At 72.0% G+C, this 55657-nt stretch carries 59 protein-coding genes (2 of these 59 running past the window's edge); 32 read left to right on the top strand and 27 right to left on the bottom strand.

Annotated features, from left to right (window positions below; translation table 11 throughout):
- The 9 genes from dnaN to ASE20_RS23635 form a co-directional block, all read left to right on the top strand.
- Positions 1-407: the 3' portion of a DNA polymerase III subunit beta gene (gene dnaN / locus ASE20_RS23675; RefSeq protein WP_056897050.1), read on the top strand. 736 nt of this gene lie to the left of the window's left edge; only the last 407 of its 1143 coding nucleotides appear in the window; its start codon lies off the left edge, out of view; the stop codon is at positions 405-407.
- A gap of 128 nt (positions 408-535) precedes the next feature.
- Positions 536-1441: a phosphogluconate dehydrogenase (NAD(+)-dependent, decarboxylating) gene (gnd, locus tag ASE20_RS23670; RefSeq protein WP_056897049.1), complete on the top strand. Its 906-nt coding sequence runs from the start codon at positions 536-538 to the stop codon at positions 1439-1441.
- 54 nt (positions 1442-1495) lie between these two features.
- Positions 1496-2623 (top strand): DNA replication/repair protein RecF, encoded by a 1128-nt coding sequence (gene recF, locus ASE20_RS23665; RefSeq protein ID WP_056897048.1) that lies wholly within the window; start codon positions 1496-1498, stop codon positions 2621-2623.
- A complete protein-coding gene (locus ASE20_RS23660) occupies positions 2616-3212 on the top strand; it encodes a DUF721 domain-containing protein (protein WP_056897047.1) in 597 nt (198 codons plus the stop codon). The genes recF and ASE20_RS23660 overlap by 8 nt, the downstream gene beginning before the upstream one ends.
- A 127-nt stretch (positions 3213-3339) precedes the next feature.
- On the top strand, positions 3340-4149 hold the full coding sequence (locus ASE20_RS23655) for a hypothetical protein (protein WP_157538554.1): 810 nt from the start codon (positions 3340-3342) through the stop codon (positions 4147-4149).
- A 136-nt stretch (positions 4150-4285) separates the two neighbouring features.
- Entirely contained in the window at positions 4286-6601 is a 2316-nt protein-coding gene (locus ASE20_RS23650) for an ATP-binding protein (RefSeq protein WP_056897045.1), read from the top strand.
- Entirely contained in the window at positions 6598-7284 is a 687-nt protein-coding gene (locus ASE20_RS23645; RefSeq protein ID WP_056897044.1) for a sigma factor-like helix-turn-helix DNA-binding protein, read from the top strand. Before ASE20_RS23650 ends, ASE20_RS23645 begins: the two co-directional genes overlap by 4 nt.
- 115 nt (positions 7285-7399) lie before the next feature.
- The gene (locus tag ASE20_RS23640; protein ID WP_056897043.1) at positions 7400-8113 is read left to right on the top strand and encodes a response regulator transcription factor; all 714 of its coding nucleotides are present in this window, start codon (positions 7400-7402) and stop codon (positions 8111-8113) included.
- Positions 8114-8306: 193 nt separating this feature from the next.
- Complete coding sequence (locus ASE20_RS23635) at positions 8307-13010, top strand: SdrD B-like domain-containing protein (RefSeq protein ID WP_157538555.1); 4704 nt, start codon at positions 8307-8309, stop codon at positions 13008-13010.
- 213 nt (positions 13011-13223) lie between these two features.
- Here the strand turns inward: ASE20_RS23635 and ASE20_RS23630 are convergent, their stop codons facing one another.
- A complete protein-coding gene (locus ASE20_RS23630) occupies positions 13224-13844 on the bottom strand; it encodes a hypothetical protein (protein WP_056897041.1) in 621 nt (206 codons plus the stop codon).
- A 56-nt stretch (positions 13845-13900) separates the two neighbouring features.
- On the opposite strand from ASE20_RS23630, the gene ASE20_RS23625 reads away from it, so the two are divergent.
- A complete protein-coding gene (locus ASE20_RS23625) occupies positions 13901-14140 on the top strand; it encodes a hypothetical protein (protein ID WP_157538556.1) in 240 nt (79 codons plus the stop codon).
- 13 nt (positions 14141-14153) lie between these two features.
- Here the strand turns inward: ASE20_RS23625 and ASE20_RS23620 are convergent, their stop codons facing one another.
- Positions 14154-14531 (bottom strand): DoxX family protein, encoded by a 378-nt coding sequence (locus ASE20_RS23620; protein WP_056897039.1) that lies wholly within the window; start codon positions 14529-14531, stop codon positions 14154-14156.
- 136 nt (positions 14532-14667) lie between these two features.
- Between ASE20_RS23620 and ASE20_RS23615 the strand changes: the two genes are divergently transcribed.
- From ASE20_RS23615 to ASE20_RS23595, 5 genes are all read left to right on the top strand, one after another.
- The gene (locus ASE20_RS23615; RefSeq protein ID WP_056897038.1) at positions 14668-15159 is read left to right on the top strand and encodes a CAP domain-containing protein; all 492 of its coding nucleotides are present in this window, start codon (positions 14668-14670) and stop codon (positions 15157-15159) included.
- 84 nt (positions 15160-15243) lie between these two features.
- Positions 15244-16626 carry an NAD(P)/FAD-dependent oxidoreductase gene (locus ASE20_RS23610; RefSeq protein WP_056897037.1) on the top strand — a complete coding sequence of 461 codons (1383 nt, stop codon included), beginning with the start codon at positions 15244-15246 and terminating at the stop codon, positions 16624-16626.
- 229 nt (positions 16627-16855) lie between these two features.
- Complete coding sequence (locus ASE20_RS23605; protein ID WP_056897036.1) at positions 16856-17434, top strand: TMEM165/GDT1 family protein; 579 nt, start codon at positions 16856-16858, stop codon at positions 17432-17434.
- 86 nt (positions 17435-17520) lie between these two features.
- Positions 17521-18465, top strand: coding sequence for a hypothetical protein (locus tag ASE20_RS23600; RefSeq protein WP_200952929.1), 945 nt, complete (start codon positions 17521-17523; stop codon positions 18463-18465).
- Positions 18466-18504: 39 nt separating this feature from the next.
- Positions 18505-19911, top strand: a complete 1407-nt coding sequence (locus ASE20_RS23595) for a cytochrome P450 (protein WP_056917974.1) — start codon at positions 18505-18507, stop codon at positions 19909-19911.
- On the opposite strand, the gene ASE20_RS23590 is transcribed toward ASE20_RS23595, so the two are convergent.
- The 7 genes from ASE20_RS23590 to ASE20_RS23560 form a co-directional block, all read right to left on the bottom strand.
- A complete protein-coding gene (locus ASE20_RS23590) occupies positions 19901-20518 on the bottom strand; it encodes a VOC family protein (RefSeq protein WP_056897033.1) in 618 nt (205 codons plus the stop codon). The genes ASE20_RS23595 and ASE20_RS23590 overlap by 11 nt on opposite strands.
- Before the next feature lie 109 nt (positions 20519-20627).
- Positions 20628-21605, bottom strand: a complete 978-nt coding sequence (locus tag ASE20_RS23585; protein WP_056897032.1) for a zinc-binding dehydrogenase — start codon at positions 21603-21605, stop codon at positions 20628-20630.
- Positions 21606-21627: 22 nt separating this feature from the next.
- Positions 21628-22497 carry an RNA polymerase sigma-70 factor gene (locus tag ASE20_RS23580; RefSeq protein WP_056897031.1) on the bottom strand — a complete coding sequence of 290 codons (870 nt, stop codon included), beginning with the start codon at positions 22495-22497 and terminating at the stop codon, positions 21628-21630.
- Positions 22494-23093 (bottom strand): carboxymuconolactone decarboxylase family protein, encoded by a 600-nt coding sequence (locus tag ASE20_RS23575; RefSeq protein WP_056897030.1) that lies wholly within the window; start codon positions 23091-23093, stop codon positions 22494-22496. The genes ASE20_RS23580 and ASE20_RS23575 overlap by 4 nt, the downstream gene beginning before the upstream one ends.
- A 610-nt stretch (positions 23094-23703) precedes the next feature.
- On the bottom strand, positions 23704-25293 hold the full coding sequence (locus tag ASE20_RS23570) for an acyl-CoA synthetase (protein ID WP_056897029.1): 1590 nt from the start codon (positions 25291-25293) through the stop codon (positions 23704-23706).
- A gap of 14 nt (positions 25294-25307) precedes the next feature.
- Positions 25308-26438 carry a DUF5938 domain-containing protein gene (locus ASE20_RS23565; protein ID WP_056897028.1) on the bottom strand — a complete coding sequence of 377 codons (1131 nt, stop codon included), beginning with the start codon at positions 26436-26438 and terminating at the stop codon, positions 25308-25310.
- A gap of 13 nt (positions 26439-26451) precedes the next feature.
- A complete protein-coding gene (locus ASE20_RS23560; protein WP_056897027.1) occupies positions 26452-27240 on the bottom strand; it encodes an SDR family NAD(P)-dependent oxidoreductase in 789 nt (262 codons plus the stop codon).
- A 152-nt stretch (positions 27241-27392) separates the two neighbouring features.
- Here ASE20_RS23560 and ASE20_RS23555 point away from each other — a divergent pair, with 152 nt between their 5' ends.
- Positions 27393-28010: a TetR/AcrR family transcriptional regulator gene (locus ASE20_RS23555; RefSeq protein ID WP_056897026.1), complete on the top strand. Its 618-nt coding sequence runs from the start codon at positions 27393-27395 to the stop codon at positions 28008-28010.
- A 124-nt stretch (positions 28011-28134) separates the two neighbouring features.
- Here the strand turns inward: ASE20_RS23555 and ASE20_RS23550 are convergent, their stop codons facing one another.
- Genes ASE20_RS23550 through ASE20_RS23540 form a run of 3 tightly spaced genes read right to left on the bottom strand, consistent with a single transcriptional unit; the run spans position 28135 to position 31608 of the window.
- Entirely contained in the window at positions 28135-28926 is a 792-nt protein-coding gene (locus ASE20_RS23550) for a hypothetical protein (protein ID WP_056897025.1), read from the bottom strand.
- Positions 28927-28936: 10 nt separating this feature from the next.
- Positions 28937-29452, bottom strand: a complete 516-nt coding sequence (locus ASE20_RS23545) for a GGDEF domain-containing protein (RefSeq protein WP_056897024.1) — start codon at positions 29450-29452, stop codon at positions 28937-28939.
- The gene (locus ASE20_RS23540; RefSeq protein ID WP_056897023.1) at positions 29449-31608 is read right to left on the bottom strand and encodes a putative bifunctional diguanylate cyclase/phosphodiesterase; all 2160 of its coding nucleotides are present in this window, start codon (positions 31606-31608) and stop codon (positions 29449-29451) included. Before ASE20_RS23540 ends, ASE20_RS23545 begins: the two co-directional genes overlap by 4 nt.
- Before the next feature lie 203 nt (positions 31609-31811).
- Here ASE20_RS23540 and ASE20_RS23535 point away from each other — a divergent pair, with 203 nt between their 5' ends.
- Both ASE20_RS23535 and ASE20_RS23530 read left to right on the top strand, forming a co-directional pair.
- Positions 31812-32189: an ArsR/SmtB family transcription factor gene (locus ASE20_RS23535; RefSeq protein WP_056897022.1), complete on the top strand. Its 378-nt coding sequence runs from the start codon at positions 31812-31814 to the stop codon at positions 32187-32189.
- Positions 32189-33136: a cation diffusion facilitator family transporter gene (locus tag ASE20_RS23530; protein WP_056897021.1), complete on the top strand. Its 948-nt coding sequence runs from the start codon at positions 32189-32191 to the stop codon at positions 33134-33136. The genes ASE20_RS23535 and ASE20_RS23530 overlap by 1 nt, the downstream gene beginning before the upstream one ends.
- A 120-nt stretch (positions 33137-33256) precedes the next feature.
- Here ASE20_RS23530 and leuE read toward each other — a convergent pair whose 3' ends face one another.
- Complete coding sequence (gene leuE / locus ASE20_RS23525) at positions 33257-33913, bottom strand: leucine efflux protein LeuE (RefSeq protein ID WP_056897020.1); 657 nt, start codon at positions 33911-33913, stop codon at positions 33257-33259.
- 67 nt (positions 33914-33980) lie between these two features.
- Here leuE and ASE20_RS23520 point away from each other — a divergent pair, with 67 nt between their 5' ends.
- A complete protein-coding gene (locus ASE20_RS23520) occupies positions 33981-34595 on the top strand; it encodes a dihydrofolate reductase family protein (RefSeq protein WP_056897019.1) in 615 nt (204 codons plus the stop codon).
- A 4-nt stretch (positions 34596-34599) separates the two neighbouring features.
- Here ASE20_RS23520 and ASE20_RS23515 read toward each other — a convergent pair whose 3' ends face one another.
- Entirely contained in the window at positions 34600-34989 is a 390-nt protein-coding gene (locus ASE20_RS23515) for a VOC family protein (RefSeq protein WP_056897018.1), read from the bottom strand.
- 91 nt (positions 34990-35080) lie between these two features.
- On the opposite strand from ASE20_RS23515, the gene ASE20_RS23510 reads away from it, so the two are divergent.
- Positions 35081-35302: a hypothetical protein gene (locus tag ASE20_RS23510; RefSeq protein ID WP_056897141.1), complete on the top strand. Its 222-nt coding sequence runs from the start codon at positions 35081-35083 to the stop codon at positions 35300-35302.
- Here ASE20_RS23510 and ASE20_RS23505 read toward each other — a convergent pair.
- From ASE20_RS23505 to ASE20_RS23495, 3 genes are read right to left on the bottom strand one after another with little or no spacing between them, the layout of a single operon-like run.
- The gene (locus ASE20_RS23505; protein WP_056897017.1) at positions 35289-35756 is read right to left on the bottom strand and encodes a GNAT family N-acetyltransferase; all 468 of its coding nucleotides are present in this window, start codon (positions 35754-35756) and stop codon (positions 35289-35291) included. The two genes, ASE20_RS23510 and ASE20_RS23505, sit on opposite strands and share 14 nt — an antisense overlap.
- Complete coding sequence (locus ASE20_RS23500) at positions 35753-36229, bottom strand: GNAT family N-acetyltransferase (protein ID WP_225869138.1); 477 nt, start codon at positions 36227-36229, stop codon at positions 35753-35755. Before ASE20_RS23500 ends, ASE20_RS23505 begins: the two co-directional genes overlap by 4 nt.
- The gene (locus ASE20_RS23495; protein ID WP_056897015.1) at positions 36226-36843 is read right to left on the bottom strand and encodes a TetR/AcrR family transcriptional regulator; all 618 of its coding nucleotides are present in this window, start codon (positions 36841-36843) and stop codon (positions 36226-36228) included. Before ASE20_RS23495 ends, ASE20_RS23500 begins: the two co-directional genes overlap by 4 nt.
- A gap of 52 nt (positions 36844-36895) precedes the next feature.
- Between ASE20_RS23495 and ASE20_RS23490 the strand changes: the two genes are divergently transcribed.
- Both ASE20_RS23490 and ASE20_RS23485 read left to right on the top strand, forming a co-directional pair.
- The gene (locus tag ASE20_RS23490) at positions 36896-37954 is read left to right on the top strand and encodes an oxygenase MpaB family protein (protein ID WP_056897014.1); all 1059 of its coding nucleotides are present in this window, start codon (positions 36896-36898) and stop codon (positions 37952-37954) included.
- Between the two features lie 80 nt (positions 37955-38034).
- Complete coding sequence (locus ASE20_RS23485) at positions 38035-38346, top strand: hypothetical protein (protein ID WP_056897013.1); 312 nt, start codon at positions 38035-38037, stop codon at positions 38344-38346.
- A 20-nt stretch (positions 38347-38366) separates the two neighbouring features.
- On the opposite strand, the gene ASE20_RS23480 is transcribed toward ASE20_RS23485, so the two are convergent.
- On the bottom strand, positions 38367-39002 hold the full coding sequence (locus ASE20_RS23480) for a pentapeptide repeat-containing protein (RefSeq protein ID WP_056897012.1): 636 nt from the start codon (positions 39000-39002) through the stop codon (positions 38367-38369).
- Between the two features lie 63 nt (positions 39003-39065).
- On the opposite strand from ASE20_RS23480, the gene ASE20_RS23475 reads away from it, so the two are divergent.
- The 4 genes from ASE20_RS23475 to ASE20_RS23460 are packed head-to-tail and all read left to right on the top strand — an operon-like array spanning position 39066 to position 42179.
- Positions 39066-39737, top strand: coding sequence for a VOC family protein (locus ASE20_RS23475; RefSeq protein ID WP_056897011.1), 672 nt, complete (start codon positions 39066-39068; stop codon positions 39735-39737).
- 59 nt (positions 39738-39796) lie between these two features.
- Positions 39797-40876 (top strand): ABC transporter permease, encoded by a 1080-nt coding sequence (locus tag ASE20_RS23470; RefSeq protein ID WP_056897010.1) that lies wholly within the window; start codon positions 39797-39799, stop codon positions 40874-40876.
- 15 nt (positions 40877-40891) lie between these two features.
- Positions 40892-41566 (top strand): ABC transporter ATP-binding protein, encoded by a 675-nt coding sequence (locus tag ASE20_RS23465; RefSeq protein ID WP_056897009.1) that lies wholly within the window; start codon positions 40892-40894, stop codon positions 41564-41566.
- Between the two features lie 16 nt (positions 41567-41582).
- A complete protein-coding gene (locus ASE20_RS23460) occupies positions 41583-42179 on the top strand; it encodes a TetR/AcrR family transcriptional regulator (RefSeq protein ID WP_056897008.1) in 597 nt (198 codons plus the stop codon).
- A gap of 96 nt (positions 42180-42275) precedes the next feature.
- Here the strand turns inward: ASE20_RS23460 and ASE20_RS23455 are convergent, their stop codons facing one another.
- The 3 genes from ASE20_RS23455 to ASE20_RS23445 are packed head-to-tail and all read right to left on the bottom strand — an operon-like array spanning position 42276 to position 44581.
- Complete coding sequence (locus tag ASE20_RS23455) at positions 42276-42755, bottom strand: nucleoside deaminase (protein WP_056897007.1); 480 nt, start codon at positions 42753-42755, stop codon at positions 42276-42278.
- 3 nt (positions 42756-42758) lie between these two features.
- Positions 42759-43394, bottom strand: coding sequence for a response regulator (locus tag ASE20_RS23450; RefSeq protein ID WP_056897006.1), 636 nt, complete (start codon positions 43392-43394; stop codon positions 42759-42761).
- Complete coding sequence (locus ASE20_RS23445) at positions 43391-44581, bottom strand: sensor histidine kinase (protein ID WP_056897005.1); 1191 nt, start codon at positions 44579-44581, stop codon at positions 43391-43393. The genes ASE20_RS23450 and ASE20_RS23445 overlap by 4 nt, the downstream gene beginning before the upstream one ends.
- Positions 44582-44693: 112 nt before the next feature.
- Between ASE20_RS23445 and ASE20_RS23440 the strand changes: the two genes are divergently transcribed.
- Complete coding sequence (locus ASE20_RS23440; protein WP_056897004.1) at positions 44694-45674, top strand: SMP-30/gluconolactonase/LRE family protein; 981 nt, start codon at positions 44694-44696, stop codon at positions 45672-45674.
- A complete protein-coding gene (locus tag ASE20_RS25365) occupies positions 45671-46909 on the top strand; it encodes an ankyrin repeat domain-containing protein (protein ID WP_225869139.1) in 1239 nt (412 codons plus the stop codon). The genes ASE20_RS23440 and ASE20_RS25365 overlap by 4 nt, the downstream gene beginning before the upstream one ends.
- Before the next feature lie 13 nt (positions 46910-46922).
- Here ASE20_RS25365 and ASE20_RS23430 read toward each other — a convergent pair whose 3' ends face one another.
- Positions 46923-47297, bottom strand: coding sequence for a cupin domain-containing protein (locus ASE20_RS23430; protein ID WP_056897003.1), 375 nt, complete (start codon positions 47295-47297; stop codon positions 46923-46925).
- 60 nt (positions 47298-47357) lie between these two features.
- Here ASE20_RS23430 and ASE20_RS23425 point away from each other — a divergent pair, with 60 nt between their 5' ends.
- From ASE20_RS23425 to ASE20_RS23410, 4 genes are all read left to right on the top strand, one after another.
- The gene (locus tag ASE20_RS23425) at positions 47358-47831 is read left to right on the top strand and encodes a MarR family winged helix-turn-helix transcriptional regulator (protein WP_056897002.1); all 474 of its coding nucleotides are present in this window, start codon (positions 47358-47360) and stop codon (positions 47829-47831) included.
- 64 nt (positions 47832-47895) lie between these two features.
- Positions 47896-48240, top strand: a complete 345-nt coding sequence (locus ASE20_RS23420; RefSeq protein WP_056897001.1) for a hypothetical protein — start codon at positions 47896-47898, stop codon at positions 48238-48240.
- Between the two features lies 1 nt (position 48241).
- A complete protein-coding gene (locus ASE20_RS23415; protein ID WP_056897000.1) occupies positions 48242-48541 on the top strand; it encodes a DUF1905 domain-containing protein in 300 nt (99 codons plus the stop codon).
- Positions 48542-48631: 90 nt separating this feature from the next.
- Positions 48632-49360 carry a DUF4184 family protein gene (locus ASE20_RS23410; protein WP_056896999.1) on the top strand — a complete coding sequence of 243 codons (729 nt, stop codon included), beginning with the start codon at positions 48632-48634 and terminating at the stop codon, positions 49358-49360.
- Here the strand turns inward: ASE20_RS23410 and ASE20_RS23405 are convergent.
- The 5 genes in view from ASE20_RS23405 to kdpB are tightly spaced (at most 22 nt apart) and all read right to left on the bottom strand, a layout consistent with a single transcriptional unit that may run on beyond the window.
- Positions 49338-49808, bottom strand: coding sequence for an acyl-CoA thioesterase (locus ASE20_RS23405; protein ID WP_056896998.1), 471 nt, complete (start codon positions 49806-49808; stop codon positions 49338-49340). The two genes, ASE20_RS23410 and ASE20_RS23405, sit on opposite strands and share 23 nt — an antisense overlap.
- Positions 49809-49830: 22 nt before the next feature.
- Positions 49831-50508 carry a response regulator gene (locus tag ASE20_RS23400; RefSeq protein WP_056896997.1) on the bottom strand — a complete coding sequence of 226 codons (678 nt, stop codon included), beginning with the start codon at positions 50506-50508 and terminating at the stop codon, positions 49831-49833.
- Entirely contained in the window at positions 50505-53045 is a 2541-nt protein-coding gene (locus ASE20_RS23395) for a DUF4118 domain-containing protein (protein ID WP_056896996.1), read from the bottom strand. Before ASE20_RS23395 ends, ASE20_RS23400 begins: the two co-directional genes overlap by 4 nt.
- A gap of 4 nt (positions 53046-53049) precedes the next feature.
- A complete protein-coding gene (gene kdpC, locus ASE20_RS23390) occupies positions 53050-53652 on the bottom strand; it encodes a potassium-transporting ATPase subunit KdpC (RefSeq protein WP_056896995.1) in 603 nt (200 codons plus the stop codon).
- Positions 53653-53666: 14 nt separating this feature from the next.
- Positions 53667-55657, bottom strand: the 3' portion of a protein-coding gene (gene kdpB, locus ASE20_RS23385; RefSeq protein ID WP_082612914.1) for a potassium-transporting ATPase subunit KdpB. It continues 10 nt past the right edge of the window; 1991 of the gene's 2001 nt are visible here — the last part of the coding sequence; its start codon lies off the right edge, out of view — the gene reads right to left on this strand; it ends in the stop codon at positions 53667-53669.

Below are 55657 nucleotides of genomic sequence, written 5' to 3'. Positions count from 1 at the left end.
GCGAGTTCCCGAAGGTCCGCAGCCTGTTCCCGTCGGAGAAGCTCACCATCGCCAAGATCGACCGGGCCGAGCTCATCGAGTCGGTCAAGCGCGTCTCGCTCGTCGCCGACCGCAACACCGCGGTCCAGCTGAGCTTCCGCGACGGTGCGCTGATCCTCGACGCCGGTTCGGGCGACGACGCGCAGGCATCGGAGTCGGTCGCGGCGCAGATCGAGGGCGACGACCTGGTCACCGGCTTCAACCCGAACTTCCTGCTCGACGGCCTCGGTGCCATCGACGAGTCGGTGGTCGAGCTCGCGTTCACGCAGGCCTCGAAGCCGGTCGTCATCAGCGGCACGAACGACGAGTCCGGCGAGCAGGGCGGATCGTTCCGCTACCTGCTGATGCCGCGTCGCCTGCTCAGCTGAACACCTCTCCACGACTCCCGAAGGGTGTTTCGACGCGCCGTCGCGCCCTCGCGGGCTCGGCCGCGGGCTTGCTCAACCTCCTGACCCACGCCGTGCACTCCTTCGTCGTGCCCGGCTAGGCTCAGGACATGGAGATCGGACTGGTCGGACTCGGCAAGATGGGTGGCAACATGCGCACCCGCCTGCGCAACGCGGGCCACACCGTCGTCGGCTACGACCGCAACCCGGACCTGGCCGACGTCGCGAGCCTCGCGGAGATGGTCGAGGCGCTCCCGGCGCCGAAGGTCGTGTGGGTCATGGTGCCCGCCGGAGACCCGACCCGCTCGACGATCGCCGAGCTCAAGGAGCTGCTGTCCGAGGGCGACCTGGTGGTCGACGGGGGCAACTCGAAGTACACCGACGACGCGATCAACGCCGCCTCGCTCGCCGAGAAGGGCATCGGCTTCGTCGACTGCGGCGTCTCCGGTGGGGTCTGGGGCCTGGAGAACGGCTACGCCCTGATGTACGGCGGCTCGGTCGACGACATCGCCAAGGTCCAGCCCGCCTTCGACGCGCTCAAGCCCGAGGAGGGCGGCGCCGTCCACGCCGGTCCGACCCCCGGCGCCGGCCACTTCGCCAAGATGGTCCACAACGGCATCGAGTACGCCATGATGCAGGCCTACGCCGAGGGCTGGGAGCTGCTCGAGAAGGTCGACATCGTCGAGAACGTCCCGGCGATCTTCGAGTCCTGGCGCTACGGCACGGTGATCCGCTCGTGGCTGCTCGACCTGCTCACCGAGGCGATCGAGGACGACGAGCACCTCGAGAAGCTGCGCGGCTACGCCGACGACTCGGGCGAGGGCCGCTGGACCGTGCAGGCGGCGATCGACAACGCCGTCCCGATGCACGTGATCGCCGCCTCCCTCTTCGCCCGCTTCACCTCCCGCCAGGACGACAGCCCGGCGATGAAGGCGATCGCCGCGATGCGCAACCAGTTCGGCGGCCACGCCGTCCACACCGACCCGCCCCCGGGCGGGGAGGCCAACCCGGCCTAGGAGACTCCTGGGGCGCGTGGCCCGGATCGACGCTGGGCAGGGGATGATGGTGCGGTGCACGTCGCCCACCTGAGCCTCCACGACTTCCGCTCGTACGCGGACGTGGACGTCGCCCTCGAACCGGGGGTCACCTCGTTCGTCGGCAGCAACGGCCAGGGCAAGACCAACCTCGTCGAGGCGATCGACTACCTGTCGCGGCTCTCCTCGCACCGGGTCGCGAACGACGCACCGCTGATCCGCGCCGGCACCGAGCAGGCCATCGTGCGGGCGGCGGTCGTGCGTGACGGCCGCACGGCGATCCTCGAGGTCGAGCTCAACCCGGGTCGCGCCAACCGCGCGCGGATCAACCGCTCGCCCCTGTCGCGGGCACGCGACCTCGCCGGCCTGGTCCGCACGGTGGTCTTCAGTCCCGAGGACCTCGCGCTGGTGAAGGGCGACCCCTCGCAGCGGCGGCGCTTCCTCGACGACCTGCTGGTCCTGCGCACGCCGCGCTACGCCGGCGTTATCGCCGACCACGAGCGGGTCCTCAAGCAGCGCAACACCCTCCTCAAAACGTTGTACGCCGCGCGCGGGTCCAGCCGCGAGGCCGCGCTCGCGACGCTGTCGGTGTGGGACGACCAGCTGGTGACGACGGGCACCGAGCTGCTCACGGCTCGCCAGCGCCTCACGACCGACCTGGCGCCGTACCTGGGGAAGGCGTACGAAGCGGTGGCCCGCGGCGCGAACCGTGACGACGCCCGCATCGAGTACGCCGCGACGGTGCCCGACGGCGACGACACCGCGGCCGCCTTCCGCGAGGAGCTCGCGCGCCGCCAGGCCGACGAGATCCAGCGCGGCGTCACCCTGGTCGGCCCGCACCGCGACGACCTGGTGCTCACGCTCGGGCCCGGCGACGAGAACCGACTGCCGGTGAAGGGCTACGCCAGCCACGGCGAGTCCTGGTCGTTCGCGCTCGCGCTGCGGCTCGCGTCCTACGACCTTCTCCGGGCCGACGGCGACGACCCGATCCTCATCCTCGACGACGTCTTCGCCGAGCTCGACGCGGACCGCCGCGAGCAGCTGGCCGCGCTGGTGGCCGGCGCCGAGCAGGTGCTGGTGACGGCGGCGGTCGCGGCCGACGTACCGGAGGCGTTGCGGGGTACGACCTTCCACGTCGCGGCGGGAGAGGTGACCCGTGGCTGACGAGACCCCCGCCGACGAGGCGGCTGAGGCGCCTGAGCCTCCCGAGTCGCCCGAGGAGCATCGCGCCGACGGCCTCGACCTCGCGCGCTCCCAGGCGGCCGGCGCCGGTGCCGCCGGTACGACGCCTGCCCGGCGCCGGTTCCCGCGCAGCCCGGACGGCCGTGCCACCCCGGGCCGTTTCGGTTCGCGCGGGCGCGGGGAGGCGCAGTTCAGCGGAGCCCGCCCCGACGGCCGCGACCCGCAGGGCCTCGGCAAGGAGGTCGACCGACTCGTCGGCGAGCGCGGCTGGGGACTCGACCTGCAGGTGCGCGGGGTCTTCGGTCGCTGGACCGAGATCGTCGGCGAGGAGATCGGCGCCCACTCGACCCCGGAGACGCTGAGCGAGGGCACCCTCGTCGTACGGACGGACTCGACCGCGTGGGCGACCCAGCTCAAGCTCCTCGCCGGCACGCTGGTGCAGCGCCTCAACAAGGAGCTCGGCGACGGGACGGTCACCCTCGTGGAGGTGCTCGGACCGCACGCGCCGTCGTGGAAGCACGGCCGCCGTGGTGTGCGCGACGGTCGTGGACCGCGCGACACCTACGGATGACCGCTGCGTAAAGCCTCCGTCACGGGACGCTTCGTGGGTCTCGACCTCGCTACGATGCACCGACTGTTCGATGACCGTCCCGTTCGACGTGGCATCCCCCCGTCACGGCCACGATGAGGAGCACGACATGAGCAACTTCGAGCCGCCGGCACCGCCGCCTCCCCCGGGCGGTCACGGCGCCCCGCCCCCGCCCCCCGCTGGTGGCTACGGCGGCCCGCCGCCGGGTGGTCCGGACAACTGGGACGTCGGCGCCGCGGTCAACTACGGCTGGACGAAGTTCCAGGCGAACGTGGGCCAGATGATCCTGGCCGCGCTGGCGATCTTCGCCGGCGCCGTCCTGATCTACGGCATCGCCTTCTTCGCCATCATCATCCCGGCGGGCGACTCGGACTACTCCTGCAGCTTCAATGACGCGGGCGAGTACGCCTGCAGCGGCGACAACGGCGGCCTGGGCATCCTGTCCCTGATCGTCCTGGCCCTGCTGTACGTCGTGTTCTTCATCTACGCGCAGGTCATCGGCGCGGGCCTGATCCGCGAGGGTCTCGGGGTCACCGAGGGACGTTCGTTCACCACCGCCGGCGTCTTCAAGTTCGAGAACATCGGCAACGTGATCGTCACCAGCCTGCTGGTGGGTGTCGGTACCTTCATCGGCACGATCCTGTGCGTGCTCCCGGGCATCATCTTCGGGTTCCTGACGATGTTCTCGCTGTTCTTCGTGGTCGACAAGAACCTCGCCCCGGTCGACGCGATCAAGGCGTCGATCGAGCTGGTGAGGAACAACATCGGCTCGACGATCATCTGGTACCTCGTCGCCTACGTCATCGCCCTCGTCGGCGCGGTGCTCTGCGGCGTCGGCCTGCTGGTCGCGATCCCGGTGATCCTCGTCGGCACCTGCTACACGTACAAGAAGCTGTCCGGCCAGCCGGTCGCTCCCTGATCTGCAGGACTGTCGCGTCCCTGACCCCCGAAAAGGGGTCAGGGACGCTGCTTTTCGTGCGACACCGACCCCCGTTCCACTAGCGTCGTGGCCACACGCCGGAGGGGCGCGTGGAGGGTGCAGGGGGGCAACCGGGGTGGACTGGGCACGCGTCCGCCGGCAGTTTCTCGGCGACCTGTTCGGCGACGAGGAGGGTTCGACCACGGCGGCCGTGGTCGCGTCGATCCGGCGCGTGGTGCTGCGGAGCATGGGGTTGTGGCAGCTGGTCATGGTGCCGACGGTCCTCATCGAACCGCTCTCGCCCGCCGGGCACACCACTCTCCTCGTCATCCACCTCGGGTTGCTGGCGATCTCGTTCGTGGCCGCCGCCGACCGACTCCCGTCGTGGGTGGTCGTGGTGCTGGCGTACGTCGCCTTCGTGGCCGACTGGGCGTGGGTCACCTCGCTCGACCAGCCGCTGCTGCTCGCCGCCTGCTGGCTGGCCAACTTGGCGGCGGCACTCCCGAGCTTCGCGATGCGCGGTCGCGCCGCCCTGCTGCTTCCGCTGGCCGTCGCGGTCGTGGTGCCGACCGCGATGGTGCTGACCTGGCCCGATTCCGGGAGCGTGCTGCCCACGTCGGTCGCGACGACAGGTCTTGCCATTCTCGTCGGCACCCGCATCGGTTACCTGGTCCTGCTCGACTTCGCTCGCCGTGCCGACGAGGAGCGGGCGCTGGCTGAGACGCAGGAGCACGCGGTCGAGGTACGTCAGGCGGCGAGCCGTCGCGCCGCCGAGGACGCCCGGGTCCTGCACGACACCGTCATCAACACCCTCGGCGCACTCGCCAACGGTGGCGCGGGTGTCGCCGACCTGAAGAGCGTGCGGGCCCGGTGCGCACGCGACGTCGCCACCGTCGAGGCGCTCACCGGCGACGCCCGGCTGCCGATGGACGGCAACGGGATACGCAGCGGCCTGCACGTCGACGGCATCCGCGTCGCGCACCGCGGGGTGCCTGACGAGGAGCTCGCCCGCCGCGAGGCCCTCCTGCCGCCCGAGGTGCTCCAGGCACTCGCCCGCGCGACCACCGAGCTGGTGCGCAATGCCGCGAAGCACTCCGGCGCCGACGAGGTCGTCGTCGATGTGGCCGTCCGCGACGGGGGCCTCGTCGTCACCGTCAGTGACGACGGTGTCGGGTTCGACGGCCACGTCCCGACCGGCCGGGGACTCGCGGAGTCGGTGCTCGGCCGGTTCAGGGGCACCGATGTCGAGGTGAGCCTGGTGACGGCCCCCGGCGAGGGCACCCGGGCGACCCTTGTCTGGACCGGTCGCGCCGTGCCGGACGGACCGGGCGTCGTGCCAGATCGGGAGGACGCGCTGCAGGCGGTCGTCGACGGGCTCCAGCGCCGTGCGAGCGGCCTGTTCGCCGTCGGGGTGGTGGTGATCGGCGTCTGGTTGGCGGTCACCAACCATCGTGGGCGCCCCACCGAGGAGTACCCGATGGTCGCCATCGTCGCTCTCGTCTGCGCGATCGCGTGGCAGACCAACGGGCCCGGCCGGGTGCGTGCGGTGCTGCTCCCTGTCGTGCTCGCCGTGGGCGCGTCGCTCGCCTTCGTGCTGTCCGCCGCGGCCGTCGACTTCGGCCGGCACGACATCGTCCTGTGGCAGGCCATCTGCCCGACGGGGCCGCTCCTGGTCCTGCTCGGCGACCGGCGGTGGCGCAAGAGCGCCGGCTGGACCGGTGCGTCGGTGCTCGCCACGGTGCTTGCCGTGGCCGCGGTGACGGCACGGTCGGACACGAGTGCCGCCGCCTCCGTGCTGGTGGCCGGTACCGCCTGCCTCGGCCTTGCGATCGGCTGGGCCGGCTTCCAGCGCCTGGTCACGACAGTCGGCCGGCAGGTGGTGACCGACCAGGAGGCGGCCGCGCGGCTGCGCACCGAGGCCGACGCCCGCGATGCCGCGAGCCGGGCTCGGCGCCGGTGGGCCGCGGCCGGGTTGGGCGAGTCGGTCGCGATCCTGGACCGGGTCGCGCGGGCCGAGGCCGATCCCAGGGACGAGCAGCTGCAACGCGCGTGCGCGGAGGAGGAGACCTACCTGCGCCAGCTCACCCAGCTCAACCCCGACCTGGTGCGGATGGGTGAGTGGTTCGCTCGCGGACTCGCCGACGCACGCACGGCGCAGACCCGGCTGGCGGTGCGCTCGGGCGGGGTCGACGTCGACGCCGCGGTGGCGCCGGCGCTGGGTGAGCTGTTGCTCACGGCGGTGGCCGCCGTTCCCGCGGGGGAGCAGCTGACCAGCACGCTCTTCCCCGGCCCGGACGCGCTCCGGTTCACGCTCGTCGGCCCGGGGCCGCGGCTGTCGTCGGCCCTGCAGGGCTGGCACCTGCCCGACGGCGTCGAGCTGTCGGTGCGCAACCTGGGTCCGCAGGACCTGGTCGAAGTGGTGGTTCCGTCGTCCGAAGGAGATCGATCGTGAGCAGTCCTGCCGAGCGGGGAGCCCGCCGCTACGAGTGGCGCGTGGCGATCGTCGAGGACCACATGATGCAGCGCAAGCGCACGGAGGAGCTCATCACGGCGCAGGCCGGGCTGCAGGTGGTGTGGAGCGGTGACACCCTGCCCGACTTCCTCGGCTGGGTCGGTACGGCGCCCGACCAGCTGCGCCCGCACCTGCTGGTCCTCGACCTGATGGTCGAGCGCGGGCCGAGCGTGAACCCGGACGTGGTCCGGGCGTTGACCAGGTCCGGCATCAAGGTCCTCGTGCTGTCCGCGATGGCCTCGCCCGAGCTGGTCCGCAAGATCCTCCGCGCCGGCATCGGCGGCATCGCGGGCAAGCGCGACTCCGAGGAGGACATCGTCGCGGCGATGTGGACCGTGATCGGGCGCGGGCAGTGGCTCACGCCTGAGCTCGCCAGCGTGATCGCCGGTGACAGCGACCGGCCGCAGCTGAGCGACCAGGAGGAGCGGGCGCTGGTGCTCTACGCGTCCGGGCTCACCCTCGACGCGGTCGCCGAGGCGCTCGGCGTCAAGAAGGACACCGCGAAGAAGTACCTGAGCCGGGTGAAGGCCAAGTACGCCGCGGCCGGGCGCCCCGCGAGCACCAAGCTCGACCTGAACGCGGTCGCACAGCAGGACGGCTACCTCGATCCGCCGAGCCGCTGAGTCCCCCGGCGGAGGTCAGGCCCGACGATCCTGACCCCCGCTCGGAGGTCATTTCCTCAGGGGCCCTCGCTGGCGGCGATCGGGACCGTTCGCGGTCACTACGTTCGACCGCGTCATGGTGGGGCGAGGTCGGCGAGCAACGGACGCACCTGACGGTGCGCGCTCCCGCGCGTTCCGGTGGCGAGTCGCCCTCGTCGAGGACCACCTGCTCCAACGCCGGCGCGCCGAGGACCTGGTCGGTGCCCAGTCCGGACTCGACGTCGTCTGGAGCGGGGAGACGCTGCCGGACCTCCTCAGCTGGCTCGAGACCGTCGGCGACGGCAGGCGGCCCCACCTCGTTCTGCTCGACCTCATGGTCGACCGTGGCCCCAGCGTCGACCCCGAGCAGGTACGACGCCTGGTCCGGTCGGGCATCCGGGTCCTGGTCCTGTCCGCGATGTCCTCACCGGACCTGGTGCGCAAGGTGATGCGTGCGGGAGTCGCCGGTGTGGTCGGCAAGCGCGACCCCGAGGAGGACGTGGTCGCCGCGATCTGGACCGTCCTCGGCCACGGTCACTGGACGTCGCCGGAGCTCGCGCGGATCCTCGCGGCGGGGAGCGACCGGCCCCAGCTGAGCGACCAGGAGGAGCGGGCGCTGGTGCTCTACGCGTCGGGCTCCACGATGGAGGCGGTGGCGGAGGCGCTGGGGGTGAAGAAGGACACGGCGAAGAAGTACCTGAGCCGGGTGAAGGCGAAGTACGCCGCTGCCGGGCGGCCGGCCCGGACCAAGCTGGACCTGAACCACCTCGCCCTGCAGGACGGTTACCTCGACCCGCCGTCGCGCCCCTGACCCCTCCCGGAGGTCAATCGTTCGGGCCCGTTCGATCCATCGGATCCGACAGTGACCCCCACCCGGGGGTCATTTCGTGGCCGTGTCCACCAAACCCCTGAGTCCTGCCTGAGAACGGCCCTACGGTCGCGCAGGGAAGACCCGTCCGTCGATCACGGACGTGGCACGTGCGATGAGTGGGAGAAGGATTCGAATGTTGGGTGGTAGGCGTACAGGCGCCTTCCTCGCGCTGACGACGGGAGCAGCCGGGCTGGCACTGGTGGGCACACCAGTACCGGTCGCACAGGCGGCCCCGGGCGACGGCACGGTGAAGGTGCGCGTGGTCCAGGACTACAACGGCGACGGGGGCTGGGACGACGCATTCATCGAGCCCGGCCTGGTGGGCGTCGATGTCGACGTCACCAACGAGGCCGGCGTGACGCAGACGCTGCAGACGGGCGCCGACGGTCTGCTGACCTTCGAAGGCCCTCCGGGCAGCTACCGGTTCGTGGCCCACAACCCCGACCCGGCGACCCTCGAGCCGGCACCGGCCCACGAGAGTGACGCCTCGGCGGACACCCCGGCCGCGAAGTGGCTCTCGCCGAACGAGGAGTTCGTCACCGTGGCGGCCAACCAGACCGTCGAGATGACGACGGCCTTCTGGGACTCGAGCGACTACTGCCAGTCGAACCCGCTGATCGTCACGGCCTGCCAGCCGCCGATGTTCAACGGAGCCGGCGGCCTCGCCGACAACGCCAACGGGGACACCCTCGTGACCGCGCCGTTCCGGGGCGAGGGCGTCGACACCGGCAAGGCCGTGCTGTCGAACAAGGCCGCGACGGGTGCGCTCTACGGCATCGGCTACCGCAAGCAGGACAAGCGGGTCTTCGCCGGCGCCTTCGCCAAGCGCGGCAGCGCCTACGGCCCCGGCGGCTCCGGCGCGATCTACGTGACGAACGCCAGCGGTGGCGGCGCCACGCTGTGGGGCACCGTGCCGAACACCGGCACCCGGGCCCACACCAACGACACCCTGCCGGGCGGTCGCCTGGACTGGAACTTCGCGCCCGCCGTCGGCAAGGAGTCGCTCGGCGACCTCGACGTCAGCGAGGACGGCGACGACCTGCAGGTGATCAACCTGTTCGACCGCAAGCTCTACGTGTACGACGCCTCCGACGCCACCGCCGGTGCGCCGACCCACGTCGTCGACCTCTCCGCCAACCCCGGTTGCGCGGCGGCGTCCGACTGGCGTCCGGCTGCCCTCGGCGAGCGCAAGGGCGTCCTCTACGTCGGTGGCGTCTGCTCGGCCGAGTCGAGCCAGAACCCCGCCGACATGAAGGCGATCGTCCTGACCTACGACGCGGACACCTACGCGCCTGTGGAGAAGGTCATGGACCAGACCCTGACCACCCGGCGTGAGCTCAACGGCGGCTCGGGCTGCGTCGGACGGGACAACACGACGTACCGGCCGTGGAGCGACGTGGGCATCGCGTGCGCCAACAAGTCCGGCCAGATCCCGGACCCGCAGGCGTGGATGACCGACATCGTCGTCGAGAACAACGGCGACCTCATCGTCGGCTTCCGCGACCGCACGGGTGACCAGATGCTCGGCGTGAACTCGACCTACTTCGCCGACACCACCGGCACCGGCGGCTCGACCGTCGGCGTGGTCAACTACAACGTCAGTGGTGACACGAACAAGGCCTGCCCGACGCCCGGTTCGGACGGCATGTTCGTGCTCGACCTCAACGGTGCCTGCGGCGTCGCCGCGGTGCCCGCGGGTCAGTTCGCCGGCGAGTTCTTCAACGGCGACGGCACCATCCACGCCGAGGCCAGCTTCGGCGGCATCGCGTTCAGCCGCGGCGAGCGCGGTATCGCCAGCAACGTCATGGACCCGTTCGGCATCTTCACCCAGGGCTACGCGACGATGTCGCGCGGCACCGGGCAGTCGCTGGACACGGTCGGCGACGGCGCGACCGGCGACCCCGACGAGGTCCCGCACAACGCGGGCAACGCCGGCAACCGGCTCACCGGCTCCGACGGCTTCGGCAAGGGCCAGGGCATGGCCGACATGGAGGTCATCTGCGACTTCGCGCCGATCCAGATCGGCAACCGGGTGTGGAACGACGCCGACGCCGACGGCATCCAGGACGCGGGTGAGGACGGCATCGCCGGCGTCACCGTGAACCTGTACGCCGCTGACGGCACCACGCTGGTCGCGACCACCGTGACCAACAGCCGTGGCGAGTACTACTTCGACTCGGTGGACGACGACGTCGACTTCAACACCGACTACGTGGTGCGACTCGACAAGCCCGAGGACCACACCGGCAGCGGCCCGCTCGCCGCGGTCGGCCTCACCGGCGCGGACGAGGGCACCGGCGACGACCAGGACCGCCTCGACTCCGACGGCACCAAGGTCGCCGGCTACCCGCAGGCGGAGATCACCACGGGCAACCGGGGCGAGAACGACCACACCATCGACTTCGGCTTCAAGCCCGCGTCGGTGTCGGTCGGCAACCTCGTCTGGATCGACAGCGACGGCGACGGCATCAAGGAGGCGGGCGAGCCTGGCCTGCAGGGCGTCGTCGTGAAGCTGACGGACCAGAACGGCGACCCGGTGACCGACGTCAGCGGCAACCCGGTCGGTCCGGTGACCACGGACGCGAACGGCCACTTCCTGTTCGACGGCCTCCCCGTGCTCGCCGCAGGCGAGTACTACACGGTCACGATCGACCAGACCGCGCCGTCGACCATCGACGCGCTCGCGCCGTACAACCCCACCGCTGCGGGCCAGGGCGGCGACCCCGCCCTCGACTCGTCGCTGTGGACGGCGAACTCGGCCGAGCTCACCACGGCCGGTGCGAAGGACCTCACCCTCGACTTCGGGTTCGCCCCGAAGCCGGTCTCGGTGGGCGACTTCGTGTGGGTCGACCTCGACGGCGACGGCGTCCAGGACGCCGGCGAGCCCGGCATCCCCGGTGTCACCGTGAAGCTGCTCGACAACGACGGCGTGGAGATCGGTACGACGACCACGGACGCCAACGGCTTCTACAGCTTCACCGACCTGCCGGTGAACGAGGACGGCGAGCACTACGCGGTCACGATCGACAACGACCAGCCGGCACTGGCGGCGTACAAGCCGACCCAGACCGGTCAGGGCACCGGCGCCGACGACTCGTCGAACGGCCGGGCGGACGCACGTTCGCTCACGGACCCGCAGGACCGCGACATGACGCTCGACTTCGGCTTCGTGCCGGCCGAGGTCTCGGTGGGCGACTACGTGTGGCTCGACAAGGACCGCGACGGTGTCCAGGACGGCAATGAGGACGGCATCGAGGGCGTCGTGCTCACGGTCGTCGGCCCCGATGGCGACCCGGTCACCGACATCCACGGCAACGTGGTCGGCCCGGTCACCACGGACGCGAACGGTCACTACCTGTTCGACGAGCTGCCGGTCCTGCCGGCCGGTCAGCACTACACGGTGAAGATCGACCGCGACGCACCGGCGACGGTGGCCGCACTCGGCGACCTGCTGCCGACGCAGACCGGACAGGGCACCTCGGCGACGGACTCCTCGACGTGGCAGGCCACGTCCGGTGACCTCACCGAGGACGGCGACGAGGACGTGTCGCTCGACTTCGGCTTCGTCGAGCCCTCGGTCTCCGTGGGTGACCTCGTCTGGGTCGACAAGGACAAGGACGGCACGCAGGACGCGGGCGAGCCCGGCATCCAGGGTGTCGTGCTCCGGATCGTCGGCCCCGACGGCAACCCGGTCACGGACGTCTTCGGCAACCCCGTCGGTCCGCGGACCACGGACGCCGACGGCGGCTACTCGTTCGACGACCTGCCGGCACTGCCCTCGGGCCAGCACTACACGGTGAAGATCGACCGCAATGCCACGTCCACCAAGGATGCGCTCGCCCAGTACGTCCCGACCGTCACCGGTCAGGGCAACGCAGCGAACGACTCCTCGACGTGGCAGGCCGAGTCGGGCGACCTCGACGAGGACGGCGACGTCGACGCGACGCTGGACTTCGGCTTCGCCTACGCCCCGCCGGCCCTGGTCACGCAGGCCGCGAAGACCGTGCAGCTCGCGGTCACCGCGTCCGGTACGCCGGTCGCCCGCCCGCTCACCGACAAGGTGACGGTCACGGGCCTCGACGCGCCCGCCCAGGCCACGGCGTACCTCTACGGTCCGACCGCGACCCGCTCGTCCGCGATGTGCACCCCGGCCCGCCTGGTCGGCAAGGTGAGCTTCACGGTCGGCAACGGCACGACGACCTCGCCCGGCATCAAGGTGGGCCGCCCCGGTGTCTACACCTGGGTCGTCAAGGTCGAGGACGTCACCGGCGGCGTGGTCAGCCACGGCTGTGGTCTCGCCAACGAGACGACCACGGTGCAGCGCGCGGCGTACGGTCCGATCGCCATCGAGACCGGCGTCAGGCCGCCGTTCTGGGCACGCCTGGCTGCTCCGACCACGCAGCTGCGCATCGCGAAGGTCGGCATCAAGGCGGGCGTCCGTACCGTCGGGGTCAACCGGAAGCGCCAGATGGTGATCCCGGACGGCTCCGGCACGGTCGGCTGGCTGAACCGCTCCGCCGCGGTCGGTGACCTGATCGGTACGTCGATCATCGCCGGCCACGTCTCCGACCACCACGACACTCCGATGGCCTTCTGGAAGCTCCGGAACGCCAAGGTGGGTCAGGTCGTGACGATCACCAAGAACGGCAAGCGGTTCGAGTACCGGATCACCGCCCGGGCGAAGTACGCCCGGAGCAAGGGGATCCCGGCGAGCGTGTTCCGCACCAACGGGGCGCACCGCCTGGTCCTGGTGACCTGTGCCGACAAGGTGACCTACCGCAACGGCCGGTTCCACTACCGCAACAACCTGGTGGTGACCGCCGTCCCGGTGAAGTGACCTAGCTGGGGACAAGCAGTGGGCCGGCCCGACAGGGCCGGCCCACTGTGCTTTTCCCGGCTCTCCTGACGCTTCGGTGGGTCCTGCTCGGGATCCTGTCGCGGGGGCTCCTGGGGCGGCCGCGCGGTAGCTGACCGACCCCCGGCCCTGTCGGTAGGCTGGGCGGCGCGGTCGCCGGCGCGAGCCCACTCCGGCACGACGGCCGGTCGGGCGTCAGGCGCGCTCGGCCAACCGGACCGCCGCGTGCCGCACGATCGCGGCCTCCTCGGCGTCGCGGGCGGCCTCGTGGGGGACCTGCCCGCCGAGCAGACCGGCCGGCTGGGTCAGCCAGGCCCACACCTGCCACGGATCCATCTGCGCCGCGAGCAGTGGCTCGAGGACGGGGCCGAGTTCCTCGCGCAGCTCGCCGGCCTCGTCGAGCTGGAACGCCGGGACGAGCGTGCCGCCGTCGTGGGCGACCACCAGCAGCGCCCGCCGCTCGGCCGCCTTGTGCACGGCGAAGCGGGTCGCGTTCTCGGACGCACCGCGCAGCGCGGCGAGGCTGGCGTAGGTGTGCGCCGGGCTCGCCAGCAGCGCCGCGCGGACCTGCGCCCGACGACGCAGCTGCACCAGCGCCAGCGGTACGGCGTGGGCGGGGTCCTCGCCGTCCTGGCGCAGCAGGCGGTCGAGGTCGGCGACCTGGTCGGCGGTCAGCGGCGTCCGTGTGCCCGGGTCCCGCCACCGGACCACGCCGCTGCAGTCGCGGTCGAAGGTCGGCAGACCGGCTCCGGCGAGCTGGTCGGCGAGACCGAGCTCCTCGAGCCAGAGAGCCAGGCGGGCGCCGTCGTCGTGCATGGGACCAAGTGTCCCTGAGGACGACGTACGACCCACATCCGGTTACGGTGGTCGCCATGACTCGGGAACATCGACAGCTGGGCGACCGCACGCGGGCCTTTCCGGTCCGGCAGCTCGTTGCCTACCGCCGGCTCATCGTGAACGGTGAGCGCACCGACCCGGAACGGGTCGTCGCCGACTACATCCGGGCGCACCCGGAGGTCGACCTGGAGGAGCGGGCCACCTTCGCGGAGTGGCACGCCGGGGTCCTTCCCGGCGACACCTCGCAGCGACTGCGGGGCCTGCCCATCCGCTGATCCCGCACGGGGCTCAGAAGGCCTGCGGGCCGATCCGCTCGACCGCGACGAAGACCGCGAGCGCCAGCAGCACGACGTTGAAGCCGGCGCTCGCGGCCTCGTTGCGGCGCGCGTGGGTCACGACGGCGCCGGCCATCAGCACGGCCAGGCCGATCGCCGCGGCGGGCACCAGCCAGGTCGCGACCTCGAGCGCGCCGGGGAGCACCAGGCCCAGGCCGCCGAGCACCTCGGCCGCCCCGATCAGCTTGATCATCCCGGCGGGCAGGTCCTGCGACCAGCCCATGCGCGGGTCGGTGCCGAGCTGCTCCCGGGACTTCGCCAGCTTCGTCGTCCCGGCCATCAGGAAGAGCGCCGCCAGCAGGCCGGTGACGATCCAGACGACGACGTTCATGCGCGCTCCTCGAGGACGTGGGTGTTCCGCTCGGCGCCGAGCCTAGGGCCGCCGACCGTCTCAGCTCCTGGGGGCGGGGGTACCGCACGAGGTCGTACGTCAGGAAGCGGCGTCTCCGTCTCGGGAGGAACCCCTCATGAAGACCTTCGTGCGCCCGGCTGCGGCCGGGCTCCTCGCGTCGGCCGCGCTCGCGGCCGGTCCCACCCCAGCGGCCCCGCTCGCAGGGGCGGCCGCACCGACCCTTCGGGTGTCCGCGGTCAACACCGACTACGAGCGCGCCGTGCTGAGCCGGGTCAACCGGGTCCGGGCGCGGCACGGGCTGCCAGCCCTGCGCGCCTCGTCCTGCCTCGACGTCTTCGCCGAGCGCCGGGCCCGTCGCCTCGCCGCGGAGCGGATCCTCGTCCACTTCGGGCTGGGCGCGGTCTTCGACCGCTGCGGCGGCTCGATGATGGGCGAGAACCTCGCCCGGGGCCGGTACCTCACCGCCACCCGCGTGGTGGAGGCGTGGCTCCGTTCGCCGGGCCACCGCGCCAACGTGCTCCGCTCCGGGTTCCGCAGCGCCGCCGTGGGTGCGTGGCGGGTCTCGGACGGGACCATCTACGTGAGCATGGTCTACCGCGCTCCCTGATCCCGACCTTGCGTCATGGGTTCCGTGGGCTCGAGCCCACGGAACCCATGACGCAAGGTCGTGAGTCGTCGGCACAATGACCGCGTGAGCGCATCGGTCCGCAACGGCGAGGTCTCCTTCTGGTGGCAGCAGGTCGGCCTCCCCACCACCCGTCGTCCGGCGCTGCCCGGTGACACCGAGGCCGACGTGTGCGTCGTCGGCGCGGGCTACACGGGTCTCTGGACGGCGTACCACCTCAAGGAGCGGCAGCCCGAGCTGCGCGTGGTCGTGCTGGAGTCGCGGTTCGCCGGCTTCGGCGCGTCCGGCCGCAACGGCGGCTGGCTGACCAACAGCGTCACCGGAGGACGGGAGCAGTACGTCGCCCGGCACGGCCGTGACGCCGCGATCGCCCAGCAGCGCGCGATGAACGAGGCGGTCCGTGCGGTCGTGGACGTCGCCGCCCGGGAGGGCATCGACGCCGGCATCCACCTCGGCGGTGAGCTGACCGTCGCGCGCACGCCGGCCCAGCTGGCCCGCCTCGGGGCGGCCGCCGCGGCCGAGCAGGAGTGGCCGCACACCGACGTCGAGCTGCTCGACGCGACCGCGCTGCGGGAGCGGATCCGCGTGGCGGACGCGGTCGGCGGCATGTGGCACCCGCACTGCGCCCGGCTGCAGCCGGCCCGGCTGGCCCACGGTCTCGCGCTGGCGGCCGAGCGCCGCGGCGTGGTGATCCACGAGGACAGCCACGTCGAGGAGATCCGGCCGGGCAGCGCCCGTACCCGGCACGGCGTGGTCCGGGCGCCGTACGTCATCCGGGCGACGGAGGGGTTCACGCCGACCCTGCGCGGCGAGCGCCGGACCTGGCTGCCGATGAACTCCTCGCTCATCGTCACCGAGCCGCTGCCGGCCGCGACCTGGCAGGAGCTCGGCTGGGAGGGTCGCGAGACGCTCGGCGACCTCGCCCACGTCTACATGTACGCGCAGCGCACCGCCGACGACCGGATCGCCTTCGGCGGCCGCGGCGTCCCGTACCGCTACGGCTCGCGCGTCGACACCGACGGCACCACGCAGCAGCGCACGATCGACGGACTGACCGCCCTGCTGCGGCAGTTCTTCCCGGCCGCGGCCGACGTCCCGGTCGCGCACGCGTGGTCGGGCGTGCTCGGCGTACCGCGGGACTGGTCGGCGACCGTCGGCCTCGACCGGACCACGGGCCTGGGCTGGGCCGGCGGGTACGTCGGCACCGGCGTCACCGCGACCTACCTCGCCGGCCGCACGCTCGCCGACCTCGTCCTCGCACACGACACCGAGCTGACCCGGCTGCCGTGGGTCGGCCACCGCACCCGGCGCTGGGAGGTCGAGCCGCTGCGGTGGATCGCGGTCCAGGCGCTGTACGGCGCCTACCGTGCGGCCGACCGTGCCGAGGCCCGTGGTCGCGCGACCACCTCGCCCCTCGCGCGGATCGCGGACCGCATCAGTGGGCGCTGATGCGGCCCTGCCGGCGCACCACCGGTAGACTGATCGGCGAAAGGGAGTAGTCCCCAACAGCCGCGTCGACACACTGACCCCTGGGTCCGGTGCGGCAGGCCACCTCGAGAGATCGCGGTGGCGGACGAGACTTTCGACCAGATTGCCGACCCGCAAGGGCGCCTGGTCGAGAGCATGCGTCCATCGCGCAGGGGTTCGGCTCTCGTCCGGGTGCCGAGAGGAACCACCGATGTACGCCTTCCTGCTGTCCACCGCCGTCATCTTCGTCGCCGAGCTCGGCGACAAGAGCCAGCTGATGGCGATGACCTTCGCCGCGCGCTACCGCGCCCGCGACGTCATCATCGGCATCACCGCCGCCACCGCCCTCGTCCACCTCGCCTCCGTCGGCATCGGTGCCCTGATCGGCGACGCCTTCGCCGACTACCAGGGCCCGATCGCGATCGTCGCCGGCGTGGCCTTCCTCGGCTTCGCGCTGTGGACCCTGCGCGGCGACGAGCTCACCGAGGACGAGGCCGACAAGGCCCGCAACGCCACCGGCGCCGCGATCCTCGCCGTCGGGGTCGCCTTCTTCCTCGCCGAGCTCGGCGACAAGACCATGCTCGCCACCATCACGCTGGCCACCCGGGAGGGCTGGTTCGGCACCTGGCTCGGCTCGACCCTCGGCATGGTCGCCGCCGACGCGCTCGCCATCGGCGTCGGCGCACTGCTCGGTCGCCGCCTCCCCGAGAAGGTCATCGCCTACGGCGCCGCGACCCTCTTCGCGCTCTTCGGTGTGCTGCTGATCGTCGACGGCGCCGGCCTGCTCTGATTGTTTGGGGCGCCCCGGGCGCGGCAAGGGTTCGGGCCCGGGCGCGCGCTGGGCGCGCCCGACGACCTCGGGAGCACCTCATGCACGTGACCACCTCTCTGGCCCGCCGGCTGGCGGTCCTCCTCGCCCTGGTGATCGGCATCGTCGCCGGCACCGGGCCGGCGGCGAACGCGGCCTACTACAACGAGTACTCCGACGTCGCCGCGACGCCGAACGTCAGCAGCACGACCGCGGTGCAGGCCTTCGCGGCCGGCTCGACGTACCTGTACTCGGTGAAGACCGGCCTCGACGACACCCGGGCGGTGATCTACCGCGTCAACAAGTCCTCCGGCGCCCGCACGGTCATGACCAACGCGACGAGCGGCTCGTCGTACAACACCTGGCTCGGGCACGCGAACGACATGACGATCGTCGACATCGCCGGCGTGCACCACCTCTTCGTCGTCACGATGAAGGGATCCGGCGCGCAGCTGGTGAAGCTCAAGTACGACGGCACGCGGTACTGGAAGGTCGGCAGCTACCAGCTGCGGCTCGACGGGGCCGTCGCGAAGGCGTCCGGGATCAGCGTGGTCTCGGCGTCGTCCACGAAGGTCAACTTCTTCCTCAAGAGCGGCCGCTCGGTCTACCGGGGCAGCCTCGGCGCCACGGCCACCAGCGGCACCGTCCACCTGGCGCGGGCGTTCACGCTGAGCATCACCGGCGCTCGGGTCAACGGGGCGACGGTCTCCGACCTCGGCACCTTCGCCAACCAGGGCTTCTTCTACGACCGCACCCGCAAGGTCGTCTACTACCCGCTCACCAAGGAGAACCGCAGCATCGTCCTGGTCTACCGCGGCATCGACTGGGCCACGTCCGGCACCCGCACCGCCGCCACCGACCTGTCCTTCCGGATCACGTCGAGCAGGTACTCCAAGTTCGAGATCGAGGGCGTCGGCATCAGCGGGACCCGGCTGTACTTCAACACCAACCGCTCGAACGCCAACGGCTCCTACGACGGGGTGCACGTCTTCAAGGGGTACGCCGTCTCCTGAGGTCCCGACGTCGGCGGCGCGCGTGGCACGATGACCGGCATGGTCCCGTGGCACGCGCGCCCCGCGACGGGCGGCGAGCTCGCACCGGCCGTCCCCGTGCCGTCGGAGGCCGGGCCGCTGCCGCCCGGGTCGACCGGCCGGCCGGCGCCGGCGAGCGGGCACCCGAGCCGGCTGCGGCAGAGCCTGCGGATCACCGCGGACCTCGGGCGGGAGTTCTTCGCGGGGGCCGAGCTCGGTGACGCCTTCTCGTTCGCCAGCCTGCTCGACCCGAAGCCGGTCGTGGTCACCCAGCACCCGGACCACGTGCGCTCACTCTTCACCGCGGACCCGGAGATGGTGCCCTCGCTGGCGGGGGAGTCGCCCGTGCGGCCGGTGGTCGGGCTGTCGGTGCTGACCGCAATCGGTGCCCAGCACCGCCGGCGGCGCAAGCTGATGATGCCGTCCTTCCACGGCGAGGCGATCGCCCGCTACCGCGAGGAGATCCGCGACGCGACGGCCCGCCACCTCGACCGCTGGCAGACGGGCACCGCGTTCCCGCTGGCCGCCACCACCCAGGCGATCACGCTCGACGTGATCATGTCCGGCGTCTTCGGGATCGACCACCGCGCCGATCCCGCCGAGGCCCGGCTGCGCCACGTCATGAAGCGCACCCTCGCCCTCTCGGTGTCGCCGGTGGCGCGCTTCGGCGAGCTGCTCAACCTCGATCGCGAGGAGTCGATCGGCCCCCAGAAGTGGGTGATCCGCCGCCTCGACAACGCGATGTACGACGTGATCCGGCGCCGCCGCGAGACCCACGAGCCCGGTGCCCGCCACGACATCCTGTCGCTGCTGCTGGACGTCCACGACGAGGACGGCCGACCGCTCACGGACCTCGAGCTGCGCAACGAGCTGCTGACGCTGGTGCTCGCCGGGCACGAGACCACCGCCAACTCGATCGCCTGGACCTTCGAGCGGTTGCTGCGAAATCCCCGCACCTACGGGGTTCTGCGTGAGGTGGTGCGCTCGGGTGAGGATCCCGACGGCTACCTCGAGGCCACGATCACCGAGTCCCTGCGGGTCCGGCCGGTCGTCCCCCTGATCGGGCGACGGGTGCAGGTCCCGTGGCAGCTGGGCGAGGTCGTCGTACCACCGGGCAGCCGGTTGCTGATCGGCATCGTGCTGGTGCACCACCGCGCCGACCTGTACCCCGACCCGTTCCGGTTCGCGCCCGAACGGTTCGTCGGTCGCAGGCCCGGCACCCACGAGTGGCTGCCCTTCGGGGGCGGCACCCGGCGCTGCCTGGGCGCCGCCCTCGCGTTGGAGGAGCTGCGGATCGTGGTCGCCGAGATCGCGCGCCGTACCGACCTCGTGGCCGACGATCCCGCGCCGGAGCGGCCGATCAGCCGCAACGTGACGATGATCCCGGGTCGCGGCGGCCGGGTGCGCGCGACGTCGATCAGACGCTGACCTCGGCCGGCTCCCACGCGAACCCGTCGGGGTCGGTGGCCGCTGTGGTCCCGCCGGAGATGGCGAGGCGGTGCGACCCGCTGCCGTCCACGGGTACGCCGGCGTCCTTGGCGAGCGCCTTGCGGCTGAGCAGCCCCAGGGTGACCGCGCCGCCGCCGGCCTCGAACTCGACGTACTTCTTGCCGAAGCTCTTCGCGACGCCGAAACCACGTTCCACGTGGAACGCCTTGCTGGCTGCGACGTCGTCGGCGCCGATGAGCAGCACGACGCCCTGGACCGTGCGGCTGGCCGGGCCCTTGTTCTTCTTCGACTCGCTGACGACCTTCCAGATCGTGCCGTCGGGCGAGCGGAGCACGCCGCCGTAGCCCCAGAGGGACTTGGTGACCGGCTTGATCACCTCGGCACCGGCCGCGATCGCGGTCTCGGCGAGCGCGTCGACGTCGGCGGGCTGCGCGGTGATGAGGGAGATGTGGAAGCCCCGGAAGCCGTCGGTCGGTACGTCGCACGCGCGGAAGGCCAGGGGCAGGTCGGCCCCGAAGGCGGCGGTGTGGAAGGCCTCGGCGGCCGCGGGGTCGGGGGTCTCGATGGTGAGGGAGGTGATGTTCATGGGCATCACGCTAGGTCCGTCCACCGGGGCGGTGCTTCTCGATTCCTGACCGCTTGGCGGGCCGCGGAATTGTCGACATGTCGAGGACTCGACATGTCGACGATCCGGTTCAGGGGCGGAGCAGGATCTTGCCGGTGCGGCCGGGCTCCATGTTGGCCGCTGCTGCGGTGCGCACCTCGTCGAAGGAGTAGATCGTGTCGACGGGCAGCGTCAGCGAGCCCTCGCCGATGCGCTGGATCAGCTCGCCGAAGAGCGCACGACGCTGCTCGGCCGGCATGGTCCGGCTGACCGTGCTGCCCCAGAAGCCGCGCACCGTGGCCTGCTTGAAGATCACGTCGCCCGAGCTGATCTCCATCGTCGGGGACTGCATCGCGCCGAACACCACGAGCGTGGCGTTCTCGGCGAGCAGCGACATCACCTCGCCGCTGGCCCGGCCGCCGACGGAGTCGACGCCGACCTTGATGGGGGCGTCGCCGGCGATCGCGCGGACCTGGTCGGCCCAGCCGTCGGTGTCGGTGGCGACGATCCGGTCGATGTCGTGGGCGGCCAGCTCCTCGACCCCGGCCGTACGACGGACCAGGCCGATCACGTTGACGCCCCGGGCGGCACCGAGCTGGGCGACCATCCGGCCGACCGCGCCGTTGGCGGCGTTCTGGACCATCCAGTCGCCGGGCTGGAGGTCGAGGGACTCGAGCAGGCTGATCGCGCTGAACGGCATCGACACCAGCTGGGCGGCGACCTCGTCGGAGATGCCGTCGGCGACGGGGATCAGGCCGCCGGCCTTGGCGACGAAGGACTCCGCCCAGGCGCCGAACGTGCCGCCGCTCGCGACCCGCTGGCCGACGGAGAGGTGCTCGACGCCCTCGCCGAGCGCCTCGACCACGCCGACCGCCTCGGTGCCCGACCGGGCCGGCAGCTCCGGCTTGAAGCCGTAGGACCCGCGGATGGTCCACAGGTCGTGGTTGTGGATCGCGGCGAGCAGGGTGCGGACCCGCACCTCGCCGGGCCCCGGCTCGGGGACCTCCACGTCCTCGACGGTGAGGACCTCAGCCGGGTCTCCGAACTCCTGGTGCATGACAGCGCGCATGCCTCCAGCATGGCGCGCCCTCTCAACCCTCGCGACTGAGCAGGGTCTCCGCGTCGAGCGCGGTCAGCTTGTGCGGGTTGCGGACGACGTAGATGTTGCCGATCAGGCCGTCCTCGATCCGGAAGCTGACGGCGCTGATCTCCCCGCCCGCCCGGATCAGCACGGCGGGCGCGCCGTTGAGCCAGACCAGGTCGAGGACGCCGTCGGGCGCGAACACCGCGAAGTTCGCGAGCAGGCGGGCCACCGGCTCGGCGCCGGCGAGCGGCTTGCGGATCGCGTTGGCGATGCCGCCGCCGTCGGCCCGCAGCAGCACGTCGGGCGCCATCGCGTCCATGAGCGCCTGCAGGTCCCCCGTGCGTACGGCGGCCAGGAAGCGCTCCACGACCTGTTGCTGCTCGCGGCGGTCGACGTCCACCCGCGGCCTGCGGGCGGCGACGTGGTTGCGAGCGCGCAGCGCGATCTGGCGGACCGCGGCGGAGGTCTTGCCGACGGCGTCGCCGATCTCGTCGTACGGCAGGTCGAAGACCTCGCGCAGCACGAAGACCGCCCGCTCGGTGGGGCCGAGGGTCTCGAGGACGGTGAGCATCGCGATCGACACGCTCTCCGCGAGCTCGACGTCCTCGGCGACGTCGGGCGCGGTCAGCAGCGGCTCGGGGAGCCACTCGCCGACGTAGTCCTCGCGCCGGCGGGCCAGCGTGCGCAGCCGGTTGAGGGCCTGCCGGGTGACGATGCGGACGAGGTAGGCCCGCGGCTCGTCGATCGCGTCGTGGTCGACCGCGGCCCACCGCAACCAGGTCTCCTGCACCACGTCCTCCGCGTCGGCGGCGGAGCCGAGCATCTCGTAGGCGACGGTGAAGAGCAGGTTGCGGTGGGCGACGAACGGATCGCTCATGAGGCCGAGGGTACGGCGACGGGCCGCTCCGCCAGGGGCTTGAGGCCGCACGCGGCGGAGAAGCCCTCGGACTCGATGCCGAGCGCGGTGTTGGAGCGGGTCGTCAGGTTCGCGAACCCGATCACGCTGGTCAGCTCGAGCAGACCGGCCGGGCCGAGCTCGGCGAGCAGCGGCGCGACCATCTCGTCGGTGACGGTCGGCGGCGTCAGGGTGGCCGCCTCGGCGTACTCCATCACCTGGCGCTCGAGCGGCGAGAACACCGTGGAGGCCCGCCAGTTCGGGACCTCCCGCGCCTTGTCGAGGTCGAGGCCCTTGTCGCGGGCCATGAAGTAGTTGAAGTCGAGGCACCACGAGCAGCCGACCATCGAGGCGACGGCCATGTGCGCGTAGGTCTTGAGGGTCTCGTCGCACTCGTCCCACTTCTGCAGCTTCTGGCCGTAGGCCATGCTCGCCTTCAGGGCGGGGAGGTGGTGCCACAGGACGCCCATCGACTCGGGGACGCTGCCGAACATCTTCGTCGCGAACTTCTTGACGAGGGCGCCGTAGAGGCCGGTGATGGGCTGGGCGGGGATACGGGGGGAACTTGTCGTGGTCATGGCATCAAGACACCGGTCGGGCCCCGGGTGTGACACACCTGTGCAGGATTCTTGTCGAGCTCCGGTGATTTCTCCGCGGTGCCTGCGGGCGTCGCGGAGCTCCTGTGGCGGCCGCGCGGTATCCGACCGGCTCCCGGCGTNGGCGGCGCGGTTGTCGGCGCGGACTTCGTCCGCGCCGCCGCTGACGCGGCCGCCCGGCCCGTGCTGGCCTGTCGCGCGCGGACGACCCCTCGATTGGTCACAGACCGCAGAAAAATCGGGCGAAACTCTGCGGTTCGTGCCCACTCGAGGGGGTCACTTCGCGCCGCTACGGCTTGGCGCGGAAGGCCACCCACGCGTCGCTCATCCGCTCGGCCTGGCCACGGGTGAACATGTTCATGCAGGAGTCCTGCGTGTAGTCCATGAAGTTGTGGATCGGGTCGACGCCCGGCGGCGGGCAGGTGTCCGCATCAGTGGGCAGTCGAACTGCGCGACGGCCTCGCGCGGGCGTCGGCGACGCCGTCGCCGGACGCGGAGCAGCCGCCCTGGAAGGTGTGCTCCCAGGTGCCGGGCCGGGGCAGACGGGCCGGGAGCGACGGAGTGGGCCGCCGCTCCCGAGCCCGGGCAACTGCTACCCGTGGGGAGTGAGCTGCGCCTTCACCTCGGTCTTGAGGACCTTCCCGACCTTCGACCGCGGCAGGTCCGGCCACACCTCGACCTGCTTCGGCGTCTTCACGCTGCCGATCCGCTCCTTGACGAACGCCTGCACCTCGGCGGTCTCGACCGACTGGCCGGGCCGCAGCTGCAGGACGGCGGTCAGCCGCTCACCCCACTTCTCGTCGGGCAGGCCGACCACCGCGCAGTCGGCGACGGCGGGGTGCGCCATCAGGGCCTGCTCGACCTCGGTGGAGTACACGTTGAAGCCGCCCGTGATCACCATGTCCTTCGCGCGGTCGACGATGTGGAGGAAGCCCTCATCGCCCGGTCGATCGCTGAGGTAGCCGACGTCGCCGGTGTGGTGCCAGCCGTGGGCCGACGCCTCGGCCGTGGCCTCGGGGTCCTTGTAGTAGCCGCGCATCACCAGCGAGCTGCGGACCACGATCTCGCCGCGTTCGCCCGGCGGGAGCAGGGTGCCGTCGCCGGACATGATGGAGACCGTCACCAGCGGAGCCGGTCGCCCCGCCGATGACAGCCGTTCGGTGGCGATGCTCCCGTCGGCGCGGAAGTGGTCGGCCGGCGCCATCGTCGAGATCATCATCGGCGCCTCGGTCTGGCCGAACAGCTGCGCCATCACCGGCCCGATCCGGGTCAGCGCCTCCTCGAGCCGCTTGGCCGACATGGGCGCGGCGCCGTACCAGAAGCACTGGAGGCTGCTCAGGTCCGTGCTCTCCAGGTCCGGGTGGTCGAGCACCATGTAGATCAGGGTCGGCGGCAGGAAGGTGTGCGTCACCCGGTGCTCGGCGACGTTGGCCAGGAAGCCTGCGACGTCCGGCTGGCGCATGACGACGATCGAGCCGCCCTGGGTCAGTACCGGGAAGCAGAGCACGCCGGCCGCATGGGTGAGCGGCGCCAGGGCGAGGTACGTCGGCCGCTCGGGCCGGTCGGGCCAGGGGTAGCCGATCAGGGTCAGCGCCGTCATCGTCTCGATGTTCTCGCCGGTGAGCATCACGCCCTTGGGCCGGCCGGTGGTGCCGCCCGTCCCGACGATCAGCGCGAGGTCATCTGACAACTCGGTGGTTGAGGTGCGAGCGCCAGCGAGCCTCGAAACCTCGTCGACCTCCTGGACCGCGCAGGACAGGAACTCCTCCCAGCCCATCGCCCAGTCCACGTCGGCGTCGAGGCAGACCAACGTGGTGACCTTCGGCAGGTCGCCGCGGATCTTGTCGACGAGCTCGGCGTACGACGCCTTGAAGATCAGCACCGAGCAGTCGAACAGGTCGAGCAGCTCGCGGTTCTCGTCGGCCTCGTTGCGTGGGTTGATCGGGCACCACACCGCGCCGGCACGGCTGATCCCGAACACGCAGGTGAAGGCCACCGGGTCGTTCGAGGACAGGATGGCGACCTTGTCGCCGGGCCGGACGCCCCGTCCTGCGAGGGCGGACGCGATCCGTCCGGCGAGGTCGCGGACCTCGTCGTAGGTCCACGTCCGCCCGTCGCAGACCAGGCAGGGCGCGTCGCCCCCCAGCGAGGCACCCTTGTCCAGGTAGTCGACCAGTCGCACCGACCCGGCCCTCCTCAGCCCTCGACCGTGAGCACCGGCTCGGCGACGAGGCCGAACGCGCGCAGCTGGCCCAGCAGCTCGCGGTGGCCGAACGCCTTGCACCCGGACGCGAAGCCGACCCGCAGCGGTGGCTGCTGGAGCAGCGAGTACGCCGCATAGGCCTGCAGGAGGCCGGTCTGCTTGTAGTTCTGGTTGCCGTGGATGACGCAGTGTGCGCGGCCGAGTGGGCCGGAGGCGTGCACCGAGTCGAGGGACTTGTTGAGGCGCGGGTTCTCGCGCGGCGGCATCTGGTTCATCACCTGCGCCGCCGTCGCGGTGAGCGCCTGGTCGCGCTCGTCCTCGCTCATGTCCTTCGTCGCCTCCAGCGCTCCGGCCACGATCTGCGGGACGCCGTTCATCAGCGCCGCGTTGAAGACACCGCCCTGCGCCTTGCAGTTCGCGACCCGCGGGTCCTTGCGGTACCAGACCGGGTGGGACGTGCCGCCCCACGGCAGCGAGAGTGCGAGCTCGTGCTGTCCGGGTACGACGAGCGAGACCAGCCCCTGCGTGGGGTCGAACTCGGCGTACTGGTTCTGCTGGAGGAAGTGGGCCCTCGACGTCGCGGCGTTGACAAGGATCGTCTGGGTCGAGGCGATCGTGGGGGAGCCCCCCCAGAACACCGCGATGTCGAGGGTGTCGAGGCCCGGCTTCTCGAGGCAGAGCTCGGCGGCGATCTCGCCGGTCGTGTACATCTGCGCGATGCCGGGGGAGAGGAGGAGGCCGGCGGCGGCGAAGTCGGCGCCGTACTTCTCGTCGCAGGTGATCAGCCAGTCCTGCTCTCCGGTGGTGTCGAGGTAGTGGGTGCCCGCGGCGAGGCAGGCCTCGACGACCTCGACGCCGTACTTGCTGAACGGGCCGACCGTGTTGCACACGACGCTCGCGCCGCTGAACAGCTCGGTGAGTGCCTCGACGGTGTGGTCGACCTGGACGACCTCGTAGTCGGCGGTCTCGATGCCGGGGACGTTGGCCTCCATGGAGGCCTTGAGCTTGCCCTCGTCGCGGCCGGCGGCGACGAAGGGGACGCCGAACTCGCGGAGGTACTCGCAGATGAGGCGGCCGGTGTAGCCGGAGGCGCCGTAGACGATGACGGGCTTGTGGGTGCTCATGGGTGGATCTCCTTCACATTCCCATGCCGCCGTCGACCGACAGGTCGACGCCGTTGATGAACTTCGAGCGGTCGGAGGCGAGGAAGACCACGGCCTCGGCGATGTCCTCCTCGGTGGCCAAGCCGCCCGACGGCGTGAGCTCGACGACCTGGCCCACCGCGGCCTCCGCGGACTCGAAGAGGCCCATGGCCGTCAGCTCGTTGGCGAGGCCCGCGCCCATCTCGTTGGGGATCAGGCCGGGTGCGACGCAGTTGACGCGTACGCCGAGGCCGAGCTTGCCGGCCTCCATCGCGGCCACCCGGGTGATCCGGTCGACGGCCGACTTCGACGCGGAGTACTGCGACAGGGCCGGGAAGGCGATGTGCGCGGCGACCGAGGCGACGTTGATCACCGAACCGCCCTTGCCCCCGGCTCCTCCGGGACCCATGGTCCGGAAGGCGTGCTTGATGCCGAGCGACGTACCGACGACGTTGACGTCGAAGATCCGGCGCGCGACATCGGCGTCGAGGTTGATGAAGAGGCTGGCGATCTCGATGCCGGCGTTGTTGACGAGGATGTCGAGCCCACCGACCTCGCTGACGGCCTGCGCGACGGCGGCCTCCCACGAGGCGTCGTCGGTGACGTCGAGGTGGACGAAGGTGCCGCCGATCGACTCGGCCACCTCCTTGCCCTTCTCGTCCTGCAGGTCGGCGACCACGACGGTCGCGCCGGCGGCGGTGAGGTGCTCGGCGAACTTCTTGCCCAGGCCCTGGGCGCCGCCGGTGACGAACGCCTTGCGGCCCGCCAGTTCGAGGTCAGTCATGGGGTGCGACTCCTTCGTCGGTGGTTCGTGGGGTGACGTGGGCCACACAACTCCTGTTCCTTGACAACCGTCAAGACTTTTCTGGACAAACGTCAAGATTTCTCTTTGGTTGTCGGTCACAAAGCTCCGCGCAGCCGGTAGCCTCGGGCCCCATGACGACTGCCACGGCTCGTCGTACGCCTGCTGACAAGCACGACGAGCGCCGCCGCGCACTGGCCGACTCCGCCCTGCGGACCCTCGGCGAGCTCGGCTACGCCCGCGCCAGCCTGCGCGAGATCGCGAACAACTCGGAGTTCTCCCACGGCGTCGTCCACTACTACTTCCACGACAAGCTCGAGCTGATCGTCTACTGCGTGCGGCAGTACAAGGCGACCTGCGTCCATCGTTACGACGGCGTCGTCGACTCCGCCACGACGGCGGACGGACTCGTCGAGGGCTTCGCCGACAAGCTCGTCGAGACGATCCTCGACGAGGCGCCGATGCACCGGCTCTGGTACGACCTGCGCTCGCAGAGCATGTTCGAGGAGTCCCTGCGCGAGGCCGTCCTGCAGATCGACAAGACACTCGAGGACATGATCTGGCGGGTGATCAGCACCTACGCCGAGCTCGCCGGCCGGGCTCCCGCGATGGCTCCCTCGGTGGCCTACGGCCTCCTCGACGGACTGTTCCAGCAGGCCTTGCTGGGCCACCTGTGCGGGCGCAAGGGCGTGCTCGACGAGCTGCGCACCCAGGTGCACGAGCTGATGCCGGTGCTGCTCTCACCCGCCTGACCCCCACGAACCGTGGCTCGTGGCTCCACGAACCGTCGCAAATGGTCCCGCGAACCGTGAGTCATGGCTGCGCGAACCGTCAGCGATGGTCGTACGAGCCGCTACCAGCTGCCCTCTCGCGGGATCAGCCGGCGTAGGTCAGCCCCAGCTGGGCCAGCGCCGCCTCGAGTCGGTCGAGCGCGATCGGCCCGACGCCGTGGAGTGCGGCGAGGTCGCGGCGCGACCAGCCGCTGACGGCCTCGAGGGTGTGCACGTCGACCCCGCGCAGGGCGCGGGTGGCGGGGGCGCCGATGGTGCGCGGCAGCGGGTGGCCGTCACGGCGCGGGGCGCGCTCGCGCGGTCCGTCGACGTGGTCGAGGACGACCTCGCCGCGGGGTGAGAGGCGGTAGCCGATGGCGAGGGACTCGGTCAGTCCCCGCTCCTTGAGCTTGCGGACGTCGCGCTTGAACTCGGCCGTCGGGCGGGTCAGCTCGGCGGCGAGCTCGGGCGCGCGGACCTCCGGGTTGCGGTCGATGATCCGCAGCGTGGTCCGCGTCCAGGGGCCGATCGGCGAGGCGGCGTCGAGCCGGTCCAGGCCGGCCAGGATCGTGGCGACCTCGGCGCTGTCGGGCAGCGTGTCGCGCAGCGTCTCGCGGGGATCGGTGCCGGCGTACCGGAGGCCGATGCGGAACACCGGGCGCTCCGGCCGGGCGGCGAGCGCGTCCTTGAGGGCCGCGAGGTTGGCCGCTCCCGCGCGGCGGGCGTCCTCGGCCCGGAGGGCCGAGAGGGACGTCGGCTCGACGCTGACCACCTCGACGAGACCCACGGCGGTCCGCAGCCGGGTGCCCACCTTGACCCGCGGGCGGTCCCAGCGCCGGAACGCCAGGTCGACCGCGCCCTCGCGGATGGCCTCGAGCTCCGCCGGTCGCATCAGCACGAGGGGGACACTAGTCCCCCGTGTCGTGGAGGACGAACAGCTCCGCGTCCGGCTGCCGCGCCTGGTCCAGCGCGACGCCCGCACGGCGCAGCATCGAGCGCGGGTCGTCGAGACCGGGTACGGCGAACGTGCCGCCGAGCCGGGCCGTGACGAAGTGCTGGCGCAGGCCGGTCAGGATCGGAGGGCTGAGCTCGAAGAGCACCCGCCGCGCGAGGGTGCGGATCCCCTCCTCGCCGACCTCGCCCTGGAGCACCAGTGCGAAGGTGGTCGGCCCCAGCCGGCCCACGGAGTCGACGCCCCGGATGCACGCGCTGAGCCGCTCGGCGACCTCCTGGAGGACCTCGCTCAGGACGTCGGGCGTGCCGGTGGCAGCGTCCTCGTGCTCGATCGAGGTGAGCTCGAGCAGCACCAGGCCGACCTCGTGGCCGGTGCGCTCCGCCCCGCGCAACGCCATCAGGAGCCGGTCGGTCAGGAGCCCGCGACCCGGGAGGCCGGTCTCCGCGTCGTACAGCGCGGTGGTGGTCACATCAGTCCTTCGGCTCGGGACGGGGACGGGTGAGCACTTGCCGCCAGGAGATGGGCGTGGCGGGCGACCTCCGGGAGGGGAACGCCCTCGCCGTAGTAGAAGCCCTGCGCCTCGTCGCAGCCCCGCGCGCTGAGGTAGTCCACCTGCTCGCGGGTCTCCACGCCCTCGGCGGCGACCCGCATCCCCAGCGCGTGCGACATCGCGAGGATCGCGTCGATCACCGCGGCGTCGGCATGGGTGGCCGCGATCCGCCGGACGAACTCGCGGTCGATCTTGAGCTTGTCGACGGGGAAGCGGGTCAGGTACGCGAGGCTGGAGTAGCCCTGGCCGAAGTCGTCGACGACGATCCGCGTGCCGATGCTCTTGAGCTCGTGCAGCACCAGCCGGACGTCGTTGTCGTCGTCCATCAGCGTCCCCTCGGTGATCTCGAGCTCGAGGGCGGCCGGGTCGAGGCCGGAGTCGGCGAGCGCGGCGTCCAGCTCGTCGAGCCAGGTGCTTCGAGCGAATTGCCGGGGCGACACGTTCACGGCCATGCGCAACGGGAGGTCGAGCTCCTCACGCAGCGTCACGGCGTCCCGGCACGCCTGTCGGAGCACGTGCGCGCCGAGGTGCGCGATGAGGCCCGAATCCTCCGCCACCGGGATGAAGCGGTCCGGGGGGACGACGCCCAGCGCGGGCGAGGACCAGCGGGCGAGGGCCTCGAATCCGACGAGGGTTCCCGTCGCGAGGTCGACCTGGGGCTGGTAGGCGACCGAGAGCTCGCCCTCCCGGTCGAGTGCCTGCTGCAGGGCGGTGGACAGGACCAGCTTGTCGCTGCCGTCGGCGCCCATCGACTCGTCGTACCAGCGCAGGTTGTTGCGGCCGGCCGCCTTGGCGCGGTACATCGCGATGTCGGCGTGCTTCAGCATGTGCGCCGGCGAGCGCCCGTGGTCGGGATAGACGGCGCAACCGATGCTCGCCGTGGCCAGCACCTCGCGGTTGTCGACGGTCACCGATCCGGGCAGGGCCGCGGCGAGTCGATCGACCCGCGCGGTGACCTCGTCGATGCGGGTCAGGCCACAGATCACGACCACGAACTCGTCGCCGCCGAGCCGCGCGACGAGGTCCCGGTCCTGCGCCGTGTGCCGGAGACGGTCCGCGAGGCCCAGCAACAGGCGGTCGCCGGCGTGATGCCCCAGCGAGTCGTTGACACGCTTGAAGTGGTCGACGTCGAGGAGGAGCAGCGCGACCAGCTCCTGCTTCCGCTCTGCCTCGCGGATCGCCTCCTCGAGGTGCCGGGTCAAGGTGGCACGGTTGGGGAGGCCGGTCAGGGAGTCGTGGCTCGCCAGGTAGGCCACCCTCGCCCGCGCCTCGACCCGCTTGGTGATGTCGAAGGCGACCGCCAGGTAGCCGGTGACGACCCCGCCGTCGTCGTCGATGACGGGGCTGATCACCTCACCCACGGCGACGGTCGAGCCGTCGCGGCGGCGGTAGTCGACCTCCCGCTCCTCGCCCGTGGCCACGGCGGGGAGGTCGGCCGCCCGGCCGCCGTGGCCGGGACCGGAGTAGAGGCGACCGAGCGGCTGGCCCACGAGCTCTGCCTCCGGGTAGCCCAGCAGCACCTCGGTCGCGGGGTTGGCGGCCAGGATCCTGCCCTCGAGGTCGGTCGCGACCACGCTGCAGGGCATGCTGGCCAGGATGCTGCGGCGCAGGGAGTCGCGCCCGACGGACTCCAGGGCCGCTTGGGTCGCGAGGCGCTCGCTGATGTCGATGACCGAGGCCAGGACGAAGGACTCCTCGCCGATCGTGATCGGGTTGAGGCCGATCTCGATCGGCACCTCGGTGCCGTCGCCGCGCAGGCCGTAGAGATCGCGCCCCGCGCCCATCGGGCGGGCAGCGGGTCGGGCGAGGTAGCGCGACCGGTACGTGTGGTGGGCTGCTCGCGAACGACGGGGGATGAGGTCCTCGACCTCCATCTCCAGCAGGCGCGCACGTCCGATGCCGAACAGCTGCTCCGCCTGCGCGTTGATCAGCACGACGTGTCCGGACCGGTCGACCATCAGCATCGCACTGGGTGCCGCCTCGAGGATGAGGCGCAGTCGCTGCGCCTCCTGCTCGGAGGCGCCCGAGGGCATGCCGATGGCCGGCGCGCCGTCGCCGTCGGCCTGGACCACCACTTGTCCCACCTCGTCGGCGGAGTCGACCCACGGGTCGCGTCCGCTCCCTCACCCTGGCGCCCGCACTTGCCCGAGGGGGCCCCTCCCTGCCTCGACGGTAGACGAAAATGTGCGCCGTGACCCGGAGAAGTTGAAGACTTTACGTACTGCGGGCGACGGCAGTGACCTTGACCGGCGTTGCCGTTCGGTGATTACATCGCCATATGGCGATCAATCAGGTGGACCGTACGACGGAGGTCGACGCCCTGGTGGCGGCGGCCTGCCTGCTGCACGGCCTCAGCGACCCCAACCGGCTCGCGATCCTGCAGCACCTCGCGCTCGGCGAGCACCGCGTCGTCGACCTCACCGACCACCTCGGCCTGGCCCAGTCCACGGTCTCCAAGCACCTCGCCTGCCTGCGCGACTGCGGGCTGGTCGTGTCGCGGCCCAGCGGACGGGCGTCGATGTTCTCCCTCGCGCACCCCGCCGCGACCGCCGACATCCTGCGCGCCGCCGAGCGGTTGCTCGAGGCCACCGGGGAGGCCGTCGTGCTCTCCGCCAACTTCGGTCCTGCCGCCCTGCACGGCGACGAGGAGTGGTGATGGGCGTCGGGCACGGGCACGGCCACACGGCGAGCCCCGGCGGATCCGGCGGATCCGGCGCTGCGGCCGGCCATGCCGGCGGCCGCCACCGCTGGCGGCTGGCGATCTCGTTCGGCCTGATCGCGGCCTTCTTCGTCGTCGAGCTCGTCGTCGGCATCGTCAGCGGCTCGCTCGCCCTGATCTCCGACGCCGGCCACATGGCCGCCGACGTGGTGGCACTCGGGGCGGCGCTGGTCGCGACCAAGATCGCCACCCGCGAGGACAGCAGCGGGCGTCGTACCTATGGCTCCTACCGGGCCGAGGTCTTCGCCTCGGGCCTGGCGGTGCTGATGATGCTCGGCGTCTCGGTCTACGTCGTCGTCGAGGCGATCGGCCGGATCGGCGAGGACGTCGAGGTCGAGACCGGCCCGATGCTGCTCGTCGGCCTGCTCGGCCTGCTGGTCAACCTCGCCGCCCTGCTGCTGCTCCGGGCCGGCGCGAAGGACTCGCTCAACGTGAAGGGCGCCTACCTCGAGGTCGTCGCCGACACCGCCGGCAGCGTCGGCGTGCTGGCCGCCGGCGGCCTGATCCTCGCCACCGGCGACGGGATCTGGGACACCGTGGTCGCCTTCCTGATCGGCGGGTTCGTCGCCGTACGAGCGGTGGTGCTCGGCCGCGAGGTGCTCGCCGTCCTCGGCCAGCACGTCCCCGCCGGCATGGAGGTCGAGACCGTCACGGCCTCCCTCGCCGCGGTCGAGGGCGTGTGCGACGTCCACGACCTGCACGTGTGGACGCTCACCTCCGGCATGCACGTCGCCACCGCCCACCTCGTCCTCGCCGAGGGCGCCGACGCGGCGCTCGCCCTCCGCGCCGGCCAGGCCGTTCTCCGCGAGCAGCACCAGATCGAGCACGCCACCCTCCAGGTCGAGGGCCATCGCTCGTCTGCCTGCGACGAGGTCAGCTGGTAGCGCGAGGTGTTGGTTCTGGCGCGCCGAGGTGTTGGTTCTGATGGGTCGAGGTGGCACCCGAGGTAACACCTCGACCGCGCAGTTCTGGCACTTCGACCTGCCAGAACTAACACTTCGCGGTCAGGCGTGGGCGAGGGAGAGCTTGACGGCGAAGCCGAGGAAGATCGCGCCGACGGCCGACGTACCGGCGGCGGAGAGGGCGCGGCGGCGGCGGAAGGCGTCGGCGAGGCGGGTGCCGCCGAAGATCAGGGCCGACAGGTAGGCGACGCTGGCGACCTGGGCGAGCGCGCCGAGGGCCAGGAAGGACAGCGCGGGCTTGTCGTAGGCCGGATCGACGAACTGCACGAAGAAGGCGACGAAGAAGAGGATCGCCTTCGGGTTGAGCAAGCTGATGACCAGCGCACGGCGGTACGGCCGCTCGTTCGGGACCGGGGTCGGTGCCCCTTCCTTCACGGCCTGGACCGCCCGCGCGCGGGCCCGCCACATCAGCAGGGCGCCGCGCAGCATGGTGAAGGCGAGGTAGCCGAGGTAGCCCGCGCCGACCCACTTCACGATCGAGAACGCCACGTCGTTGGCCTGCAGCAGGGACGCGACGCCCGCGGCCGAGAGGGTCATCAGGACCGCGTCGCCGGTCCACACGCCGGCGGCTGCGCGGTAGCCGTCGCGGACGCCGCGGCGGGCGGCGACGGAGAGGACGTAGAGGGAGTTCGGGCCGGGGAGCAGGATGATCAGCACCAGCCCGACCAGGTACGTCGACAGGTCGGTGATGCCCAGCACCCGACGAGTCTCCCACGCGGGTCTGCGGGTCACGATGAGTTTTCGTGGCGCCGGCGGTCAGTCAGGCATGGGCATCGTGACCGCAGACATCTCCACCTCCCTCGACGGATTCGGATCGGGTCCGGGGCAGTGCCTCGAGCGACCCTTCGGTGACCTCGACCAGGGTCCGATGCACGCGTGGATGTTCGACCACGGTGACGAGAACCGCGCCGAGGTCGACGCGATCGTGGACGCGGGCGCCTTCGTGATGGGGCGCAACATGTTCGACCCCGGGCGGGGTCCGCACGACGTCCAGTGGCGCGGGTGGTGGGGCGAGGAGCCGCCGTACCACGCGCCGGTGTTCGTGCTCACCCACCACGCGCGGACACCGCTGGAGATGGACGGCGGCACCACCTTCCACTTCGTGACCGACGGCCTCGACTCCGCGCTCGCGCAAGCCCGGGAGGCCGCCGGCGACCGCACCGTGTCGATCGCCGGCGGCGCGTCCACGATCAACGCCTGCCTGGCGGCGGGCGTGCTCGACGAGCTGCGCTGGCACGTGACGCCCTTCGTGTCGGGCTTCTCGGCGGCCGAGGGCCACCGGGGCTCCCGGCTGTTCGACGGCGTCCCGGAGCTCGGCATGGTGCAGGTGGGCGTGCGGCAGACGCCGCACGTCACGCACCTGACCTACCGGCGAGCCTGACGGGTCACTGCTGCTGCTGCGGCGGGCACAGGCAGAACGGGTGCCCGTCGGGGTCGAGCATGACCCGCCAGGTCATGCCCTCGGGCTGGTCGGCGGCCACGGTGGCGCCGAGCGCGACGGCGTGCTCGACCGCGGGCTCGAGCTCCGGCACCCGGAAGTCGAGGTGGAACTGCTGCGGGTGCTCCTGGCCCGGCCACTCGGGCCGGCGGTAGTCGGCGACGGTCTGGAAGTTGAGCGTTGAGCCGAGCACCTCGGCCGAGGCGTAGCCGTACTCGGGGTAGACGCCGCTGACCTCGCCGCCGGTCAGGTCGGCGTAGAACTGCGCCAGCCGGCCGGCGTCGGAGGTGTCGATGCAGACGGAGAGGAGCTCGGTGACGAGGGGGGAACTGGTCATGGCTCCACCCTGCACCTCACCGCCGACATCGGCACCCACCAATTACTGCACAGGTGTAGTAATTGTGCTCAGCGTCGCCTACCGTGGCGCCATGACGACCACCGACGGCTCTCCCCAGCAGCGCTCGTGGCTCCAGGACCTGGTCATCGTCGGCGTGTGGCTGGCCCTGCCCTACCTCGTCGTCGGGGTCTTCTGGGCCGACGCCCACCGGGAGCACCTCAGCGAGCTCCACGGCCTCGACGCGACCGCGTCGTACGTCGGCGAGCTGATCGCCTGGCCGGTGCTGATCTTCGCCGACGTCAGCCTCGAGTGACTCCCAGCTCCAGCTCCAGCTGCGGCAGGACCCGCCCCGGGACCGAGCCCGAGACGACCTCGCCGACCCGGACGGCCCCGTGCGCGAGGTAGAAGGCCTCGGCGTACGGGTCGGCGTCGATCGCCAGCCGCGCGAAGCCCTCGTCGCGGGCCGCGGTGACCAGCGCCGCGAGCAGGGCGCCGCCGAGGCCCCGGCCGATGGCGCCGGGGTCGACGAACAGCATCCCCAGCTCGCCGTACGGCGGCGCGCCCTCCAGCGTCCCGAAGCCGGCGACCGCGCCGTCGAGCTCGGCGACCAGGGTGCGCCGCGCGGCCAGCTCGTCGTCGCGGAGGGTGAGCTCGGCGCGGCACGCCTCGAGGAAGGCATCGTCGTAGCCCCAGTGGCCCTTCGAGCGCAGCGCGAGGGCGGAGAGGGCGGCGGCCTCGCCGGGCCGCGCGGGGCGCAGGCGGGTCACAGCTCGCGCAGGTAGCAGAGCATCCGGTAGTCCTCGCCGGGCTCGATGTTCGTGAAGCCGTGCCGCTCGTAGAACCGCCGGGTGTCGGCGTCGACCTCGTCGACGTTGATGTGCACCTCGATCCCGCCGCGGGCGAGCACCTCGTCGACGCTGCGCGTCAGCAGGGCGGTGCCGATGCCACCGTCCCGGAGTGCGGGTACGACGTAGAGCTCCTCCAGCTGGGCGAGCGGCCCGTCGCCGTACGGGGTCGGGCGGAGCGTGAGGTAGGCGAAGCCGGTGGCGCCGCCGTCCGGTCCGTCCGCTTCCGAGAGCGCCACGAGCACGTCGTCGCGGGCCAGCAGCGCGGTGAACCGGGCCGCGAACTCGGCAGCGCTCGGCGTCGGAGCACCGAACTCGGTGTTGAAGTCGAAGAGCAGCCGGCCCACCACGTCCGCGTCGGCGGGCGTGGCGAGGCGCACCTGGTGTCCGGTCACGGCGTCCATGATGCCGCGAGGGCCCGCGCGGCGGCGGTGAGCCGGGCGGCGTCGTACTGCTCGGGATCGTCGAGGACGAGGCGGCCGAAGTGCTCCAGCAGCGCGATGATCCCGTGCGCCATCACCGGGGCGTCGACCTTCTCGCCGAGCACGCCGGTGACCAGGCGCTCGATGATCACGCGGACCTGCTGCCGGTCGCCCTCGATCCGGGCGCGCACCACCTCGGGCACGTTGGCCGGCGACTGCAGGATCGCCCGCCAGGTCACCGGGTCGTCGAGCAGCATCTGGTGCAGGCGGGGGCCGGACAGGTCGACGACGGCGACCGGGTCGGTCGCCGTCTCGGTCGGCAGTGCGGCGAAGAGCTGGGTGATCGCGCGCTGCTGCTGGCGGTCCAGCAGTGCCGTCAGCAGGGGACCGAGGCCGTCGAAGGCGCCGTAGACGACCGGGCGGGTGACACCGGCCTCCTTGGCGATGGCGTCGATCGAGACGCCGTCGTACCCGTCGCGGTCGATGACGCGCAGCGCCGCGTCGAGGAGCTGGGTGCGGCGCTCCTCCATCGGCACGCGAGCGGCGTAGGGACGTCGCTTGCGCGGGGGCGCGGCCTGCTCGGACATGGGGCAACCTTAGGCTCTTCCAATTACTACACAACTGTAGCAATATGGTGCCATGGCGAAGAACAAGCGCTCCAGCATCACTCCGGCCGAGGACCACGGCTTCTTCGGCCCCGGCTCGGTCACGTGGAAGGTCTGGACCTACCCGACCTCGCTCACCCTCGGCTTCAGCCGCGCCGTGGTGGTCGAGGAGCTCGACCCCAACCTGGTCGCATCGGTCGACCGGACGCAGGACATCTACAAGCGCCCGAAGACCCGCTACGACCGGACGATCCGCTACTTCGCGCTGATCGCAATCGGTGAGAGCCGCACGGCGGCCCAGGCCGCGGACGTGCTGGTCAAGGTGCACAGCAAGGCGATCGGCACCGAGCCCTACGCCGGCGGCCGGTACGACGCCAACGACCCCGACTCGCAGCTGTGGATCCTGGTCACCGGCTGGCACTCGGTGCTCAAGGCCTACGAGATGTACGGTCCCGGCCGGCTCTCCGAGGCCGAGGAGGCGGCGTACTGGGCCGAGTGCGCTCGGGCCGCCGAGTTCCAGACCTGCGACCCGGCCGACGTCCCGCGCAACCGGGCGGAGCTGCACGCGTACTACGCGCGGATGCGCCCGGTCATGTCCGGCTCCCCGATCGCGCAGCGCGCGATGAAGCACCTGATGGACGTCAACCAGCTCATCGACGTGCCGCGCGTGCTGGCACCGGCCCAGTGGGTGGTCGCCTTCTTCTTCCGCGCCGGCGTGATCGCCACGCTTCCGCACTGGATGCGCGAGATGGGCGACGTGCGCCAGCCGAGGGCGGTGGACCTGCTGGTCCGGCCGGTGCTGCGCGCCACCTTCTTGTCGCTGACGGTGAGCAAGCGCCTCCAGCTGCGCCTGCTCGGGCTGCTCTCGCCGAGCACGATCCCCGTCGCGGCGCCGGTCCTGCTCGGCGTACCGCCGGTCAGGGACGAGGTGCTCACGCCCGCCGAGGCGCGCGAGCGCTACGGCTACGACAAGCCGGCCGAGGCGCACCTGGCGTGGCGGGCCAAGCAGCACGACAAGGTGTTCGGGCGGGGCGAGGACCCGAGCGACGCGGGACTGATCGAATCCGAGAGCGTCCTGGGGCGACTGGCCTGAAGTTGCGCGTGTCCGGGCGCTGCACCTGAGAAGGTGTGCGTCCGACACCGCCGTCGTCCCCGTCGTACAAGGAGAAACCCGTGGGCCTGAACCCCGTCGCCGACGTCCTCAAGCGCGCCGACAAGGTGCTCAAGAGCGCCGAGGTCGCGCTCACCAACGTCGACACCACGCTCGGCACGGTGGAGGGCACCTTGACCACGGTCGAGGGCACGCTGACCAGTGTGGACGGCAAGCTGACCACCGTGGACACGACCCTCGCGGAGACCCGTGAGGTGCTCGGCCAGGTGCAGACCCTGCTCGGCGACCTCAACGACAAGCTGGTGCTGCTCGACGAGGTGCCGGACCTGAAGGCCAAGCTCGACAAGGTGCTGGCGGCGGTCGAGAAGGGCTGATCCGGGCGCCGACGTCCGTCTCAGTCGGTCATCGGCACCTCCTCCTCCACCTTCAGCCCGAGCGCGCGCACCAGGACGATCGCCTGGTCGAGGTCGACCACGGCCCTGGCCAGCTGGGTGGCGACCGGGTCGAGGCCGGAGAGGTCCGAGCCGCGGAGGTCGGCGCCGGACAGGTCTGCCTGGTGCAGCCAGGCCCCGGAGAGGTCGACGTGGTGCAGCGTCGCGTCGTCGAGTCGCGCACCGGTGAGGTCGGCCTCGCGCAGGTCGACGCGCCGGAAGACGGTACGACGCAGGTCGGCTCGCGGGAGCCCGGCCAGGTGCCAGCTCCCGCCCACGACCTCGAAGGCCCCGAACCGGCACCGGTCGAACGTCGAGCCCACCAGCTTGCAGCCCTCGAAGCGCGCCCCGAAGAAGGACGCCTTCGTGAAGGTGCAGTTGAGGAATCCGGTGTCGGAGAACCGCGCTGCGTTGAGGTCGCAGTCGTGGAAGGAGCACGCGTCGAAGGTCGCCCCGGCGGCGCTCACCTCGGTGAGGTCGACGTCGCGGAAGGCCACCCGGGTGAAGGTGCGCCCGGAGAGGTCCGCGTCGTCCCATCGCTCGCCGACCACCTCGGAGTCGGTGGGCGGGGTGGGGACTGCGTGGGGTCGGTCGGCCATGGCGCGAGTATCCAGCGCGCGGTCGACACAAAGGTCTCCACAAGGGTCTCGTACCGTGACCGCATGCCCCTCGCGACGTTCAAGGACCTCTGCATCGATGCCGTCGATGCCCCTGCCCTCGGCCGTTTCTGGGCCGCGGTGCTCGGCCTCGAGCTCGAGCTGCTCGACGACGGTGACGCCCGGCTGACCGGTCCCACACCGCAGCACACGGTGTGGGTGAACACCGTGCCCGAGCCGGTCACCGTGAAGCAGCGGGTCCACCTCGACGTCAACGCGCACCGGGTCGAGGAGGTGCTGGAGCTGGGTGCGTCGGCGGTCGACCTGTCGTCGTACCGGTGGAAGGTGCTGCGCGATCCCGAGGGCGGCGAGATGTGCGTCTTCGAGGAGTCCGACCTGCCGGACCGGCGGCTGCTGGAGGTCGTCATCGACGCCGCCGATCCGCCGGCGCTGGCCTCGTGGTGGGCCGGGCTGCTCGGTGCCGTCGCGAAGGACGACCCCGAGGGGCGGTGGTCGTGGGTCGAGCAGATCCCCGCCGCGCCGTTCGAGCACATCGTGCTGATGCCGGTGCAGGAGCCGAAGACGGTGAAGAACCGGATCCACCTCGACGTCGAGACCGCGAGCGTCGACGGCCTGGTCGCCGCCGGTGCGCGGGTGCTGCGAGCGCAGGACGAGCAGATCCGGTGGACGGTCCTGGCCGACCCGGACGGCAACGAGTTCTGTGCCTTCGTCGTCTGACTTGGTATGACGACACCCTGTCGATAAGATGACGACATGGTGTCGACAAACAAGTTGCCGTGTACCTCGCGTTGAGGGAGCTGCGCTTCGCGCGCGGCCGGTTCGCGCTCGTGGGCACGGTGATCGCCCTCGTGGCGATGCTGACCACGATGCTGTCCGGACTCGCCAACGGCCTCGTGGACGACGGCATCTCCGGCCTGCGCCGGCTGCCGATGACCGACCTGGTGCTGCAGCAGGGCTCCGCGGAGACGTTCAGCCGGTCCACGCTGACCGACGCGGACCTCGCCCCGTGGGAAGGGCGCGATGACGTCGACGCGTCTCCGCTCGGCGTCTCCTTCGTGAACGCCCGGACCGACGGCGGGAAGACGATCGACCTCGCCCTCTACGGCGTACCGGCCGGCTCCTTCCTCGCTCCGCGCCCTGACGCGGAGGGCGCGCTCGAGGGCACCCCCGGCCTGGTGCTCAGCCAGGAGCTCGAGGACGAGGGGATCGAGGTCGGCGACGAGCTGACCGTCGTCGGGGTCGACGAACGGCTGCCGGTGCTCGGCTTCACCTACGCCGGGTCGTACGGCCACGTCGACATCGCCTTCACCAGCCTCGAGACGTGGCAGCACCTGCTCTACGGCGACAACGCCAAGGGCCGCTTCTCCGCGATCGCGCTGCGTGCCGACGACGACACGACGCTGGAGGCTGCCGACGGGACCGAGGTGGTCACCAAGGAGGAGGCGTACGCCGGGTCGCCCGGATACGCCGGCGAGACCCAGACCATGTCGATGATCCGCTGGTTCCTGCTGGTGATCTCGGCGCTGATCGTCGGCGCCTTCTTCATCGTGTGGACCATGCAGCGGTCCCGGCAGATCGCGCTCCTCAAGGCGCTCGGCGCCTCCCGGTCCTACGTCGCCCGCGACGCCCTCGGCCAGCTCGCGGTCGTGCTCGTGCTCGCCACCGCGGTGGGCGGCGGGGTGGCCTTCGCCCTCGGCGGGCTCATCGACGGGACTGCTGTGCCCTTCCGCCTCGCGCTCGTGCCCGCCGTGTCCGCCCTCGTCCTGCTGGTCGTCGTCGGCCTGCTCGGCTGCCTGGCCGGGATTCGTCGCGTCGTCGCGGTCGACCCCGCGATGGCGCTGCGCGCCGCCGACTGAGAGAAGGAAGCAGCCATGTCCCTCCGCCTCGAGAACATCAGCGTCGCCGTACCCGACGGCGCGACGGAGCGCGTCCTCCTCGACGGGGTCGACCTCGACGTCGGGCCGGGCGAGGTCGTCGCGGTCACGGGCGCGTCCGGCTCCGGCAAGTCCACCCTGGTCGCGGTCGCCGGCCTGCTGCGGCAGCCCGACGGCGGCCGGGTCACGATCGGCGGGACCGACGCGACCGCCCTCAAGGACCGCCGGCGGGTGCGGCTGCGGCGTGACGCCGTCGGGATCGTCTACCAGTCCTCGAACCTGTTGCCGGCGCTCACCGCCCGCGAGCAGGTCGCGATCCTCGCGCACATCTCGGGCCGCAGGGACGCCGCGGCGAAGGACCGGGCCATCGAGCTGCTGACCCGCGTCGGCCTCGAGGACCGGCTCGACGCGCGTCCCGCGCAGCTGTCGGGCGGCGAGCGCCAGCGGGTCGCGATCGCACGGGCGCTGATGAACGAGCCGGTCGTCGTCCTCGCCGACGAGCCCACCGCCTCGCTGGACCCGGAGCTCGGCGAGCTGGTCATGCAGCTGTTGATCGACGAGGCACGCAGGCTCGGCGCGGCTACCGTTGTCGTCACCCACGACCCGGACCAGGCGGGCCGTGCCGATCGCCACCTCCACCTGCACCGGGGAGAGGTGGCTGCCAGGACCTGACCGAACGAGGACGCGCATGCCCCGCATCACCGCCCCGACGATCGCCGAGCACGTCGCGACCCAGGAGGCCGCGGTGGTCGCGGCCGCACGCCGGTTGTTCGTCGAGCGGGGCGTGGCGGCCGTCTCGATCGGTGACATCGCGACCGAGGTCGGCCTGCGTCGGACCTCGCTCTACCGCTACTTCCCGACGAAGGCGCACATCCTGCAGCGCTGGTTCGACCTCGAGATGGACCCGCTGATCGAGCGGTCGCTCGCCGTCACCGGGGAGTACGACGACCCGGCTGTCGCGCTCGCGGACTGGCTCGACGTCCAGCTCGACTTCATCACCGACGAGGCGCACACGTCCCTGGTCGACGCGACGGCATCCGCCACGGACCTGCCACCCGAGGTGCTGGCCCACTTCGGGGAGCGGCACCGCGAGCTCTACGCCACGCTCGACGGACTGCTCCGCCACGCCGCCCGGCCGGCGCCGGCGCCCGCCCTGCGCCGGGTGCGCGCGCAGCTGATCGCCGGCCTGCTGCGCTCGTCGGCCGACCTGCTCGCGCGGGGTGTCCGCCACGCCGACGTACGACGGGAGCTGCACCGCGCCGCGACGGCCGTCGCCGGCCTCTGACCTTCCTGCCCACGAAGTGGGAGAGATGGCACCACGACGTGGGCGTGATGGCAGCCACGGCCCCCACTTCGTGGTGCCCTGAGGGCCATTTCGTGGTCAGCGGGCGTGGTGGCGCACGTGCAGCGCGCGGACCGCGTCGGCGTACTCCTCCACGGGTCCGTCGACCGGTACGCCGGGCGCGACCTCGGTGATCCGCAGCGCCGTGACCGGCGACGGCGCGACGCCGAGCTCGCCCATCCACTGCACGAGCTGCGGGGTCGAGGTGGCGAACACGATCCGCCCGAGCCCGGCCCAGGCGTGCGCGGCCGAGCACATGGCGCAGTGCTCCCCGGAGGTGTAGACGGTGTGGGCCGCGCGGCTGGCGACGGGGAGGTGGGCCGCGGCCCAGAGGGCGATCGCGAGCTCGGGGTGGCGGGTGCCGTCGCCGCCGCTGACGTGGTTGTGGTCCTCCATCAGCACGGTGCCGTCAGGTCCGACGAGCAGCGAGCCGAAGGGCTCGTCGCCCACCTCCACGGCCTGCTCGGCCAGCTCGACACAGCGGGCGAGGTGCCGCCGGTCGGTGTCGTCGATCGCCATTGCTCAACCTCCTACGGGGCGGATGATCCGCTGCTCGATCGCCGCGGCGACCGCGCCGGCGCGAGTGTCGACGCCGAGCTTGGTGTAGATGTGCGAGAGGTGGGACTTCACGGTCGCCTCGGAGACGAACAGCTCGCGTGCCATCTCCTTGTTGCCGAGCCCGCGCGAGAGCAGCTCGAGCACCTCCACCTCGCGCTCGGTGATGGTCGTCGCCCCCGGAGTGGTACGACGCACCAGCGTCGCCGCCACCGACGGCGCCAGCACGGTCTCGCCCCGCGCCGTCGCACGGATCCCGGCGAACAGCTCGTCCGGCGGTGCGTCCTTGAGCAGGTACCCCCGCGCTCCCGCCTCGAGGGCGCGCAGGATGTCCGACTCCGTGTCGTAGGTCGTCAGCACGAGCACCTCCGGCGGCTGCGGGAGGCTGCGGACGGCCGCGGTCACGGCGGCCCCTCCGGCCCTGCCCTCGCCGAGCGAGAGGTCCATCAGCACGACGTCGGGCCGGTCGGCGCTCACCAGCGCGACGGCCGCGTCGAGGCCGTCGGCCTCGCCCACGACGGACAGGTCGTCCTGCCCGTCGACGAGTGCGCGCAGGCCCGCGCGGACGACCGGGTGGTCGTCGACCAGCACGATGCGGATCACGTGACGTCCTCTCCGCGCACGGGGAAGCAGACCGACACGGTCGTCCCCTCCCCGGGCGCGCTCTCCACCTCGGTCCGGCCGCCGAGCCCGGCGGCCCGGTCGCGCATGCCGGCGATGCCCCGCCCGCGGGTGCCCGACGGTCCCACGGCGGACGGGTCGAAGCCCCGGCCGTCGTCGCGGACGTCGAGGGTCACCTCGTCGAGCTGGTAGGTCAGGGTCACCGCGGCCCGGCCGGCCGCGGCGTGCTCGCGCACGTTGGCGAGCGCGCCGCGAGCGGTGCGGACCAGTGCGGCGGCGACCGCCGGCGGCACCGAGACGGGGGAGCCGTGCACGCGCACGGCCACGTCGAGCCCGGGCGAGGCCTGCACGGCCTCGGCAGCGGCCTTGCGCAGTGCCTCGACCAGCGCCTCGCCGGTGCGGTCGTCGGTGAGCTCGGCAGGCGCGAGGTCGCGGACCACGCGTCGTACCTCGTCGAGGCCGTCGCGGGCAGTGGCGGCAGCGGTGCGGACGTGCTCCCGCGCGGTGGACGGCTGGCCGTCCCAGGCCTGCTCGGCCGCCTGGAGCAGCAGGTTGATGCTCGAGAGGCCCTGCCCGACGGAGTCGTGGATCTCGCGCGAGAGGCGGGTCCGCTCGGCGAGCGCGCCCACCTCGGCCTGCGCGAGCTGGCGGGCCCGGGACTCGAGGTCGAGCGCGCGGTAGGCCAGCACGGTCACCAGCGCGATACCGATCGGGCCGGCCACCTGGACCGGGTCGACGCCGTCGGCCCATGATCCGTCCAGCCGCTGCCACGCGGCGGTCAGCAGCAGCGTCATCGCGACGACCGTGCCGACCGCCCACGAGAAGGGCAGCACCTGCAGCACGGCGAAGGCCACGGGTACGGCGCACCACGCGAACGACGGTGCCACCGCGGTCAGCAGCCCCCACAGCACGACCATCGCGCTCACCCAGGCGGTGGGCCACCACGGCCGACCGCGCAGCAGGCCGCGCGTCGCATAGGCGAGGCCGAGCGCGAGGGCGCCCGCCAGCACGGCGATCCCGGTCGCGTGCAGGCCGTGCCGGTCGACGTACCGGACGGCGCAGGTCACCAGCAGCACGACGAGCACGACGAGCAGCCAGCGGTCCAGGCGCGCGGCCGGGGCGAGGATGCCGTGCTCGCCGGGTCGGCGGACGGAGCTGAGCAGTGACATGGTCTCGCCAGCCTAGGGATGCGGGGTGGCTGTCGGCATCATCCAATTGGCTATCGAGCGGTGGCCGGCTGCCCGACGTCCGGAGCCCCTCCCGGGTCGCAGGCTTGAGGACATGAAGCGCACCCACCTGATCTCCAGCTCCCTGCTCCTCGCGACCGCCGCCACGCTCGGCCTGGCTGGCGCGAACGCCACGACCGCTGCGGCCGACGCCGGCGGCCGCCCCGACACCTACGTCCTCCAGGGCGACGCCGCCAGCCCGGTCGGCTCCAAGTTCGAGGGCATCGGCGCCGACGAGGTCCGCGGCCTGTTCTACGTCAGCGAGGTGACCGGCGGGGAGATTCACCGCGGATCGGTGCGCACCGAGCAGACCGAGGAGTGGCTGAAGGGGGACGGCACCGACGGCCGCTTCACCGCCCGCGGCATCACGGTCGACGCCGAGGGCAACGTCTACGTCGCCGGCGGCCCGAACGGCATCGGCACCGGCCGCCCGGACCTGTGGGTCTACAGCAAGGAGGGCGAGCTCCTCGCCGCGCTGCGCGTTCCGGGCACCGCCGACGCCTTCCTCAACGACGTGGCCATCGGCCGCGACGGTGCGGCGTACTTCACCAACTCCAACGACCCGCAGCTCTTCCGTGTCGCGCAGGGCGCGAACGGCTGGGAGGCGACGCTGTTCGCCGACGCCACCGGCACGATCACCCGCTCCATCGGCTTCAACCTCGGCGGCATCGTGCTCTCCGCCGACCGCAGCGCGTTCGTCGTCGCCCAGGGCAACGTGGGCCGGATGTGGCGCTTCGACGCCCGCACCGGCGAGGTCGGCGAGATCGCGACCGACACCGACCTCGTCAACGCCGACGGCCTGGTCCGCCGGGGCAACCGCCTCACCGTGGTCCGCAACTTCTCCAGGATGGTCGCCACCCTGCGCGTCTCCGCCGACGGCAGCCGCCTGGTGACCCTGGGCCAGGAGGCCAGCGCCGCCGACCGCGTGCTGACCACCGCCAAGAACCTGCACGGCCGGGTGCTCTACGTCGACAGCAAGTTCGACGAGGCCGTCGCGTCGGGCCCCTACGAGATCGTCACGGACCCGACCCGGTGAAGTACCGGCTCACGGTTGCCGCCCTTCCGCTCGTGCTGCTGGTCAGCGCGTGCGGGGGCGGCGCCACGCCGGACGTCGGTGAGCCTCCGCCCGCCGAGCAGGTTGGGCAGGAGCCGTCACGACACGCCCGCGAGCAGCCCTCCCAGGCGGAGCTCGACCAGCGCCTGCGCGACGCAGCCTGGGCGAACGACGTACCGCTCGCCCGGCGGCTGGTGCGGCAGGGCGCGGACGTCAACGCGCAGGACGGCACCCGGCAGTCGGCGTACTTGATCGCCACCAGCGAGGGCCACCTGGAGCTGCTCCGGCTGACCCTCCGCAACGGTGCGAAGATCGACGACAAGGACAGCTGGAACGGCACCGGCCTGATCCGCGCCGCCGAGCGCGGGCACGGCCTGGTCGTCGGCGAGCTGCTGCGGGCGGGCATCGACCGTGACCACGTCAACCGGATCGGCTACCAGGCGATCCACGAGGCCATCTGGCTGGGGAAGGACACGGCGGCCTACGCCACCACCGTGCGAGCGCTCGCCGCCGGCGGCGTCGAGCTGGACCGCACCTCGCCGTCGGCCGGGCTCACCCCGCTGCAGATGGCCCGCGAGCGCGGGTACGACGGACTGGAGAGGATCGTGAGGAAGGTGAGCGCTGACAATCCGCCCGCCGACCCGGACACCGCCCTGCTGCGGGCCGCCGAGCGCGGCGACGCCGACGCCGTCGCGGTCGCCCTCCGGGCCGGTGCGGACATCGAGGCGCGCGACGGCCATCGTCGTACCGCCCTCCTGCTGGCCAGCACCTTCGACCGCGTCGCCGTGGCCGAGCTGCTCGTCGCGATGGGCGCCGATCCCGACGCCCTGGACGACCGTCACGACACGCCGTGGCTCGTCACCGGCGTCACCGGCAGCGTGGCGATGCTCGAGGCCCTGCTGCCGGCGCACCCCGACCTGACCATCAGGAACCGGTACGGCGGCCTCTCCCCGATCCCCGCCGGCGAGCGCGGCCACGTCGACTACGTCCGCCGCGTCGTGCGTACCGGCGTGGACATCGACCACGTCAACGACCTCGGCTGGACCGCGATGCTGGAGGCGATCATCCTCGGCGACGGCAGCGACGCCTACGTCGAGATCGTGCGCCTGCTGCTCGCCGCCGGCGCGGACCCGGGCATCGCCGACCGCGACGGGGTGACGCCGCTGGAGCACGCCGAGCGGAGCGGGTACGACGAGATCGCGGCCCTGCTGCGCTGACCGCGCCGAAGGCTCACGCGGCCCAGGGCGGCGTGCCCACCGCCGTACCGTCGGCCATCGTCGCGACGAACCCGGCCCGGATCGCCACGTGCAGCCGGGCCGGTCCCTCGCCGGTGTTGGCGAGCTGGATCGGATCCCCTGCGGGCACGACGGCGGCATCGCCAGCCGTGAGCTCGGCAGCGTCGGGGTGCAGCCGCACCCGCCCCTCGAGGACGACGAAAACCTCGTCCCGGTCGAGGCGGTGCGCGTCGGGGGAGTCCACGCCGACCTCGACGTCGAGCCGCCACAGACAGGTCTCGGAGGCGCTGGTCGACGGCGAGGCGAGGGAGGTGAACCGGAGGCCGGGCAGGTCGAAGGTCGGGGCCTGGGCAGCACGGACGACGTTCATGGGGGCTCCTTGAAGATAGACAAGTGCACTTGTGCAAGTGCGATTGGCTATCATGCACCGGTGAAGGCTTCGTCGCAAGCGGTCTCCGACCTCGGCATCCTGATGCTGCTCGCCTACCAGGGCTTCGTCCGCCAGCTCCACGCTTCGATGGCCGAAAAGGGGTACGACGACCTCGGGCGCTCCGACGGAGTGGTCATGAGGCTGCTCGTCCAGCACCCCCGCAAGGTCAGCGAGCTCGCGCCGCTGCTGGAGATGAGTCCCCAGGGTGCCGCGCAGATCGTCGATGACATGGAGCAGCGCGGGTACGTCGTGCGCCGGCCCGATGCCGCCGACGCCCGGGCCCGCCGGGTCGAGCTGACCGAACGTGGCCGTGGGGCGATCGACGCGGCCCGGGCGTTCCACCGCTCGTTCGAGACGGGGCTCGCGCGACGGCACGGGCGGGCGCAGATCGACGCCTTCCGAGCGGTGCTCGAGTCGATCGCCGGTGCTGCTCCCGACGGCCTGGACCGCGAGCTGCGCGCGCTCTACCTCTGAGACGGCTCTGCCGGTCCGTCGCCGCCTGTTTGGCTCGTGCCCGCCGCGGGGCAGGCTGAGCACCATGTGGGAGCAGTACGAGTCGCCCGAGGAGAAGCGGGCCACGGCCGCCGAGTTCGCACCGGCCGCCGCGCCGATCCGCGCCGGCGGCACGCGCTCGGGTGTCGGCGTCGCCGTGTGCGTGGTCGGCTTCATCCTCTCCGCCGGTGTCGCGATCGGTGTGGGAAGCTCCGCCGAGGACGCGCAACCCCCTGGTCAGGAGCACGGACCGCTGGCGTGCCCGGTCGACGCCGACGGAAACGCGATCGAGGAGTACGACGAGTTCTGCCACGACCTTCTCGAGGGGTTCGGCGAGGAGGACGAGGTCCCCGGCCCGGGGAGCGGTCTCGGAGATGAGAGCGGCTACTGACGTGGACTTCGCCTTCACCGGTCCCGTCGTCGAGTGGCGCGGCCCGGCGCCGTACTGGTTCCTCGCCGTGCCCCTCGAGGACAGCGAGGACATCAAGGAGGCCGCGCGCGGGCTGGAGTACTGGGGCCAGGTCGCGGTCGAGGTGCGCATCGGCGCCACCGAGTTCACGACCGCGCTGTTCCCGAAGGACGGGCGCTACCTGGTCCCCCTCAAGGCGGCGGTACGACGCGCTGCCGGGCTCGACCCGGTCGAGGCCGGGCAGGAGCTGGCCGTGGAGCTGAGGCTCGCGGCGCGGAAATGAGTTTCACCGGCCGGCCGGTGAAACTCACGCTTGGACGACGAAGTTTCCTCGTCCCAGCGTGAGTTTCGTCGTCCAACCTAGGCTCGCCGCGTGCCCGTCACCCTCGCCCACCCCGCCGCGGTGCTGCCCCTGCGCGCGCTCGGCCTGCCACTCTCGGCGCTGGTGATCGGGTCGATGGCGCCGGACCTGCCGGTGTTCTCACGGTCCTGGGGCTTCTACGACTTCACGCACAGCGCCGCAGGAGTCGTCACCGTGGACCTCGCTCTCACCCTGCTCCTGCTCGTGCTCTGGGATCGGTGGGGACGCGACGCCCTGGTCGACACCTCTCCGGCGCTGGCCCGCGACCGCCTCCCGCGCCACGCCCGGTTGAGCCGGCGCAGCTGGCTGCTCGCGCCGCTGGCGGCGGTCGTCGGCTCGATCACCCACGTGGTGTGGGACGCGTTCACCCACGCCGGTCGCTGGGGCGTGCGGATGGTGCCGTGGCTGCAGGAGGTGCACGGTTCGATGCGCGGCCAGCAGTGGGCGCAGGACGTCAGTGGCGTCGTCGGCCTGACCATCGTCGGGCTGGCGATCCTGGCCGTCGTACGACGCCCGGTGCTGCCGGACGCCGGCCGCCCGCGGCGCCTCCCGGCCGCCACCCTCCCGGTCGCCGTGGCGGGGGCGTGCGGGCTGTCGGTGCTGACCTTCGCGGCCCGCCTCGGCACCGACTTCCAGAGCGACGCCTTCTACGCCGCCGTCGTCGGCATCGTGTCCCTGGGCCTCGCCCTGGCGGCGGTGACCCTGGCCTGGGTGGCGGTCAGCGACCGGGTCGCTCCCTGAGCTCGACCGGCTCGGCGGAGTACGCCGTCAGCGTGGTCCGCACCTCGTCGGTGATCGTCCACGACGTACCGGCGGACGGGTCCCAGAACACGACGGAGCTCTCGGCGACGATCGCGGGCGGCTGGTCCGGCGCGACGCGGAGCTCGTAGCTCACCGACAGCGACGAGCGGCCGACGTGACCGACCCACATCCGCACCAGGAACGGCTGGAAGGGCACGAAGCGCATCTCGGCGTGGTAGTCGATCCGCTGCGAGCCGACCAGCTCGACGATCCCCGCCGGCACGTCGCGGAACAGGCCCGGTCGGTCGTCGCCGGCCAGCGGCGCGAACCGGAAGAACAGCAGCCGCGCCTCGTCGAGCACCCGCAGCGCCTCGACGTTGTCGACGTGCCCGCCGAGGTTGACGTCGCGCAGCCGGGCCTGGATCTCGCACTCGAAGGTCGCTCCCACGGCCCCATCGTCCCAGCCGGCGTCAGAGCTCGAACCGGTAGCCCATCCCCGGCTCGTTGCGGAAGTGCACGGGCCGTGAGGGCTCGGGCTCGAGCTTGCGCCGCAACTGGGCCATGTAGAGGCGCAGGTTGCCGTGGGCGTTCTCGTACCCGGGGCCCCAGACCTCGCTCAACAGCTGGCGCTGGCTGATCAGCCGGCCGGGGTTGCGGAGGAACACCTCGAGCAGGTGCCACTCCGTGGGCGTCAGCCGCACCTCCTCGCCGGACACGGTGACGCGGGTGGCGGCGAGGTCGACGACGACGCCGCCGAAGCTGACGACGGGGAGGTCGGCATCGGCGGGGGCGTTGCGGCGCAGCATCACGCGCAGCCGGGCGAGCAGCTCCTCCATGCCGAACGGCTTGGTGACGTAGTCGTCGGCGCCGGCGTCGAGGGCGTCGACCTTGTCGGCGCTGTCGCTGCGGCCCGACAGCACGAGGATGGGTACGGCGGACTGCGCCCGCAGCCGGGTGATCACGTCGACGCCGTCGAGGTCCGGGAGGCCGAGGTCGAGCACCACCACGTCGGGTGGCGCGAGCTCCGCGACGGCGAGCGCCTCCGTCCCGTCGCCGGCCGTGGTGACCTCGTAGCCGCGGGCCCGCAGGTTGATCGAGAGCGCGCGCACGATCTGCGGCTCGTCGTCCACCACCATGATCCGGGTCATCCCACGCGCTCCCTGATGCCCAGGTCCGGTCCGGCGGGCTCACCGTCGGCGACCGGCAGCGAGATGACCATGGTCAGGCCGCCGCCGGGCGTCTCCTCGGGCTCCAGTGTGCCGCCCATGGCCTCGACGAGGCCGCGCGCCAGGGCGAGGCCCAGGCCGACACCGGTGCTGTTGTCGTGGTCGCCGAGTCGCTGGAAGGGCAGGAAGACCCGCTCGTAGTCGGTCGACGGGATGCCGGGCCCGCTGTCGACGACGCGGATCTCGACCCGGTCGAGGACGGCGCTCGCGGTGACCAGCGGCATCGCGCCGAAGGGTGAGTACCGCTGGGCGTTGGTCAGCAGGTTGACCACCACCCGTTCGAGCAGGGCCGCGTCGGCCAGCGTCGGCGGGAGCCCCTCGACGACCTCGATCCGTACGCCGGCGGTGGCCACGCTGACGTCGTCGAGCGCTCCCGCGACGACGTCCTCCACCAGCACCGGGGCGAGGTGGACGGGGAGCACCCCGGCCTGCAGCCGGCTGAGGTCGAGCAGGCTGTCGACCAGCCCGGCGAGGTTGTCGAGGGCCTCGTCGGCGGTCCGCAGCAGCTCGCGGCGGTCCTCCTCGGCCAGCGCGACGTCCTCGGCGCGCAGTCCCGACACGACCGCCTTCGCGGCGGCGAGCGGCGTGCGCAGGTCGTGGCCGACCGCCGCTAGAAGCGCCGTACGGACCTTGTTGGCCTCGGCCAGCGGTGCGGCCTGGGCGGCCTCCTCCGCGAGCCGGATCTGGTGGACGGCCTGGCTGGTGCGCGCCGCGAAGGCCGCAGCGACGCGGGCGTCCTCGGGCGCGAGCCCGTGGCCGCGGAGGGCGAGGGTCGTGTCCGGGTCCGCGGGTACGACGGTGTCGGCCGCCTCCGGCGTGAGCGCCGGGTCGGGCCCGGCGGAGCCGATCAGCCGCCAGGTCCGGTCGTCCTTCTCCAGGAAGGCGACCGAGGTGAGCGACAGGCTCTCCCGGAAGCGCTCGAGGAGCCCCGCGAGATCGCGGCTGCCGGTCAGCGGGGTGGCGGCGAGACTGGCGAGCACGTGCGACTCGGCGACGGCGCGGGCCGCCTGGCGGGTACGACGGGCGGCGAGGTCGACCACCGAGCTGACCATCACCGCCACCAGCAGGTAGACGGCAAGCGCCAGCGCGTTGTTGGTGCTCGCGATGGTCAGGGTGTGCACGGGTGCGGTGAAGAAGTAGTTGAGCAGGAAGGAGCCCAGCAGTGCCGCGATGATCGCCGGTCCCACACCGCCGACCAGGGCCACCGCGACCACCAGCAGCAGGAAGAGCAGCACGTCGCTGACGAGGTTGAGCACGTGGTCGACCGGGAGCAGGGCGAGCGTCACCAGCAGCGGCAGCACCACGGCGAGGACGTATCCGCGCACGCGCCGACGCAGGCTCAGGGAGCCGCGGCCCACGGGAAGTCGGCGACCCTGGCCCGCGTGGCTGTGGGACACGATGTGCACGTCGATGTCGCCTGCTGCGCGGATCGTCCGCGCACCGATGCCGGGCGGCGACACGTAGGCGGCCCATCGGCTGCGACGGCTGTCGCCGAGCACGAGCTGCGTGGCGTTCTCCGCGCGGGCGAAGGCGAGCAGGGTCTCGGGCACGTCGTCGCCGAGCAGCTGGTGGTAGGTCCCCCCGAGCGACTCGACGAGCTGGTGCTGGTGGGTGAGGTGCGTCGGGTCGGCGCCGGTGAGCCCGTCGGACCGGCTGACGTGCAGGGCGAGCAGGTCCCCGGCGCCGGACCGTGCCGCGATCCGGGCGGCCCGGCGGATCAGCTGCTCGCCCTCGGGCCCCCCGCTCAACGACACGACGACCCGTTCACGCGCCTCCCAGGTGCCGGTGATGTCGTGGCGGCGGCGGTAGCCCTGCAGGGCGTCGTCGACCTTGTCGGCGACCCAGAGCAGGGCGAGCTCGCGCAGGGCGGTGAGGTTGCCCTCGCGGAAGTAGTTGGAGAGCGCAGCGTCGATCTTGTCGGGCGCGTACACGTTGCCGTGAGCGAGACGTCGGCGCAGCGCCTCGGCCGCCATGTCGATCAGCTCGACCTGGTCGGCCGCACGCACCACCGAGTCCGGGACGGTCTCCCGCTGCGGGACGCCGGTGATCTTCTCGACGACGTCGTTGACCGACTCGAGGTGCTGCACGTTGACGGTGGAGATGACGTCGATCCCGGCGTCGAGCAGCTCCTGGACGTCCTGCCAGCGCTTCGCGTTGCGGCTGCCCGGCGCATTGGTGTGCGCCAGCTCGTCGACGAGGACGACCTTCGGCCGGCGCCGCAGCACCGCGTCGAGGTCCATCTCCTCGAGCTCGGTGCCCCGGTACGACGTGGTCCGTCGCGGCACCACCTCGAGGCCGGCCAGCATCTCCGCGGTGTGCGCGCGGCCGTGGGTCTCGACGTAGCCGACGACCACGTCGGTACCGCGCTCGGCGCGCCGCCGGGCCTCACCGAGCATGGCGTAGGTCTTCCCGACGCCGGGCGCGGCGCCGAGGTAGACGCGCAACCGACCACGCTTCATGTGATCAGTCTTCCAGCCCGTCGAGCGCGAGGTTGAGCTCGAGCACGTTGACGCGCGGCTCGCCCAGGAATCCCAGGGTGCGGCCGGCCGTGTGGTCGGCGACGAGCTCGCGGACCTGCGCCTGCGACAGACCACGGGTGCGGGCCACGCGGGCGACCTGCTGGTCGGCGTACTCCGGCGAGATGTGGGGGTCGAGCCCGGAGCCGCTCGCGAGCACGGCGTCGGGGGCGACGTCGGCGGGTTCGACGCCGTCGAAGGCCGCCACGTCGGCGATCCGCTGGCGGACCGCGGCGACCAGGTCGGGGTTCGCGGGCGACAGGTTCGAGGCCGAGCTGGCGAGCGGGTCGTAGCCGTCACCGGCAGCGGACGGGCGCGACTGGAAGTACGCCGCGTCGCCGGTGAAGGACTGCCCGATCAGCGACGAGCCGACCACGGCGCCGTCCCGCTCGATCCGCGAGCCGTCGGCCCGGTCCGGTACGACGGCCTGGGCGAACCCGGTGAGCGCCAGCGGGTAGGCCAGGCCCAGCAGCACCGTCATCACGGCGAGGACGCGGGCTGCGGCGACGAGCTGCGTGAGGCCGCCGCGCAGGAGGGAGGAGGTGGACATGGAGGACCTTCCGTTCAGCCGATGCCGGGGATGGTGGACACCAGCAGGTCGATGAGCTTGATGCCGACGAAGGGCGCGACGAGGCCGCCGAGGCCGTAGACCGTGAGGTTGCGGCGCAGCATCGAGGACGCACTGGACGGGGTGTAGCGGACGCCGCGCAGGGCCAGCGGGATCAGCGCGACGATGATGAGCGCGTTGAACACGACGGCCGAGAGGATGGCCGACTCGGGCGATGACAGCCGCATCACGTTGAGGGTGTCGAGGCCGCCGTACACACCGGCGAACATGGCGGGGATGATCGCGAAGTACTTCGCGACGTCGTTGGCGATGGAGAAGGTCGTCAGCGCCCCACGGGTGATCAGCAGCTGCTTGCCGATCTCCACGATCTCGATGAGCTTCGTCGGGTTGGAGTCGAGGTCGACCATGTTGCCGGCCTCCTTCGCGCTGGAGGTGCCAGTGTTCATGGCGACGCCGACGTCGGCCTGGGCGAGCGCGGGAGCGTCGTTGGTGCCGTCACCGGTCATCGCGACCAGGCGGCCGCCCTCCTGCTCGCGCTTGATCAGCGCCATCTTGTCCTCGGGCGTCGCCTCGGCGAGGAAGTCGTCGACGCCGGCCTCCTCGGCGATCGCCCGTGCGGTGAGCGGGTTGTCGCCGGTGATCATGACGGTGCGGATGCCCATCCGGCGCATCTCCTCGAAGCGCTCGCGCATGCCCTCCTTGACGACGTCCTTGAGGTGGATGACGCCCAGGACGTGCGGCGCACCCCCGTCGCGGCGCTCGGCCACGACCAGCGGCGTACCGCCCGCGGAGGCGATCGCGTCCACCACCACTCCGACCTCGTCGCCCGGCTGCCCGCCGTTGCGGCGAACCCACGCGACGACGGCGGCCGCCGCACCCTTGCGGATCTCGCGCCCGGCGAGGTCGACCCCCGACATCCGGGTCTGCGCGGTGAAGGGCACGAAGGTCGCGGTCGGGAGCTCGCCGGCGCTGCGCTCCCGCAGGCCGTGGGCCCGCTTCGCGAGGACGACGACCGACCGGCCCTCGGGTGTCTCGTCGGCCAGCGAGGCCAGCTGGGCGGCGTCGGCCAGGAGCGCGGTGCCGGTCCCATCGACGGGCAGGAACTCCGCCGCCTCGCGGTTGCCGAGGGTGATCGTGCCGGTCTTGTCGAGGAGCAGCGTGTTCACGTCGCCGGCCGCCTCGACCGCGCGGCCCGACATCGCCAGCACGTTGTGCTGCACCAGCCGGTCCATGCCCGCGATGCCGATGGCGCTCAGCAGTGCCCCGATCGTGGTGGGGATCAGGCAGACCAGCAGCGCGACCAGCACCAGGATCGACTGGTCGGCACCGGAGTAGATCGCCAGGGGCTTCAGGGTGACGGTCGCCGCCAGGAAGATGATCGTCAGGCTCGCGAGCAGGATGTTGAGGGCGATCTCGTTCGGCGTCTTCTGCCGGCTGGCCCCCTCGACCAGCGCGATCATCCGGTCGATGAAGCTGTCGCCGGGGTTGGTGGTGATCCGGACGACGATCTCGTCCGAGAGCACCTTCGTGCCGCCCGTGACCGAGCACCGGTCGCCGCCGGACTCGCGGATGACGGGCGCGGACTCGCCCGTGATCGCGGACTCGTCGACGCTCGCGACGCCCTCGACCACGTCGCCGTCGCCCGGGATCACCTCGCCCGCCTCGACGACCACGAGATCGCCGATCCGCAGGCTGGTGGCGGGCACGGCCTCCAGCGCCCCGTCGGTACGACGCCTGCGGGCCGTGGTCTCGGTCTTGGCCCGTCGCAGCGTTGCGGCCTGGGCGCGGCCCCGCCCTTCGGCGACGGCCTCGGCGAGGTTGGCGAACAGGACGGTCAGCCACAGCCAGACGGTGATCGCCCAGCCGAAGACCGACGGGTCGCGCAGGGCCAGGACGGTGCACAGGACCGCGCCGATCTCGACGACGAACATGACGGGCGTGCGCACCATGACCCGGGGGTCGAGCTTGCGCAGGGCGTCGGGGAGCG

This window comes from Nocardioides sp. Root240, assembly GCF_001428825.1.
Lineage (GTDB): Bacteria > Actinomycetota > Actinomycetes > Propionibacteriales > Nocardioidaceae > Nocardioides.
Note: the sequence above shows the minus strand (reverse complement) of the source record. Positions and strands in the feature narration are given on the sequence as shown.

What these genes read in the sequence shown, in the direction of transcription:
- ASE20_RS23445 (WP_056897005.1), bottom strand. Translation starts at nt 44,581, where the DNA reads ATGTCACTGCTCAGCTCCGTCCGCCGACCCGGCGAGCACGGCATCCTC.
- ASE20_RS23400 (WP_056896997.1), bottom strand. Translation starts at nt 50,508, where the DNA reads ATGACCCGGATCATGGTGGTGGACGACGAGCCGCAGATCGTGCGCGCG.
- gnd (WP_056897049.1), top strand. Translation starts at nt 536, where the DNA reads ATGGAGATCGGACTGGTCGGACTCGGCAAGATGGGTGGCAACATGCGC.
- ASE20_RS23615 (WP_056897038.1), top strand. Translation starts at nt 14,668, where the DNA reads ATGAAGACCTTCGTGCGCCCGGCTGCGGCCGGGCTCCTCGCGTCGGCC.
- ASE20_RS23420 (WP_056897001.1), top strand. Translation starts at nt 47,896, where the DNA reads ATGTGGGAGCAGTACGAGTCGCCCGAGGAGAAGCGGGCCACGGCCGCC.
- ASE20_RS23495 (WP_056897015.1), bottom strand. Translation starts at nt 36,843, where the DNA reads ATGTCCGAGCAGGCCGCGCCCCCGCGCAAGCGACGTCCCTACGCCGCT.
- ASE20_RS23480 (WP_056897012.1), bottom strand. Translation starts at nt 39,002, where the DNA reads ATGGCCGACCGACCCCACGCAGTCCCCACCCCGCCCACCGACTCCGAG.
- ASE20_RS23555 (WP_056897026.1), top strand. Translation starts at nt 27,393, where the DNA reads ATGACGACTGCCACGGCTCGTCGTACGCCTGCTGACAAGCACGACGAG.
- ASE20_RS23515 (WP_056897018.1), bottom strand. Translation starts at nt 34,989, where the DNA reads ATGACCAGTTCCCCCCTCGTCACCGAGCTCCTCTCCGTCTGCATCGAC.
- ASE20_RS23560 (WP_056897027.1), bottom strand. Translation starts at nt 27,240, where the DNA reads ATGACTGACCTCGAACTGGCGGGCCGCAAGGCGTTCGTCACCGGCGGC.
- ASE20_RS23595 (WP_056917974.1), top strand. Translation starts at nt 18,505, where the DNA reads ATGGTCCCGTGGCACGCGCGCCCCGCGACGGGCGGCGAGCTCGCACCG.
- ASE20_RS23510 (WP_056897141.1), top strand. Translation starts at nt 35,081, where the DNA reads ATGACGACCACCGACGGCTCTCCCCAGCAGCGCTCGTGGCTCCAGGAC.
- ASE20_RS23440 (WP_056897004.1), top strand. Translation starts at nt 44,694, where the DNA reads ATGAAGCGCACCCACCTGATCTCCAGCTCCCTGCTCCTCGCGACCGCC.
- ASE20_RS23530 (WP_056897021.1), top strand. Translation starts at nt 32,189, where the DNA reads ATGGGCGTCGGGCACGGGCACGGCCACACGGCGAGCCCCGGCGGATCC.
- ASE20_RS23535 (WP_056897022.1), top strand. Translation starts at nt 31,812, where the DNA reads ATGGCGATCAATCAGGTGGACCGTACGACGGAGGTCGACGCCCTGGTG.
- ASE20_RS23460 (WP_056897008.1), top strand. Translation starts at nt 41,583, where the DNA reads ATGCCCCGCATCACCGCCCCGACGATCGCCGAGCACGTCGCGACCCAG.
- ASE20_RS23640 (WP_056897043.1), top strand. Translation starts at nt 7,400, where the DNA reads ATGGTGGGGCGAGGTCGGCGAGCAACGGACGCACCTGACGGTGCGCGC.
- ASE20_RS23585 (WP_056897032.1), bottom strand. Translation starts at nt 21,605, where the DNA reads ATGCGCGCTGTCATGCACCAGGAGTTCGGAGACCCGGCTGAGGTCCTC.
- ASE20_RS23465 (WP_056897009.1), top strand. Translation starts at nt 40,892, where the DNA reads ATGTCCCTCCGCCTCGAGAACATCAGCGTCGCCGTACCCGACGGCGCG.
- ASE20_RS23475 (WP_056897011.1), top strand. Translation starts at nt 39,066, where the DNA reads ATGCCCCTCGCGACGTTCAAGGACCTCTGCATCGATGCCGTCGATGCC.
- kdpC (WP_056896995.1), bottom strand. Translation starts at nt 53,652, where the DNA reads ATGTCCACCTCCTCCCTCCTGCGCGGCGGCCTCACGCAGCTCGTCGCC.
- ASE20_RS23455 (WP_056897007.1), bottom strand. Translation starts at nt 42,755, where the DNA reads ATGGCGATCGACGACACCGACCGGCGGCACCTCGCCCGCTGTGTCGAG.
- ASE20_RS23655 (WP_157538554.1), top strand. Translation starts at nt 3,340, where the DNA reads ATGAGCAACTTCGAGCCGCCGGCACCGCCGCCTCCCCCGGGCGGTCAC.
- ASE20_RS23580 (WP_056897031.1), bottom strand. Translation starts at nt 22,497, where the DNA reads ATGAGCGATCCGTTCGTCGCCCACCGCAACCTGCTCTTCACCGTCGCC.
- ASE20_RS23625 (WP_157538556.1), top strand. Translation starts at nt 13,901, where the DNA reads ATGACTCGGGAACATCGACAGCTGGGCGACCGCACGCGGGCCTTTCCG.
- ASE20_RS23635 (WP_157538555.1), top strand. Translation starts at nt 8,307, where the DNA reads ATGTTGGGTGGTAGGCGTACAGGCGCCTTCCTCGCGCTGACGACGGGA.
- ASE20_RS23395 (WP_056896996.1), bottom strand. Translation starts at nt 53,045, where the DNA reads ATGAAGCGTGGTCGGTTGCGCGTCTACCTCGGCGCCGCGCCCGGCGTC.
- ASE20_RS23520 (WP_056897019.1), top strand. Translation starts at nt 33,981, where the DNA reads ATGGGCATCGTGACCGCAGACATCTCCACCTCCCTCGACGGATTCGGA.
- ASE20_RS23490 (WP_056897014.1), top strand. Translation starts at nt 36,896, where the DNA reads ATGGCGAAGAACAAGCGCTCCAGCATCACTCCGGCCGAGGACCACGGC.
- ASE20_RS23605 (WP_056897036.1), top strand. Translation starts at nt 16,856, where the DNA reads ATGTACGCCTTCCTGCTGTCCACCGCCGTCATCTTCGTCGCCGAGCTC.
- ASE20_RS23630 (WP_056897041.1), bottom strand. Translation starts at nt 13,844, where the DNA reads ATGCACGACGACGGCGCCCGCCTGGCTCTCTGGCTCGAGGAGCTCGGT.
- ASE20_RS23430 (WP_056897003.1), bottom strand. Translation starts at nt 47,297, where the DNA reads ATGAACGTCGTCCGTGCTGCCCAGGCCCCGACCTTCGACCTGCCCGGC.
- ASE20_RS23565 (WP_056897028.1), bottom strand. Translation starts at nt 26,438, where the DNA reads ATGAGCACCCACAAGCCCGTCATCGTCTACGGCGCCTCCGGCTACACC.
- ASE20_RS23575 (WP_056897030.1), bottom strand. Translation starts at nt 23,093, where the DNA reads ATGACCACGACAAGTTCCCCCCGTATCCCCGCCCAGCCCATCACCGGC.
- ASE20_RS23620 (WP_056897039.1), bottom strand. Translation starts at nt 14,531, where the DNA reads ATGAACGTCGTCGTCTGGATCGTCACCGGCCTGCTGGCGGCGCTCTTC.
- ASE20_RS23590 (WP_056897033.1), bottom strand. Translation starts at nt 20,518, where the DNA reads ATGAACATCACCTCCCTCACCATCGAGACCCCCGACCCCGCGGCCGCC.